At 55.1% G+C, this 57671-nt stretch carries 51 protein-coding genes, 1 other RNA gene and 1 riboswitch (2 of these 53 running past the window's edge); of the genes, 26 read left to right on the forward strand and 26 right to left on the reverse strand.

From position 1 onward, the window contains the following. Both H9I52_RS05580 and H9I52_RS05585 read left to right on the forward strand, forming a co-directional pair. Positions 1–275: the 3' portion of a bifunctional nuclease family protein gene (locus tag H9I52_RS05580; RefSeq protein WP_139513531.1), read on the forward strand. It extends 346 nt beyond the left edge of the window; the window shows 275 of its 621 coding nt (coding positions 347–621); its start codon lies beyond the left edge, outside the window; its stop codon occupies positions 273–275. A gap of 121 nt (positions 276–396) precedes the next feature. Then, a complete protein-coding gene (locus tag H9I52_RS05585) occupies positions 397–936 on the forward strand; it encodes a YfiT family bacillithiol transferase (RefSeq protein WP_187453018.1) in 540 nt (179 codons plus the stop codon). Positions 937–1007: 71 nt separating this feature from the next. On the opposite strand, the gene H9I52_RS05590 is transcribed toward H9I52_RS05585, so the two are convergent. After that, positions 1008–1811: an ABC transporter ATP-binding protein gene (locus tag H9I52_RS05590; RefSeq protein ID WP_139513529.1), complete on the reverse strand. Its 804-nt coding sequence runs from the start codon at positions 1809–1811 to the stop codon at positions 1008–1010. Positions 1812–1899: 88 nt separating this feature from the next. Beyond that, positions 1900–2631 carry an MlaE family ABC transporter permease gene (locus tag H9I52_RS05595; protein ID WP_139513528.1) on the reverse strand — a complete coding sequence of 244 codons (732 nt, stop codon included), beginning with the start codon at positions 2629–2631 and terminating at the stop codon, positions 1900–1902. A 115-nt stretch (positions 2632–2746) separates the two neighbouring features. Between H9I52_RS05595 and H9I52_RS05600 the strand changes: the two genes are divergently transcribed. After that, on the forward strand, positions 2747–3460 hold the full coding sequence (locus tag H9I52_RS05600; RefSeq protein WP_187453019.1) for an SDR family oxidoreductase: 714 nt from the start codon (positions 2747–2749) through the stop codon (positions 3458–3460). Between the two features lie 26 nt (positions 3461–3486). Beyond that, on the forward strand, positions 3487–4323 hold the full coding sequence (gene purU, locus H9I52_RS05605; RefSeq protein ID WP_187453020.1) for a formyltetrahydrofolate deformylase: 837 nt from the start codon (positions 3487–3489) through the stop codon (positions 4321–4323). A 33-nt stretch (positions 4324–4356) separates the two neighbouring features. Here the strand turns inward: purU and H9I52_RS05610 are convergent, their stop codons facing one another. Then, entirely contained in the window at positions 4357–5076 is a 720-nt protein-coding gene (locus tag H9I52_RS05610; protein ID WP_222940406.1) for a GIN domain-containing protein, read from the reverse strand. 70 nt (positions 5077–5146) lie between these two features. Between H9I52_RS05610 and H9I52_RS05615 the strand changes: the two genes are divergently transcribed. From H9I52_RS05615 to gldC, 7 genes are all read left to right on the forward strand, one after another. Then, a complete protein-coding gene (locus tag H9I52_RS05615) occupies positions 5147–5842 on the forward strand; it encodes an SDR family oxidoreductase (RefSeq protein ID WP_139513524.1) in 696 nt (231 codons plus the stop codon). A 35-nt stretch (positions 5843–5877) separates the two neighbouring features. Next, positions 5878–6786, forward strand: coding sequence for a gliding motility-associated ABC transporter ATP-binding subunit GldA (gene gldA / locus H9I52_RS05620; protein ID WP_187453022.1), 909 nt, complete (start codon positions 5878–5880; stop codon positions 6784–6786). Positions 6787–6889: 103 nt separating this feature from the next. After that, positions 6890–7615, forward strand: coding sequence for a gliding motility-associated ABC transporter permease subunit GldF (gene gldF / locus H9I52_RS05625; RefSeq protein WP_139513522.1), 726 nt, complete (start codon positions 6890–6892; stop codon positions 7613–7615). Beyond that, the gene (gene gldG / locus H9I52_RS05630) at positions 7615–9348 is read left to right on the forward strand and encodes a gliding motility-associated ABC transporter substrate-binding protein GldG (protein WP_187453023.1); all 1734 of its coding nucleotides are present in this window, start codon (positions 7615–7617) and stop codon (positions 9346–9348) included. The genes gldF and gldG overlap by 1 nt, the downstream gene beginning before the upstream one ends. A 41-nt stretch (positions 9349–9389) precedes the next feature. Then, the gene (locus tag H9I52_RS05635) at positions 9390–9959 is read left to right on the forward strand and encodes a hypothetical protein (RefSeq protein ID WP_187453024.1); all 570 of its coding nucleotides are present in this window, start codon (positions 9390–9392) and stop codon (positions 9957–9959) included. A 138-nt stretch (positions 9960–10097) separates the two neighbouring features. After that, positions 10098–11222 (forward strand): DNA polymerase III subunit beta, encoded by a 1125-nt coding sequence (gene dnaN / locus H9I52_RS05640; protein WP_139513520.1) that lies wholly within the window; start codon positions 10098–10100, stop codon positions 11220–11222. 132 nt (positions 11223–11354) lie between these two features. Continuing rightward, positions 11355–11690, forward strand: a complete 336-nt coding sequence (gene gldC, locus H9I52_RS05645) for a gliding motility protein GldC (RefSeq protein WP_139513519.1) — start codon at positions 11355–11357, stop codon at positions 11688–11690. 90 nt (positions 11691–11780) lie between these two features. Here gldC and H9I52_RS05650 read toward each other — a convergent pair whose 3' ends face one another. The 5 genes from H9I52_RS05650 to H9I52_RS05670 form a co-directional block, all read right to left on the reverse strand. Further along, complete coding sequence (locus H9I52_RS05650; protein ID WP_187453025.1) at positions 11781–12311, reverse strand: hypothetical protein; 531 nt, start codon at positions 12309–12311, stop codon at positions 11781–11783. A 257-nt stretch (positions 12312–12568) separates the two neighbouring features. Continuing rightward, entirely contained in the window at positions 12569–13105 is a 537-nt protein-coding gene (gene dcd / locus H9I52_RS05655; protein ID WP_187453026.1) for a dCTP deaminase, read from the reverse strand. A 93-nt stretch (positions 13106–13198) separates the two neighbouring features. Continuing rightward, positions 13199–14062: a hypothetical protein gene (locus H9I52_RS05660; RefSeq protein WP_187453027.1), complete on the reverse strand. Its 864-nt coding sequence runs from the start codon at positions 14060–14062 to the stop codon at positions 13199–13201. A gap of 249 nt (positions 14063–14311) precedes the next feature. After that, positions 14312–15637: a glutamate-1-semialdehyde 2,1-aminomutase gene (hemL, locus tag H9I52_RS05665; RefSeq protein WP_187453028.1), complete on the reverse strand. Its 1326-nt coding sequence runs from the start codon at positions 15635–15637 to the stop codon at positions 14312–14314. A gap of 69 nt (positions 15638–15706) precedes the next feature. Beyond that, a complete protein-coding gene (locus tag H9I52_RS05670) occupies positions 15707–17734 on the reverse strand; it encodes an ABC transporter substrate-binding protein (RefSeq protein ID WP_187453029.1) in 2028 nt (675 codons plus the stop codon). Positions 17735–18086: 352 nt separating this feature from the next. On the opposite strand from H9I52_RS05670, the gene H9I52_RS05675 reads away from it, so the two are divergent. Continuing rightward, on the forward strand, positions 18087–18773 hold the full coding sequence (locus tag H9I52_RS05675) for a DUF1361 domain-containing protein (protein ID WP_187453030.1): 687 nt from the start codon (positions 18087–18089) through the stop codon (positions 18771–18773). Between the two features lie 46 nt (positions 18774–18819). Here the strand turns inward: H9I52_RS05675 and H9I52_RS05680 are convergent, their stop codons facing one another. Beyond that, positions 18820–19518, reverse strand: coding sequence for a type 1 glutamine amidotransferase (locus H9I52_RS05680; protein ID WP_187453031.1), 699 nt, complete (start codon positions 19516–19518; stop codon positions 18820–18822). A 120-nt stretch (positions 19519–19638) separates the two neighbouring features. Next, positions 19639–21171 (reverse strand): glutamine-hydrolyzing GMP synthase, encoded by a 1533-nt coding sequence (guaA, locus tag H9I52_RS05685; RefSeq protein ID WP_187453032.1) that lies wholly within the window; start codon positions 21169–21171, stop codon positions 19639–19641. A gap of 322 nt (positions 21172–21493) precedes the next feature. Between guaA and H9I52_RS05690 the strand changes: the two genes are divergently transcribed. The 7 genes from H9I52_RS05690 to H9I52_RS05720 all read left to right on the forward strand — a co-directional run bounded on the left by H9I52_RS05690 (position 21494) and on the right by H9I52_RS05720 (position 27048). Then, positions 21494–22012: a carboxypeptidase-like regulatory domain-containing protein gene (locus H9I52_RS05690; RefSeq protein ID WP_187453033.1), complete on the forward strand. Its 519-nt coding sequence runs from the start codon at positions 21494–21496 to the stop codon at positions 22010–22012. A gap of 186 nt (positions 22013–22198) precedes the next feature. Then, positions 22199–22295: signal recognition particle sRNA small type (gene ffs / locus H9I52_RS05695), an RNA gene on the forward strand. Positions 22296–22604: 309 nt separating this feature from the next. Further along, entirely contained in the window at positions 22605–24296 is a 1692-nt protein-coding gene (locus H9I52_RS05700; protein WP_187453034.1) for a M28 family metallopeptidase, read from the forward strand. Positions 24297–24411: 115 nt separating this feature from the next. After that, positions 24412–25068: a fructose-6-phosphate aldolase gene (fsa, locus tag H9I52_RS05705; RefSeq protein WP_139513508.1), complete on the forward strand. Its 657-nt coding sequence runs from the start codon at positions 24412–24414 to the stop codon at positions 25066–25068. Between the two features lie 88 nt (positions 25069–25156). Then, positions 25157–25360 carry a fructose-6-phosphate aldolase gene (locus H9I52_RS05710; protein ID WP_139517639.1) on the forward strand — a complete coding sequence of 68 codons (204 nt, stop codon included), beginning with the start codon at positions 25157–25159 and terminating at the stop codon, positions 25358–25360. A 74-nt stretch (positions 25361–25434) separates the two neighbouring features. Beyond that, the gene (locus H9I52_RS05715) at positions 25435–26124 is read left to right on the forward strand and encodes a cell division ATP-binding protein FtsE (protein ID WP_139513507.1); all 690 of its coding nucleotides are present in this window, start codon (positions 25435–25437) and stop codon (positions 26122–26124) included. A gap of 15 nt (positions 26125–26139) precedes the next feature. After that, complete coding sequence (locus H9I52_RS05720) at positions 26140–27048, forward strand: glycosyltransferase family 2 protein (protein ID WP_187453035.1); 909 nt, start codon at positions 26140–26142, stop codon at positions 27046–27048. Positions 27049–27121: 73 nt separating this feature from the next. On the opposite strand, the gene H9I52_RS05725 is transcribed toward H9I52_RS05720, so the two are convergent. After that, complete coding sequence (locus H9I52_RS05725; RefSeq protein WP_187453036.1) at positions 27122–28066, reverse strand: DUF6565 domain-containing protein; 945 nt, start codon at positions 28064–28066, stop codon at positions 27122–27124. 156 nt (positions 28067–28222) lie between these two features. On the opposite strand from H9I52_RS05725, the gene H9I52_RS05730 reads away from it, so the two are divergent. The 4 genes from H9I52_RS05730 to H9I52_RS05745 all read left to right on the forward strand — a co-directional run bounded on the left by H9I52_RS05730 (position 28223) and on the right by H9I52_RS05745 (position 33291). After that, positions 28223–29359 (forward strand): DegT/DnrJ/EryC1/StrS family aminotransferase, encoded by a 1137-nt coding sequence (locus H9I52_RS05730; RefSeq protein WP_262385945.1) that lies wholly within the window; start codon positions 28223–28225, stop codon positions 29357–29359. A gap of 53 nt (positions 29360–29412) precedes the next feature. Then, complete coding sequence (locus H9I52_RS05735; RefSeq protein WP_187453037.1) at positions 29413–30423, forward strand: Gfo/Idh/MocA family protein; 1011 nt, start codon at positions 29413–29415, stop codon at positions 30421–30423. A gap of 129 nt (positions 30424–30552) precedes the next feature. Continuing rightward, positions 30553–31305, forward strand: coding sequence for an EcsC family protein (locus H9I52_RS05740; protein ID WP_187453038.1), 753 nt, complete (start codon positions 30553–30555; stop codon positions 31303–31305). Positions 31306–31378: 73 nt separating this feature from the next. Beyond that, positions 31379–31470, forward strand: a riboswitch (SAM riboswitch). Positions 31471–31812: 342 nt separating this feature from the next. Further along, complete coding sequence (locus H9I52_RS05745) at positions 31813–33291, forward strand: amino acid permease (RefSeq protein ID WP_187453039.1); 1479 nt, start codon at positions 31813–31815, stop codon at positions 33289–33291. A gap of 107 nt (positions 33292–33398) precedes the next feature. On the opposite strand, the gene H9I52_RS05750 is transcribed toward H9I52_RS05745, so the two are convergent. Both H9I52_RS05750 and H9I52_RS05755 read right to left on the reverse strand, forming a co-directional pair. Beyond that, a complete protein-coding gene (locus H9I52_RS05750; RefSeq protein WP_187453040.1) occupies positions 33399–36026 on the reverse strand; it encodes an MGH1-like glycoside hydrolase domain-containing protein in 2628 nt (875 codons plus the stop codon). Between the two features lie 58 nt (positions 36027–36084). After that, positions 36085–36906, reverse strand: a complete 822-nt coding sequence (locus tag H9I52_RS05755) for an SDR family oxidoreductase (protein WP_187453041.1) — start codon at positions 36904–36906, stop codon at positions 36085–36087. Between the two features lie 544 nt (positions 36907–37450). Between H9I52_RS05755 and H9I52_RS05760 the strand changes: the two genes are divergently transcribed. Then, positions 37451–38242, forward strand: coding sequence for a hypothetical protein (locus tag H9I52_RS05760; protein WP_187453042.1), 792 nt, complete (start codon positions 37451–37453; stop codon positions 38240–38242). On the opposite strand, the gene H9I52_RS05765 is transcribed toward H9I52_RS05760, so the two are convergent. The 10 genes from H9I52_RS05765 to pseB form a co-directional block, all read right to left on the reverse strand. Next, positions 38235–39710 carry a lipopolysaccharide biosynthesis protein gene (locus tag H9I52_RS05765; RefSeq protein ID WP_187453043.1) on the reverse strand — a complete coding sequence of 492 codons (1476 nt, stop codon included), beginning with the start codon at positions 39708–39710 and terminating at the stop codon, positions 38235–38237. The two genes, H9I52_RS05760 and H9I52_RS05765, sit on opposite strands and share 8 nt — an antisense overlap. A 15-nt stretch (positions 39711–39725) precedes the next feature. Further along, positions 39726–41126 carry a DUF7033 domain-containing protein gene (locus H9I52_RS05770; protein ID WP_187453044.1) on the reverse strand — a complete coding sequence of 467 codons (1401 nt, stop codon included), beginning with the start codon at positions 41124–41126 and terminating at the stop codon, positions 39726–39728. A 14-nt stretch (positions 41127–41140) separates the two neighbouring features. Then, positions 41141–42424, reverse strand: a complete 1284-nt coding sequence (locus tag H9I52_RS05775; protein ID WP_187453045.1) for a hypothetical protein — start codon at positions 42422–42424, stop codon at positions 41141–41143. Positions 42425–42450: 26 nt separating this feature from the next. Further along, positions 42451–43155, reverse strand: a complete 705-nt coding sequence (locus H9I52_RS05780; RefSeq protein WP_187453046.1) for a PIG-L deacetylase family protein — start codon at positions 43153–43155, stop codon at positions 42451–42453. After that, a complete protein-coding gene (locus H9I52_RS05785; protein WP_187453047.1) occupies positions 43142–44089 on the reverse strand; it encodes a hypothetical protein in 948 nt (315 codons plus the stop codon). Before H9I52_RS05785 ends, H9I52_RS05780 begins: the two co-directional genes overlap by 14 nt. A 40-nt stretch (positions 44090–44129) precedes the next feature. Then, complete coding sequence (gene pseI, locus H9I52_RS05790) at positions 44130–45179, reverse strand: pseudaminic acid synthase (RefSeq protein ID WP_187453048.1); 1050 nt, start codon at positions 45177–45179, stop codon at positions 44130–44132. A gap of 4 nt (positions 45180–45183) precedes the next feature. Continuing rightward, complete coding sequence (pseG, locus tag H9I52_RS05795) at positions 45184–46671, reverse strand: UDP-2,4-diacetamido-2,4,6-trideoxy-beta-L-altropyranose hydrolase (RefSeq protein WP_187453049.1); 1488 nt, start codon at positions 46669–46671, stop codon at positions 45184–45186. Between the two features lies 1 nt (position 46672). After that, positions 46673–47413 (reverse strand): cytidylyltransferase domain-containing protein, encoded by a 741-nt coding sequence (locus H9I52_RS05800; protein WP_187453050.1) that lies wholly within the window; start codon positions 47411–47413, stop codon positions 46673–46675. A gap of 9 nt (positions 47414–47422) precedes the next feature. Next, the gene (gene pseC, locus H9I52_RS05805; RefSeq protein ID WP_316248002.1) at positions 47423–48577 is read right to left on the reverse strand and encodes a UDP-4-amino-4,6-dideoxy-N-acetyl-beta-L-altrosamine transaminase; all 1155 of its coding nucleotides are present in this window, start codon (positions 48575–48577) and stop codon (positions 47423–47425) included. A gap of 255 nt (positions 48578–48832) precedes the next feature. Then, a complete protein-coding gene (pseB, locus tag H9I52_RS05810; RefSeq protein WP_139513489.1) occupies positions 48833–49852 on the reverse strand; it encodes a UDP-N-acetylglucosamine 4,6-dehydratase (inverting) in 1020 nt (339 codons plus the stop codon). Between the two features lie 186 nt (positions 49853–50038). Here pseB and H9I52_RS05815 point away from each other — a divergent pair, with 186 nt between their 5' ends. Beyond that, a complete protein-coding gene (locus H9I52_RS05815) occupies positions 50039–51901 on the forward strand; it encodes a hypothetical protein (protein ID WP_187453052.1) in 1863 nt (620 codons plus the stop codon). 22 nt (positions 51902–51923) lie between these two features. Here the strand turns inward: H9I52_RS05815 and H9I52_RS05820 are convergent, their stop codons facing one another. Continuing rightward, positions 51924–53225 (reverse strand): glycosyltransferase family 4 protein, encoded by a 1302-nt coding sequence (locus H9I52_RS05820; protein ID WP_222940407.1) that lies wholly within the window; start codon positions 53223–53225, stop codon positions 51924–51926. Positions 53226–53479: 254 nt separating this feature from the next. Between H9I52_RS05820 and ffh the strand changes: the two genes are divergently transcribed. Continuing rightward, complete coding sequence (gene ffh, locus H9I52_RS05825) at positions 53480–54823, forward strand: signal recognition particle protein (protein WP_139513487.1); 1344 nt, start codon at positions 53480–53482, stop codon at positions 54821–54823. A gap of 121 nt (positions 54824–54944) precedes the next feature. Here ffh and H9I52_RS05830 read toward each other — a convergent pair whose 3' ends face one another. Then, positions 54945–55421, reverse strand: coding sequence for a nucleoside deaminase (locus H9I52_RS05830; protein ID WP_187453053.1), 477 nt, complete (start codon positions 55419–55421; stop codon positions 54945–54947). A gap of 202 nt (positions 55422–55623) precedes the next feature. Continuing rightward, a protein-coding gene (locus tag H9I52_RS05835; protein ID WP_187453054.1) for a T9SS type A sorting domain-containing protein crosses the window boundary here: on the reverse strand, positions 55624–57671 show its final stretch. It continues 2158 nt past the right edge of the window; the window shows 2048 of its 4206 coding nt (coding positions 2159–4206); its start codon lies off the right edge, out of view; its stop codon occupies positions 55624–55626.

Below are 57671 nucleotides of genomic sequence, written 5' to 3' on the forward strand. Positions count from 1 at the left end.
GGTTTGGGGTCCCGATTTATACAGTGGAAAGCGTGCTGAGCGAAGCTGGTATCATCTTGAGTGATCTCGACGAGAACACCGATGAAGATGCCGACGACGATGAGGACGAGGACGACGATACCGACGGTGGTAGCTCGCCCGCGCCAACACCCCGCGAGCCCAGCGGCCAGGTTTCTCTGGATGAGCTGACCAAAATGTTGGCCCAGGCCCTCGAAAAAGAAGATTACGAGAAAGCCGCCAAGATTCGGGATGAATTGAATAAGCGTAACGGTTAAGTTCTTGCTGATCAAATAGTTAACAAAAAAAGCCTCTTTCCGTGGAAAGTGGCTTTTTTTGTTGTGCCGCCGTTTTTGTCAAAGCGCGTACCTTGCCAGCCAAACTACCAAGCGGCTCCGTATGCAAACCACCACGCCCAACCTAAGCTATCCCATCGGCCACCCAACTCTCCCAGTGCAGCCTCTGCCGGCAGAAGAACGGGTGATCCTCATCAAGCAGATTGCCGATTTGCCGGCCCAACTAACGGCAGCGGCGCGAAATGTAGGCGGCGAGCGGTTGCTGCTGCCGTACCGGCCGGGCGGCTGGACTGGCCGGCAGGTAATCCATCACCTAGCCGATTCGCACATTAACAGCTACACGCGCTTCCGGTTAGCTCTTACGGAAGACAGGCCCACGATATGCCCCTACGACGAAGCCGCTTGGGCCACCTTACCCGATGTAGATGCTACGCCCATCACCGTGTCGCTCGCGCTGCTGGAGGGCTTGCACACGCGCTGGACTAACCTGCTGTGGCACTTGACCGAGGAGCAATGGCAACGCCGGTTTTTCCACCCCGGCAGCCAGCGCGATTTTACGCTCGATCAGGCGCTGGCGCTGTATGCCTGGCATGGGCAGCATCATCTGGCCCACCTCAACTTGCTGCTGAAGCAAGGGGAGTAGGCTTTACCCTCATACACAACAGCCTCGCTATCAGATTGATAGCGAGGCTGTTGTGTATGAGGGTAAAGCAACTAAGATTGCTGCTCGACAATAATAGATTCGAAGCCACCGTGCGTTTCTTCGTCCACGCGCTTGGCAGCGCGCACGAGGCTGTTGGAGAAGATAAACTCTTTCAGCTCAGGGACTTGGGCATTAAGGATTTCTTCCTTAGTGCCGTCCCAGAGCTTTTGGCCTTTGTGCAGGAAAATGATGTGCTCACCAATTTCCACCACCGAGTTCATGTCGTGGGTGATGATGACGGTAGTGATGTTGTACTCGTGGGTGATCTCGTGAATCAGCTCGTCAATCTTGATGCTGGTAAGTGGATCGAGACCGGAGTTGGGTTCGTCGCAAAACAAGTAGGTACAGTTGGGCGCAATGGCGCGGGCAATGCCCACGCGCTTCTTCATGCCGCCGCTGATTTCAGAGGGCATTTTGTTGCCTGCGTTTTCCAGCCCTACACGCTTCAGGCAGAACTCAACGCGATCGCGGCGCTCCTCCTTGGTCATTTCGGGCGTTAGCATCTTGAGCGGAAATTCGGTGTTCTCGTACACCGTCATCGAGTCGAAAAGTGCCGAGCCCTGGAAGAGCATCCCGATCTTGCGGCGAATCTCCTGCTTGATCTGTACTTTGTTGTTGGTGAAGACTTTACCATCGTAGGTGATGCTGCCGATGTCGGGCTGCATCAGGCCAACAATGCATTGTAACAGCACACTTTTGCCGGTGCCCGAGCCCCCCAGCAGCAGGTTACACTTGCCGGTCTCGAAGGTGCAAGTGATTCCTTTCAGAATCTGGTTGCCGTCGAACGATTTCTGAACGTTATGAACTTCGATCATTTCTTTGTAATAGCTGAATGCTCGTGTTGACAAGTCATATCTATCTTATTGTCAATAGGTTATCAACAGAGTCATTTGACGATATGTTTTACAGCAACACCGCCGCCAGCACGTAGTCGGCCAGCAGAATGGCAATGATGGAATTGGTAACGGCACCCGTACTCGCGGCACCCACTTCCAAGGCGCCGCCTTCGGTGTAATATCCTTTAAAAGAGGAGATTGCCGAAACCAGAAAGGCAAAAACTACGGATTTGATAAGCGCGAAAGCGATGTTGTAAGGCACAAAATCGGTGCGAATGCCTTCGATGTATTCTTGCGCCGACATGGCGCCGGAAAGTGTACCTGCCAAGTAACCACCCACAATGGACAGCACCATCGCCAGAATCACGAGCAGCGGAAACATGAGCATGGCGGCCACAATGCGCGGCAGCACCAGGTAAGAGGCTGAGTTAATGCCCATTACCTCCAGGGCCGAAACCTGCTCCGTGATGCGCATCGTGCCCAGACCACCGGCGATGCTAGAACCTACTTTGCCGGCCAGCACGATGCTGGTGATAGTGGGCGCGAGCTCCAGAATCGTCATTTCGCGCACCATGAATCCGATAGTAGATTTTGGAATAAGCGGGTTGGTAAGGTTGTAGGCGATCTGCACACACGTCACGGCTCCGATAAAGGCACTGACGATGGCAACAATAAAAATCGAATCGATGCCGATGAGGATGGCCTCATCAAGGGTACGGTTCCAGAGCGTGGCAAAGCGCTCTTTTCGGGTAAGCATACTCTGCATGAAGAGCAGAAATTCGCCGAAGGTTTTGACCATAAAAAGCGAAACAGAAGGGGAAAAGCGAAAACTTGCGTTGTAAAGTACGGACGAGCCTACTGCCGAGGCGGCAGTTGGGTTTCCTTACGTAAAAACGGCTTGAAGAAGTAAAGGAATGCAAAAATTTATCGTAGTAACAGGCGGCACCAAGGGAATCGGGCGGGCTATTGTGGAGCGTTTTCTGCGTGCCGGCTTTGCCGTTGCCACTTGCGCCCGTTCGCAGAGCGACTTAGCTGCGCTTGCAACCGCTGTGCAACAGGAGTTTCCGGGCGCCGTGCTGCATACTTTCGCCGCCGATTTGAGCCGCCAAGAAGAAACTCAGCGCTTTGCCGACTTTGTGCGCGGCGTGGGCCTGCCGGTGGAAGTGCTGGTCAACAATGCCGGTTTATTTATTCCGGCACGCTTGCAGGACGAGCCCGCCGACGGATCGGCCCTGCGTGCTATGATCGACGTGAACCTCTACAGCGCCTACGACCTGACGCTGGCTCTGCTCCCGGCCATGATTGCCCGCCGCCAAGGCCATATTTTCAATATGTGTTCCATCGCCAGCATCATGGCGTACCCCAATGGCGGTTCGTACAGCATTGCCAAATTTGCCCTCTACGGCATGACCAAATCGCTGCGGGAAGAACTGAAACCGCATAATCTTCGCGTAACGGCCGTGTTGCCCGGCGCGACCCTTACGGCCAGCTGGGAAGGCGTAGACTTACCCGCCGAGCGTTTCATCAAGTCCGAAGACGTGGCGGAAGCCGTGTTCAGCGCGTATTCCTTATCGCCGCAGGCAGTGATAGAAGAATTAATCATTCGTCCGCAACTTGGTGATATATAGATAATTAAACAGGGGCAGCATTGCACATGACCAATCATACGTTGCTTATTCACTGCCCCGATCGCAAGGGTCTGATTTATGCCATTACCCAAGTCGTATTTCAGAATGGGTTGAACATCATCAGCAACGGCGAATTCGTCGATAAGGAAAACAACCATTTCTTTATGCGGGCGGAGGTTTCGGGGGATATCGACCGCGAAAAGGTACTGCGCGAATTGCACAGCGCGCTGCCTGAGAAGGTGTTTGTAGAGCTATTGCCCCACCAGAAAAAAAGCATCGTAATTCTGGTTACCAAGGAGCACCATTGCCTGGGCGACTTACTGCTGCGCGAGCAGTACAACGACCTGAACGCCACCATCCGGGCGGTGATTGGCAATTACACCACGCTTCAGCCGCTTACCGAAAAATTCGGTATTCCGTTCCATTACATCTCGCACGAGCACAAGACGCGCGAGGAGCACGACGCTCAGATCAGGGAAACCATAAACCAATACAACCCTGATTATCTGGTGCTTGCGAAATACATGCGCGTGCTGAGCCCGGATTTTGTGAAGCGGTTTTCAGGACGCATTATCAACATTCATCATTCGTTCCTGCCGGCTTTTATTGGGGCCAATCCCTATCGCCAGGCCTACGAGCGTGGGGTCAAGATCATTGGGGCGACTGCGCACTTCGTCAACAGCGATCTAGACGAAGGCCCCATCATTGCGCAGAATGTGATTCAGGTCAATCATACCCAAAATGCGCAGGATATGGCGCAGTCGGGCCGCGATGTAGAGAAGATTGTGCTTGCGCAAGCGCTGAAGCTGGTCTTGGCGGATAAGGTTTTTGTAAGCAATAATAAGACGATTATCTTCAATTAATACATAAGTTATTGATATACAATGTGTTATGTATTAGTCGCTTTTGGTACTTGTCCCGGTCCCTGAGATCTTGATGTCGGTGCTGGCGGCGCTGGTGTAGTAGAGCGTGCCGGTGCCGGCGTGGGTGCCTATGAGTTGACTGGTGGCCGTAATATGGGCGTCGCCGCTGCTTTGCTTGTTGAGCTGAATGTAACAGCGCTGAATCGGGAGGTTGTGCGCGTTGAGCGTGCCGCTGCCCCCCACGATGATATGTGCCTCTTCAGCCTGGCCCCGCAAAGCGAAGTCGCCCAACTCGTACATATCGAACCAGAGGTAGCGGCTGGTCACGTCCAGATCGTAGTCGCCGGAACCAACCAAGTGGCAGAAAAGCGTATCAGCGCGTAAGTTGCTGGCCGTGCGTATGTTGCCTTGGCCGTACAGAAACAGGTCGGTGAGCTTAAGGGTATGCAGCGTGACTTCGCGCGGTGTATTGTAGCGCCGCACCCAATTGCAGCGGCTGGTATTGTGAATAATTAGCTGATTGCCTTTGACTTGCAATTCGATGTCTTCCTGTAGGTTTTTGCCCGCCCTTACTTCGGCGTAGGTTTCGGTATCGGGTACCAGAATCACGTCCACGTTGTCGTACGCCACGATTTGGCGAAAAGGGGCGAGGGCGCGGCGTTCGGTTACGATGCGGCCAGTGCTTTTGAAACAATCGCCGGCGTGGTCTTTTTGGCAAGCGGAAAATAGCCCAGCCCCCGCTACCAGCAGCATCGTCACACGTAAAAGCCGCGGGGCGCCGTTAACTTGCGGCCAAATAGCAAACTGAGACATCGACTTCGCAATGGACCTGACCGGTAAGGTAATTATTCTGACGGGCGTCAGCAAAGGAATTGGACGGGCTACGGCCGAGGCATTGTTGGCCCGCGGCGCCGTGGTTGCCGGCTGGGGCCGCACTGCTCCCGACGACTTGCAACACGAGCGTTTTCAGTTTTTCGAGTGCGACGTACGCAGTGAAGTTGCTGTTAAAGAAGCATATACGAATACTGCGCGTGAACTGGGTGAGGAAATACATGCCCTGATTAACAATGCCGGCCTAGGAATCGCAGGACCTGTCGATGGCTTCTCATCGGATGATTGGCACCTGATGTTCGACACGAACGTGCACGGCATGTTCTATTGTACCAAAGCTGTGCTGCCCCAAATGCGCAAGCAACAGATCGGGCATATCGTCAACCTGTCGTCTATCGCCGGCACCACGGGCATCGAGAAAATGGCCGGCTATTGCGCCACGAAGTTTGCGGTGCGTGGCTTTTCGCAATCGCTGTTTAAGGAGGTGCGCAACGATGGCATCAAGGTTACGTGCCTGTATCCGGGGTCGGTCCAAACCAACTTCTTCGATGATATTCCCGGCACCGACGCTAACGAACACATGATGCAGCCCGAAGACATTGCGGCCACCATCGTTTATGCGCTGGAAACGCCGTTCAACTTTCACATTGTGGACATTGAAATGCGACCTTTGCAGCCGAAGAAATAGGCAGGTCCCACGGAGTGTTTCTATAAGGATAGCAAATGGTTGAAGTTCAACATCTTACCAAAACGTTCGGTGCGCAGGCAGCCGTAAATGACATCTCGTTTACGGTGGGCAAAGGCGAAATTCTCGGCTTTCTGGGTCCGAACGGCGCCGGCAAGTCCACGACGATGAAAATTGCGACGGGCTACTTGCCGCCGAGCGTGGGCACCGTGCGCGTAGCAGGCCACGACGTGCTACAGGAGCCCCTGGAAGTGCGGCGCAGCGTCGGCTATCTACCCGAACACAATCCGCTCTATCTGGATATGTATGTGCATGAATATCTGGAGTTTATAGGTTCAGTGCACGGCCTGAAGGGCAACTACCGCCGGCAACGTGTCGCCGAGATGGTGGAGCGCGTAGGCTTGGGCCGCGAGCAAAACAAGCAAATCGGAGCCCTGTCGAAGGGCTACCGCCAGCGGGTTGGGCTCGCGCAAGCCCTGATTCACGATCCCGGCGTCCTGATCTTGGATGAGCCAACCACCGGCCTCGACCCCAACCAGATCGGGGAAATTCGGAACCTTATTCGGGAGTTAGGCCGCGACAAAACCGTTATTTTCTCCACTCACATTTTGCCCGAAGTTGCCGCTTTGTGCAGCCGGGTGGTGATCATCAACCGTGGCCAGCTAGTTGCCGACAGCCCCGTTAGCGCGCTTTCGGCGGGGGCGGCGGGCGAAACCATCATTCGGGCCGAGTTTGAGCAACCCATTGACCAGCAATTACTTTTGGCACTGCCCGGCATTCTGGGTGTGGACGTAGAAAGTAGCAATACCTACCGCATCCGAGCTGCCGCCGGCACCGACCAGCGCGGCGCCATTTCGCGCTTGGCGGCCCAGCAAGACTGGATATTGTTGGGCTTACGGCAGGAAGAAAAATCGCTGGAACAGGTGTTCCAATCCTTAACCCAATAGGGGCGGAGCGCCGGATCTTGGCGTAGCAATATCATTCTATAATACCAACTACGACTGGCGCCTGCGGGGCGCATCTACCTCGTCTCTTCTAACCCGAACCGCCTTGTTTGCCATACTTCGCAAAGAATTTAACGCCTTCCTCAGCTCGCCGGTGGCCTATGTGGTCATCGGGGTGTTTCTGGTGGCGACGGGCCTGTTTGTGTGGGTATTCCCCGACAGCAGCGTGCTCAACTATGGATACGCCGATTTGGGCACCCTTTTCAACACGGCCCCCTGGATCTTTCTGTTTTTGATTCCGGCCATTACCATGCGCACGTTTGCGGAGGAAAAAAAGGCCGGCACCATCGAGTTGCTACTCACCCGCCCACTCACCGATGGGCAGATTATCGGAGGTAAGTATCTGGCTTGTTTACTGTTAGCTTTGCTGGCCCTGATTCCGACGCTGCTGTATTATTACTCAGTGTACCAGCTCGGCAACCCCGTTGGCAACATCGACTCGGCTGCTACGGTCGGCTCTTATGTAGGCTTGGTGCTGCTGGCGGCGGTATTTGCGGCCATTGGCATTTTCGCTTCGGCCATCACCCGCGACCAGATTATTGCCTTTCTGGTGGCCGTGGTGGGCTGCTTCCTAGTGTATTCCGGCTTCGATTCGTTGGCTTCGGTGTTTGAGGGCGGGCCCGCTTACTACATCAGCCAACTGGGCATTGCGGCCCACTACCGCGACATCAGCAAAGGCCTGATCGACTCGCGCGACCTCACGTATTTCTTCAGCCTCATCGCCGGCTTGCTGCTGGCCACGCGGCTTGTTTTGCAAAGCCGCAATTGGTAATGACGCCCGCCAACGACCTCACGCCATCCGGCGCCGCTGCGGCGCCCGTAGTAGCCTCCCGCAAACGCCGCGACCTGCTGCGTTTTGCCGCCCTCGTAGGCGCTCTGTTGCTGTTCAATTTTGTGGGCCAGCAGTTTTTCTTCCGCCTCGACCTGACGCAGGAAAAGCGCTACACCATGTCGCCGGCTACCAAGCAGCTGCTGCGCGATCTCAAATCGCCGGTGACCGTAACGGTGTACCTGGAGGGCGATTTTCCGCCCGCTTTCCGGCGTTTGCAACAATCTGTTAGAGAGACACTTAACGAATTTCAGGTGTACGGCGGTGCAAACCTGCATTATGTGTTCGTTGATCCTAGCGCAGCCAGCACCGAAAAGGCCCGCAACGACTATTACGCTACGCTGCTGAAAAAAGGCCTGCGCCCCACCAACCTAGCCGCTACCGAAAATGGCAAGCGCGTCGAGAAAATTATCTTTCCGTGGGCTACGATAGCCATGGGGGGGAAAGAAAAGCAGGTGCTGCTGCTGCGAGGCAACCAGGCTGCCCCATCCGACGTGCGCCTCAACCAAAGCATTGAAGGCCTGGAATACGAGCTGGCGAGCACCATTCGCAAGTTGGCTCCCGGTCGCCGCAAGCGCATTGGCGTTGTCGAAGGCCACGGCGAGCTGAACAACGCGCAAGCCGGCGACTTACTGGGCTCACTGCAAGAGTATTACGACGTGTACCGTGTGCATCTCGACAAAGTGCCCGACTTGCGTGCCCTCGACGCCGTGATCGTGGCCAAGCCAGAGAAGCCTTATTCGGAGGACGAAAAATTTAAGCTGGACCAGTTTGTGACCCAGGGCGGCAACGCGTTGTTTTTCGTGGATGCCATGCGCGTCAACCTGGATAGTGCGGCGCGCGGCGGCATGCTGTCGTTTCCGTATCAGCTTAATTTAGAGGATCTTCTGTTTAAGTACGGCGTGCGCGTCAACCCCAACTTGGTGCTCGACCTCAACTCCGGCGTTATTCCGCTGGTGACGGGCATGGTGGGCGACAAGCCCAATGTGGAGCCCATGCCGTGGCAATTTTATCCGCTCATCAACAAGTTCAGCGCCCACCCGATCACACGCAACCTCGATGCGGTGTACACCAAGTTTGTGTCTAGCATCGACACGGTGAAGGCGGTCGGTATTCGCAAGACGCCGTTGTTGTTTACTTCGCGCTATTCCCGCGTGCTGCCGTCGCCCGTCCCGATTAACCTCAACGACGCCCGCCTCGAACCCGATGCCAAGCTCTACAAGCAAAGCTTCGTGCCGGTGGGCTATCTCTTGGAAGGCCAGTTTAAGTCGCTGTACGCCAACCGCGCTAAGCCGGGGACGATGCAGTTTCAGCCCGCAACATCGCCCCAGGCACACCCAGGCAAAGTGCTGCTCATTGCCGACGGCGACTTTGTGCGCAGCGAAATCGACCCCAAAACCGGCAACCCGTACCGTCTCGGCTTCGACCGCTTAGCCAATACCGAATTTGCCAACCGCGAGCTGGTGCTCAACGCCGTAGACTACATGCTCGACGAAACCGGCCTGATTGCCGTGCGCGGCAAACAGATCACGCTGCGCCCCCTGGATAAAATCAAAATTACCGAGCAGCGCACCCGCTGGCAAACACTGAATCTGGTGGCGCCGCTGGTGTTGCTGGGGATATTTGGTGTGGTGAGGGCGTGGCGTCGGAAGCGGCGCTATGCTAATTTTAAATAAACATATTATTAGGTTGGAGACAACATCATTGACTACAAAAGATGATAAAATCAAAAACAGGTGGTTGGCTAATTCTGCTTCCTACCTTAATAGTCTCCTCCTGCGTTCCACAAGCTTTTGTGAAATCTGATTATAAGTCTCACCTAACAAAAGAAGAAAAGACAAGACTAGAGGCAGGAGAAGTTGTAGATAAAATACACATATCCTACTGGCGATTTAAGCCAAGCCAAATATACTGGACTGGCGCTCTGAGGGTAGAGAAGGACAGTTCAGGTAATTTTAAATATACTGAGCGAGGTATATGGAATTGTTACTACAAAAGTGGGATGCTTACTTGTACCACTGTTTTTGCTGATGATGGCAAGTCTTCTTATATGAGATATTATTACAAGAATGGAGATATCTATTTGATTTCTTACGATTCTATTAAAGTCATTAATGGGAATAAATTTTTCCAGTCAACTGGTGTAGAATTTAGGAACGGCAGTGACCATGATACACTTACTATTCGAAAATATGGATATTTTGAAAAGGACTGGAAAACTATACTTGACGAAAGAGTTGCCTTCGATGATAGTGGTAAGCGTAAATCAGTAACTAAGGTTAAGTAGTGGTAAAAGCACTGGCTTTGTGATACAGGTTTTGACACCGAAACTTGCGTCAGGAGATGATATGCACTGCTAGAAAACCCGCGCCGCGTTTCCTATCTTTGTCTCCTTACTTCCAACCCCTGCGAAACACCCTCTTTTATGAAGTTCATCGTCTCGTCTTCCGCCTTGCTCAAGCAACTCCAGAGCATCAACGGCGTGGTTACGAACAACCCCGTGGTGCCGATTCTGGAGAACTTTCTCTTCGAGATTGAAGAGGGCAAGCTGACGATTACGGCCTCCGACCTGGAGACGTCGATGATCACGGAGTTGCCCGTAGAAGCGCGTGAAACGGGCCGCATCGCTGCTCCCGCCCGCATTCTGCTCGACACGCTCAAGAACCTGCCCGACCAGCCCGTTACTTTTACGCTGGACGAGGAAACCTACACCATCGAAATCGCTTCGGCCAACGGGCGCTATAAGCTGGCCGGCGAAAACGCCACCGACTTCCCGCGCGTGCCGGTCGTGAAAGGTTCGACGCCGATCGAGATTCCGTCTTCGTCGCTGTCGCGGGCCATCAACAAAACGATCTTTGCCGTTAGCACCGACGAGCTGCGTCCCGCCATGACGGGTATCTTGGTGCAATTGGCTGACAACCAAGTTACTTTCGTGGCTACTGATGGCCACCGCCTGTTGCGCTACCGTCGTTCTGATGTAGGTGCCGGGCAAACGGCTAACCTCATCATTCCGCGCAAAGCCTTCAACCTGCTCAAGAGCGCGTTGCCCTCCGAGGCCACTACCGTGCGCGTCGAGTTCAACAACTCCAATGCGTTTTTCAGCTTCAACCAGATGCGCCTCGTGTGCCGCCTGATCGACGAGCGCTATCCGGACTACGAAAACGTAATTCCGGTTCAAAACCCTAATAAGCTGATTATCAGCCGTTTAGACTTTTTGAATTCCGTGAAGCGGATATCGATCTATTCGAACAAAACTACGCACCAAGTGCGGCTGCGTTTGGTAGGCTCGGAGCTGACGGTTTCGGCTGAAGATCTAGACTTCTCTAACGAGGCCAACGAAAAGCTGCCTTGCCAGTACGACGGCGAAGACATGGAAATCGGCTTCAACGCCCGCTTCCTGTCGGAAATGCTGTCAAACATTGATTCTGAGGAAATTACCTTGGAATTGAGCACGCCGAACCGCGCTGGCCTGCTCATGCCAACCACCGCCGACGACAACGAAAGCATCCTGATGCTCGTGATGCCGGTGATGCTCAACAACTACGTTTAATCCACTCAGTTAATGTCATCCTGACGCAGGAAGGACCTTATCACAGCAGAACGAGTCGTGTATAATCGATTAACATTCTGCTAGATGAGGTCCTTCCTGCGTCAGGATGACAGCCGACTTAAGAACACATTCATGAAAAAATCCGAAATCCGCTTCAGCATAGCCCTCGACGACCAGAAAGTGCCCGAAGCCATCAGCTGGCAGGCCACTGACGCGGGCCCTGATATTCACTTTGCCAAAGCCATCAACATTGCCCTCTGGGACCGCGACCAAAGCGGCACCATGAAAATCGACCTCTGGACCAAGGACATGCCCGTGGAGGAGATGAAGTATTTCTGCGTCGATACCATTGGCTCGATGGCCGAAAGTCTTCTCACAGCTACGAATGATACCGTAATGGCTCAGAAAATGCGTGACCTGTGCAAAGAGCTAATGGAGCACATCGAAGAAGAACAGAAAAAAGGCTAGCGCTCTAACTGGTTAACTTCTGCCTACACAGAAAAGGCCCCTGCATCTGATGCAGGGGCCTTTTCTGTGTAGGCAGAAGTTAAGTTTGGGTTAGCGACCGCGGTTGGCAGGTGCCGCTGGTGCCGATGTACGTGAAGGAGCCAGTACTGCGCCTTTGCTGTTGGCTGGCAGAGGGTTCTGTACGGAATTGACCATCAGGATATTAGACGAGCGAGCGGCAAAGTCCTTGTCGAACTTATAGTACGCCGTGCGCGAATCGTAGTAATTGCTGTATTGGTCGTTGCTCAGGACGGCACGCAACTCCTGGTCGCGCTCTTTGCACACACCTAAGCATTGCTCGTCCACCAATTTGGGATTGTCGGCGTGCTTTTGCTCAATGGCAGCCATTTTCGCCACCTTGTCTTGGTTGATGGCTTCGAGGCGAGAAGCCTGATAGCCGTTCAGACGCAGATCGCGCGCCATTTGCGTAGAAAGGCGCTTGGCCCGCGCCTGCACCTCGGGATTAAGGCGCGGCGAAGACTGCGTTTTGTCCCGGGGAGCTGCTGACATAGCTTGCTGTTGGGCTTGCGCGCCAAGCGCGGTAACCAGCAATAAAGCGGCGGTGGCAAGTTTCTTTCTCATCGGTATCATAGCGTTTAGTTTCCTGTTAATCAGTCACGGCCAACACGCTGCACAACACTAAGGAACGCGGCGCTTGTACCTAAACTAACGAAAAACTGTGCCAGTGAGTTTAAAAACCTTGAATGATTGGATGGGCCGGCTCTCCCAGTTCAGGGAAATAAGCCAACGCTTCTAAAATGCCAAGCCCCTTTCCCGCGGCTTATGGCGTAGCGAGAAAGGGGCTTGTTGCATCATCGGCGCTGCGACGGCAGCGGAAACTACCAGTTATTCTTCCACATCATCGATTCGACCGGCTTGTCGGTGCGCTCGTTGTATTTGGCGTTGGCTTTTCGGTTGTAAAACATATTGACGTCGCCCTGCACGGCGAAATAGATAAGCTGGCCGATAGGCATGCCGCTGTAGATCCTAACGGCTTGAGTAACAGAGATTTCTAATGTCCACGTGTTGCAAAAGCCCACGTCGCCTTTGCCCGCCGTAGCATGAATATCAATGCCCAGCCGGCCGACGCTTGACTTGCCTTCCAGAAAAGGAACCTGCGCGTGGCTTTCGGTATACTCTTCCGTTACGCCCAAGTAGAGCGTATTGGGCTGAAGCACAAAGCCTTCGGCAGGAATTTCAAACACGTCGATTTCATTATGGCGGCGCGCATCCAATACCGCGTCGCGATAGGTAGCGAGGTAGCGGCCAAGGTGAACGTCGTACGAATTGGTGCCGAGGCAGGCCGGATCAAACGGTTCAATAACAATATTGCCACGCTCGATTTCGGCGAGGATCTGCTGGTCGGTGAGGATCATGCGGTCTTACTTCAGGGATTATCAATCTTGTTGCTGCTGGGGCTGTTCTGTCACGCTTTCGGTGCTTTGCAGCCCTTCCTGCGGCATCCGTATTTATTCGTTTTCGTCGTCGTAGCGATCTTCGGGAAGAGCACCGGTTGGGCGGCGGGCGGGCCGAACGCCGGTTTGTTGCTGCTCCAGATCATCGGCCAAGCTGTCGATGCGCGCGCGCAAATCTGGCAAGACGCTGGTTATCAGATACAACAGCATTAGGCTTGAAGCACCGGCCACGACCAACGTCAGGTAATCGAGCCAGTCGTGAGCGGAAGGCGCATCGGAAGCGTGCAGTGCAGGAGCCGAGGCCGCCGAACCTGTTTCGGCCAGATTGCCTTCGGGGCGCGGTGCGGGGTCCTCAACGGGCGCTGCGGCCACCGACTCGGTGCCTCCGTCGGCAGGCGGCACAGCGGCGCCATCGTCGGCTACTTCCTCAGGAGCGGGGTCTTCGGAGGCGTTAAACTGCGCCGTCGCCTGTTTGATCACCCGTTGGAGCGAGCGAATGAGCGCCACACGTTCGTCGCGAGGCAGCACGCGAATGAAAAACTCAAAGTTTTTGTCGATCAGAATGGCGTTTAGCTGCTTCTGAAATTCGGCTAAATCGGTGCGGCCTTTGCCAAAGTGGCCTTTGAAGCGCTCGGCTATGTCGTTGTAATTCAGAAACAACCGCTTGAGCTCGGCATTGCCGGCGTAGTCATCGAACTGGCGGCGCTGCTCGTGGGTACGCAGTGTAACCGGAAACTTGCGGCGCGTGAACGACTTATCGTACACGGTTTCCATGGTCTGGAAATTAAGCTCGTCCACGGAACGGTCGAACAGGCGTTTGTTGGCGGCAGCCGGCGTTTCGGATTGGGCCCGCAACGCTGCAGGTACGGCGAGCCACAGCAGCAGAAACACCAGAGATAAGGGGCGAAGTCGGAGCATAGCGGCAAAGGCAGTTTAGCTACAAAGGTAACCGCTGTTGCTTGCCGTTTCAGCAGCGAATGCCGATAAATCAGCGTGAATTAGCGGGTAGCCAGAAAAACTACCCTGCAAATGGGAAAGCCCGATGTTATTCTTAACGAAAAAGCTTCGCCAACCTAATAGCTTGCCGTGGAGGCTGCTATTTGAGTTGGCGAAGCTTTAACTAGTTATTTTAACTCTTATTTTTATAACTAATTGTCATTCAAACGGTTATAAGCCATGCGCTTCGCGCATAGATTCGCGGCAGGCATTCAGATAGAGGTCCACCAGCTCATCGGTGATGGCTGTAGATACAAATAGGGCTTCAAACTGAGCAGGGGCTAAGTAAATGCCGCGATGCAGCATGGCCCGGAAATAACGGCCAAAGGCTTCTAAATCAGCGGTCTTGGCACTCTCAAGGTCCGTTACTGGCTCGGACGTAAAGAATACGCTGAACATGGAGCCAACCTGATTGACGGTATAGTTCAGGCCCAGTTCCTGCGTAATCTGCCGTGTGCCGTCCACGATGCGCATGGTAATGCGGTTGAGCTCGTCGTAGAGTTCCGGGTGCTGTTGCAGATACGTTAGTTGGGCAATACCAGCCGCCGTGGCAATGGGGTTGCCGGACAGCGTACCAGCTTGGTAAACTTTGCCCGCGGGGGCCACGCAATCCATGATCTCGCGGCGGCCTCCGTAGGCACCTACTGGCATGCCGCCCCCGATGATTTTGCCCAGCGTGGTCATGTCGGGCGTGATGCCGTACAGCTCCTGCGCGCCGCCGCGGGCCAACCGGAACCCCGTCATTACTTCGTCGAATATCAGGACGATGCCATGCTGCGTGCACAAGCTGCGTAAGCCTTGCAAATAGCCTTCTACGGGTGCCACCAAACCCATATTGCCCACTACCGGCTCCAAGATGAGGGCGGCAACCTGGCCTTCGTTGACTTCAATGGCTTTGCGAGCGGCCTCGAGGTCGTTGTACGGAACCGTAATCGTGTCGCGGGCCACGCCTTCCGTAACGCCGGGCGAATCGGGGGTGCCCAGCGTGAGGGCGCCGCTGCCCGCCGCAATCAGGAAGGAATCGCCGTGGCCGTGGTAGCAGCCTTCAAACTTGATGATTTTGTCGCGGCCGGTGTAGCCCCGCGCCACCCGAATGGCCGACATGGTGGCTTCCGTACCCGAATTGACCAGCCGCACCTTTTCAATGCTGGGCACCATTTGCTTGATCAATTCTGCCATTTCCACTTCGCGCTGGGTAGGTGCTCCGAAGGATAATGACCCCGGAATAGCCTGCTGCACAGCCGCTAACACGACCTCAGGCGCATGCCCCAGAATCATAGGGCCCCAAGAATTGATGAAGTCAACGTACTGATTGCCATCGACATCGGTAAGCCATGCGCCTTTGGCCGACTGCATGAACACAGGGTGACCGCCTACGGCCCGAAAAGCCCGCACCGGCGAGTTGACCCCGCCCGGAATGTGGTCTTTGGCACGCGTGAACAAGGCGTCGCTGGTAGCGAGGGTGAGTTCAGGAGAAGGGGAAACGGGAGTTGACATAGAAACGGATTTGAAGAACAAGCAAGAAAGCTTCAGCTCGGAAATGTAAACCGGTGGCGCGGGTATAACCTACCGCAGGCCGACGGGGTTCAGTACCTCGATTTCTAGGTGCTCGAGTTTAGTGATGGGCACGTACTGGTTGTCATGCGCCCCGTTGGGGTATCCGATGCCTTGAAACACAGACCCCGAAACGGGCCCCGAAGCCGCCAGATTTTGCTGGAAAGCCGGCCCGAACTGGTGCAGCTGGGAGCCGAAGTAGTAGAGCAGCTCGAAGCCGATGTTGGCAAAAACGGAAGGCGGTAGATTCTGCCGCTGTATGTAGAGCTGCCGGAAGCGCCGCACGCCGAAAGCCGTCTTGTCGAGGTGGTGAGGATCGATGAAATAGACGTCGCGGGCGTCGAGCTGGCCCAGGCTAATGCGCGGGTTTTCCAGCCACGAAGCGTAGGTAATCAACGGAATGCGAGCTCCTTGGGCTTGCAGCAGGCCCATCACATACGGCCCGGCTTTCCGGTTATCCGAAGCAACAACCAAATGCCCAACCGTTTTCAAATCGATGCCCGAAAAAGCTGTATTAAGTGCTTCCTCAGCGTCGGAATCGACCATGCGCAACACTTGTACTTTGCCGCCTAAAGCCTCATAAGCAGCTTTATAAGCTTGTCCGAACGCCGTTTCGTTCTTGGTATCTTCGTAGATAACGACAGCCGTGCGGCCCGTGAAATGCGAAAACGCAAACTGCGCGGCCTGGCGGGCTTGGGTGGTATTGCTGGGTTCAAACAAGTAGTGCCACTCGTTGTCGAGCACCAACTCTCCGTCCTGAGATAAAGGGTTGACACACAGGATCTGACGCTCGCGGGCATAGCGCGCCAGAATCTTACTGCCCGATTTGTAAACCGGTCCGATAATCATGTCCATGCCGGCCAGTTCGGGCAGCGCCAGTACCTGCTTGAGCTGGAGGGTATCGGCGCCGGTATCGTAGGCAAACAGCTGTACAGGGTGGTTCTCACGTTGAAGCGAGTCCTGCGCAATGCGCATTCCGGCATACAAATCCGACACAAACTGGTTCTTGCGGATTTTCTCCCAGCTCGGATCGTTAAACTCGAAAGGCAGCAGCACGGCTACGTTGTAGCTGCCTTTCTTGACGGCCCGCGGCCGTGGCGTGTAGCGGTTGCGGTCGAGGCTGAATTGGGTGATGAGCTGATCGAGGGTGCTTTTGTCGGCGTCGGTATACCAGCCATCGCTGACGAGCTTGTTGGCGTAGGCGCGGCCCACAGCGGCATCTTGCGGGTATTTGCGCAACAAGTTCTGAAACAAGGGTTTGTCTTTGATGCGGGGCAGGTAAGTTGCCTTCATGTTCTCCCGCTCGGCGTCGAGCTGGCCCGCCGGAATTTGGTTGAGCACGGTCAAAGCGTTGTCCGGCTCGGCTTGCTCGAAGGAAACCTGCGCCTGCAGAAAAAATGCATCCGGCATACCGGGCCACGACGGATACTCGGTGCGCAGCAAATTGAGCATTTGCTCGGCATCGGCCCACTTTTTGGCGCGGGTAGCTGCCACGGCGTAGAGATAAGCCGATTCTGGGGCCTTGGCAAACTTGGCAGCCGGGGCTGTAAGCGGCTCCAATTCCTGCATCGCGAGGTCGTAGCGAGCTTGGTTAATCAGCGTTTTACCGTTCTGATACCGCACCGACTGATCGCTGGAACCCAAGTTAGCGGGCAGGGGCGGCTGGGGTTTCGCCGCTGGAGCCGCAGCTTTGGCAGCACCAGTCGGCGAAGGATCAGCGGTGACGGAAGTCGTTGACTTATTGGTGATTGCAGAGGTGTTGGCAGGCACACTCGTTTTGGCAGGTGCGGGGCTTGTCTTGGCCGGAACACTGGTTTTTGGCGACGCCGTGCCCGTAGGCGCGGTAGTGGTTTTGGTCCCTGAGGTTGTGCCAGGCTTGGCGGCGGCTCCAGGCTTCACGATGGGGGTAGTGGTCTTCGGCGGGGTGGCCGTGCGCGGTGGGGGCGTAGTGGCCGGGCGAGTAGTTGGTTGCTGAGCTTGGGCAGTAAAGGGGGCCGCCAACAAGACACAGAAAAACCGCAGAGCGAAGAGATGCCTCATGCGAGGAGCCAGAGTTAGAAACAAGAAATAAACGCAGTCGCGACAGAAATTTTCCGTAGTAGCAAAGGTACGCAGGAACGGCGGGGAAGGTAATTTTTGGCGCCGCAAAGAGCCTTTAACAAGGACTATTTTACCTTAACTGTGCAAAAACAAAGCAACCCTATGGCCCCAGCTTGTCAGCCGCCATTGCTACCGCCAAGTAACGCTATGCCTTAATATCCAATATCTTAGCAAAAGAAGGCAAAAGACCTTCTTCAGCTTTCCACACGGATTTCTCGTAGTAGGGTAGCTGAAATGCATAAGTTGCCGCACTGGTTTTGTTGTTGCTACTTGGTTCACCAGAGTTTAGATAATGGATTTTACACCTCCTGCCCACGCCCTGCGCCAACGGCTTAGTCTCCTGTTCATTTTGGGGGCATCCCTCACTTTAAGCGTGGTGCTGATTACGCTTCGGGTGTTCATGACGCACCAACTCACCTTTATTTTTCTGTTGTGGAATCTGTTTCTGGCGCTCATCCCGTTTGGCATGAGCACCATGCTGGGCACAGCGGCCGGGCCGTTGCGCGCCCGGGTGTTGCTGCCAGTCGGAGCGGTATGGATGCTGTTTTTTCCGAATGCACCGTACATTCTCACCGACCTTTTTCACCTCGAGCCCCGCGTTGGCGTGCCGTATTGGTATGACCTGGCCCTAATCCTGAGTTGCGCCTGGAACGGACTGATGCTTGCGTACGCTTCGCTGCTGGATATGCAGGCCTTGGTACAACGTAGGTTGGGCGTGGCAGCCAGTTGGCTGTTTGCCACAATCGCGCTGATGCTCAGTAGCTTTGGCGTGTATTTGGGCCGCTACATGCGTTTCAATAGCTGGGATGTGATCACTAACCCACTGGAGCTTTTCTACGACATCCTCAACCGGGTCCTGCACCCATTTGCGCACCGCGGCACTTGGGGCGTCACGTTACTCTTTGGCGTTTTTCTGCTGCTAGGGTACATGACGGTGCGGCAGCTCGGCCGAGTAGACAGTACCGCCTCAACTGATTGATTATATGATTGTTATGTAATGGATCTAATTTATAAATATCTGATTTTTAGGTATTTATAGAATACGCGTCCAATATCCCAAACAGCATCTTGCGGCTTTCTGCCAGCTTATAAACTTCATCCCGAATCTGCTGCTCAGTTTGCACAAAGGGTGCAGGTATCAGCTCGTGGGCATCGTGCGTAAGCATCTGATCGATAATGATTTCCGTCAATTCCGGATGAAATTGTACGCCGACTATCTTTGTGCCGTAAGCAAATGCCTGGTTTTCACAGGCTTGCGAAGAAGCCAGAACGGTTGCGCCGGCCGGTAATGAGAAGGTTTCGCCGTGCCAGTGCATCACTGTGGAAGCCAAAGAAACATGGCGGAATAAGGGGTGCTGCGCAGCCTCGGGAGCAAACTGAACCGGCAGGAAGCCAATTTCCGGCTCCGCATTAGCATACACGCGGCCACCTAGGGCTTCGGCCAAGAGCTGTGCTCCGAGGCAAATCCCTAACACGCGCTTCCCCAACTCAATTGCCGTCCGTAGAAGCGCTTTTTCAGCTCGGAGCCACGGGAAAACCGCTTCGTCGTGCACACTCATTGCCCCGCCCAACACGATGAGCAAATCAAACTGAGCAGGGTCAGGAAAACTTGGTTCGGACTCGAACAAGCGGGTAACCGTAAGCTCACATCCGTGTTGCTCGGCCCATTCGAGGATGCTGCCGGGCGTCTCAAAAGAAATATGCTGGAGGCAATGAATCCGCATTACTGTCTGCAAAAGAAATCAGAAGAGTGCCCTAATGACGGCACATTAAAGACTACTAAGCTCTTGCAAAAAAGGCCGCTGACGTAAAGCCAGTAGCCTTTTTTATTTGCCAAACGCGCGCTATTCCCATTCAATGGTAGCCGGCGGCTTCGACGAAATATCGTACACCACGCGGTTGATGCCGCGCACTTGGTTGATGATTTTGTTCGACACGTCGGCCAGAAAGTCGTAGGGCAGGTGGGCCCAGTCGGCGGTCATGCCATCGACGCTGGTTACGGCGCGCAACGCCACCACTTGCTCATACGTGCGCTCGTCGCCCATCACGCCTACGCTCTGGATCGGCAGCAGCATCACACCCGCCTGCCACACTTGGTCGTAAAGGCCGGTCTGGCGCAACGAATCGATGAAAATGGCGTCGGCGCGCTGGAGCAGATCTACTTTCTGCGGCGTGATGTCGCCGAGAATGCGAATGGCCAACCCCGGACCGGGAAAAGGATGTCGGTGCAGGATGTTGTGCGGAAGTCCCAGCGTATCACCCACTTGCCGCACTTCATCTTTGAACAAAGCCCGCAGGGGCTCCACAATTTTGAGATTCATGCGGTCGGGGAGGCCACCTACGTTGTGATGGCTCTTGATGGTCACGGCCGGCCCTTTCACCGACACCGACTCGATCACGTCGGGGTAGATGGTGCCTTGGGCCAGCCACTTTGCACCTTCTACTTTATGTGCCTCACGGTCAAAGACTTCGATAAAGGTGCGGCCAATGGCTTTGCGCTTCTGCTCGGGATCGGAGAGGCCTGTCAGGGCCGAGTAGAATTCCTGCGAAGCATTCACGCCCTGTACGTTGAGACCCAGGCCTTTATACGCGTGCAAGACGCCCTCGTACTCGTCTTTACGCAGCAGGCCGTTGTCGACAAAAATACCATAAAGCCGATCGCCGATGGCGCGGTGCAGCAACAACGCCGCCACCGACGAATCGACGCCCCCCGAAAGGCCCAAAATGACTTTTTCATCGGGGCCGATGGTGTGTTGGAGCGCCAGCACCATGCTGTCCACAAAGTGTTCCGGAGTCCAGCTTTGGTCGCAGCTGCAGATATCCACCACGAAATTGCGCATCAACGTTTTGCCTTCGCTCGAGTGCGTTACTTCGGGGTGAAACTGGATTCCGTAAGTAGGCTGCCCCTCAAGGTGATAGGCGGCTACGTCGACCTCGGGCGTGCTAGCGATGATTTCAAACCCGGCCGGCAGCACCTTAATGGTATCGCCGTGCGACATCCAAACCTGCGAATCGAGGCTCAGGTCACGCACCAACGCATTGCTGCGGTCGAGGTGGCTAAGCCGGGCACGCCCGTACTCGCGAATGGTGGCTGGCAACACCTCGCCCCCGGCTTGGTGAGCCAGCAATTGCGCGCCGTAGCAAATGCCCAGAACCGGTACTCGGCCCAAATAGCGGCTGAGATCGGGATTTGGGGCTTCGGGGTCGCGTACGGAGCACGGCGAGCCCGAAAGCACCACGCCCCGGATATCCTCAGTGAGGTCCGGGGCGTGTGTATATGGATGAATCTCGCAGTAGACGTTCAGCTCGCGAATGCGTCGGGCAATGAGCTGCGTGTACTGGGAGCCAAAATCGAGAATCAGAATTTGTTGCGGCATGGGCAAAGGTAGGCAGGGGAGATGAGCAGGCAAAACGACGAGGGGTTCAAAGGAGGGGAGCTCGCTTGCCGACGCATTTCAAAGCCAAATATGTTTTCTTAAAATCAGTCAATTTATAAGTGCTATTAAGTCACATTTACTCTGAATAATTCTATAATCCTATAGCTCAACCATCGCGGCAAATGAAAGAAGGGCCATTGTATCGCAATTGTTATATGTTTTGCGGAAAATCTTACGGTCACATTGGGTTAAGCAGTAGCCTTTTTCAGCGCTTAGAAGAGTAAGAATTTAGATCAGCAATTACTCCTGTCTACTTATGCCCATGCGCTACCTACTCCGCTCCCTCGCCGTTCTCGCTTCGTTGTTTCTTACTTCGGTGGCCGTGGCACAATCTGGAAATACCGAGCCGCAATTGGCTGTTGTGCCCGTAACGGCGCCTGCATCCATTAATGAGCAAAGGCCTGATAAAGAAACGGTTAGTACTGCCCCTGATTTTGCAAACACGGCATCTGCCGAGCCTGCCTCCGCTATTGTTGAGAAATCAAAGCTCGACGCAGTGGCACACATGAAGCCTGTGCTTATAACAGGACGGGTCACGAACGAACAGAATCTACCAATGGCCGGCGTGACGGTGAGCCTGAAGGGCTCGGCTGCCCTCACCATTACCGACGCTGAAGGGAAGTACACGCTGCAAGCCCCAGCCGGTACCAACGCCATATTATATAGCTACGGAGGGTATCAGGACAAAGAGCTGTTTGCCAGTAACTTCCTGCCAGTGGTAGTAAGTTTGATGCCGACATCAACGACCAAGGAGAAAAATCGCGGCAAGCGTGATCGGTAAGCAGGGCTTGGTGCTGGTGAGGTCAGTTAGTCCGCACCGATTTATTTTGGCCTGACGTACAGGCTAAGATTTTGTAAGTAGTTAGCTAGGTGGGTATTGCAGCCTCGATGGATGACAGAAACCGCAATCCGGCGCTCAGAAACCAAAAAAACTTGTGCGTTCTTACAATCCCTACGTATATTTGTCCCGGCGAATCAGTACGACCAGCTCCTGCTGAACTCCCCCAGGACCGGAAGGTAGCAAGGGTAGGTGGTTGAGCGGTGCGATATTGGTTCGCTTTTTTTTGCCCTTACCTCAACAAGTGTTGTTAAAGCACTTGTTGAGTTAGCTTCTGGCAAGGTCCAGAAACATATCTATCGAAACCCCGTGGCCTTTTCGCCACGGGGTTTTTGTTTGTCCTGTCAGAAATGGATATTTTGCTTGTTGATATAAGTGCATGAACACCAAATAGTTATATTAAACATTGTAAGAAATGCGTGAAATTCTGGCGAAGGGTATTCTGCTGCTTAATTTGGCTACAGGCGTGTATAATTAGCTACTATTGTGTTGTTTACTCCTAAAATTTACTTTCCGAATCAACGTCGCTGCTCCTATGCCTGTTTCTTGCCAACGTGTGCTGATTCCTTTGTTTGGTTTGGGGTTGTTGGCCGGCTGCCAGCGCCAGCCCACCGCTGAAACCGTCAGCACCACAAACCCTGCTGTTGCTGTCGCAACGCCGGCTATTGAAGTGTCGTCAGCGGATCTCGAGGGCTACCTCAAAGCCGTATCCTCCGACGAGTTTCAGGGCCGTAAGCCGTTCACGGCGGGCGAAGAAAAGGTAACCACTTATCTGGCTGATGAATTCAAGAAGCTCGGCCTCCAGCCTGGCCCCAATGGCAGCTACTTTCAGGATGTGCCTATGGTGGAAATCACGGCCACGCCTGCTCCAACCATTCAGATTAAGGGCAAAGGCAAAAGCCTGACGCTGAATTACAAAACCGATTATGTTGCGTTTACGCAGCAAGAGAAGCCGGTGGTGGCGGTGCAAAATTCGCCCCTGGTGTTTGCTGGCTACGGGGTGGTGGCGCCCGAGTACGGCTGGGACGACTACGCCGGGCGGGACGTGCGGGGCAAAACCGTGGTCGTGCTGGTCAACGACCCGGGCAACGCGGGCGCGGACTCGACCGTGTTCAAGGGCCATGCCATGACCTACTACGGCCGCTGGACCTACAAGTACGAGGAGGCCGCCCGCCACGGCGCCGCCGGCCTGCTCATCGTCCACGACACCAAGCCCGCCGCCTATCCCTGGTCGGTGGTGCAAAGTGGTGCGTTAGGCGCCAAACTACGGCCCCAAACGCCGGACAAAGGCGCCAGCAAGTGTGCCCTGGAAGGCTGGGTCACGCTGGACGCGGCCAAGCGCCTGTTTGCCGCCGCCGGCCAGAACTACGACGAAGCCTACGCCGCCGCCAATACAAAAGGCTTCAAAGCCCGTCCGCTGGGGTTGACGCTGAGCACCAGCATTCAAAATAAGTTGAATCGTCGGGTTTCCAAAAACGTACTGGCCGTGCTGCCAGGCGCAACTCGCCCCGGAGAATACATCATCTATTCGGCCCACTGGGATCACTTTGGTATTGGCAAAGCCATCAACGGAGACTCCATTTACAACGGTGCCGTTGATGACGGAACGGGGCTGGCAGCGCTTCTGAGTATTGCCAAAGCCTTCACTCAAACTCCCACCAAACCCGGCCGCACCATTGTGTTTCTGGCCGTGACCGGCGAAGAGCAGGGTTTGCTGGGCTCGGCCTATTACGCAGCGCACCCGCTCTACCCGCTGGCCAAAACCGTGGCCGACCTGAACATGGACATGCTCTGGCCATACGGGCCGATGAAGGACTTGACGGTGATCGGGTATGGACAATCGGAGTTGGAAGAGTATGCCCGCGACGCTGCCAAAGCCCAGGATCGTTACATTTTGCCTGATCAGAACCCCGAAACCGGCATGTTTTACCGTTCCGATCACTTCAGCTTCGCCCACGTGGGTGTGCCTTCGCTGTATGCCAGCGGTGGTTTCGAAAGCCGCGAAAAAGGCAAAGACTACGTCGCGCAGTTGCGGCAGAATTACACAGCCCAGCAGTATCATAAGCCTCAGGATCAGTATGATCCACAATGGGACTTGCGCGGAATTACGCAGGATGCTCAACTCTATTTCATGGTGGGCCAGCGCTTGGCCAGCGAAACTACATTCCCAAAATGGCGCGCCACTTCCGAATTTAAGGGCGCTCGCGACAAGAGCCTACAGGAATAAAACAAGCGTGAGCTCGCTTTTACGAAGCAGCCGAAAAGGAAACGCTTCGGCAGCGTATCTGCTTTAGTGCCCCAAAACGGTTAGCTTTGAGCATTCTTTTTTAACCTTCTGCTGCATGAAATTTTTCATCGATACCGCCAATCTCAAAGACATTCAGGAAGCCGTAGAACTTGGCGTACTGGATGGCGTCACTACCAACCCTTCGCTGATGGCCAAAGAAGGCATCAAGGGCATGGACAACATCATGGCTCACTATAAGCAGATCTGCGAAATGGTGGACGGAGATGTGTCGGCGGAAGTGATCGCCGTAGATTTTGACGAAATGGTGCGGGAAGGGGAGATGTTTGCCGATTTGCACCCCAACATCGTGGTAAAAGTGCCCATGACGCGCGACGGCGTAAAAGCCATCAAGCACTTCTCCGAAAAAGGCATCAAAACCAACTGCACGCTGATTTTCACGGCTGGGCAGGCATTGTTGGCGGCGAAGGCGGGCGCCACCTATGTATCGCCGTTTGTAGGGCGCCTTGATGATATCGGGCACGACGGGTTGCAGCTGATCCAGCAGATCGTGGATATTTTCAGCAACTACGGGTATCCTACGCAAGTGCTGGCGGCTTCCGTGCGCCACGTGCCACACCTGATCCAGTGCGCTGAGCTGGGTGCCGATGTGGTAACCTGTCCGCTCAACGTGATTACGGGCCTGCTCAACCACCCGCTCACCGACAAAGGCCTGGCCCAGTTTCTGGCTGACCACAAGAAAGTCAACGGGTAACCGTTTCAAATAACAAGGCTGGAGTATGGTTTGGTAAGTACCTGTGCTGCGTATTTCTCAAATTATACTCCGCTATTTCTTCCCAGCAGTGTACATCATCAAGGTAAAAGGCAAGGCCAAGATTCCGGACTATATCCAGCTGCGCGACGAAGCATTTGTGCTCATCGCGTATTTCCGCGCCGACCGTCCGCTGAAGGATCTGCACCGTTACGGTCTGGAAGGCAAGGAAACCGAGCTGGCCGGCGTTATTGAAGGCCTGGAATTTGGCAAACTACAGAAGCTGGAAATTTGATATTGGGTGCCTGCAAGGCTGAGATTTCCACCTCCCCGAAGCCGCGTTGCCCGTTTCCCTAATACCCGAATCGCATGTCAGTTATTGAGCTGCACGACGCCTATATCATGCAGGACGTGAACACGGTGCTGCAAAAAGTCTCGTTTGAGCTTGAAAAAGGTGAATTTGCTTACCTCGTGGGGCGCACAGGCTCAGGCAAAAGCTCGCTCCTGAAAACGCTCTACGCCGACTTGCCATTGGGCGCTGGTGTGGGTACGGTAGTCGGGTATCCGTTGCAGAAGCTGAGCTTGGGCAAGGTGCCTTTTCTGCGTCGGAAGCTGGGCATTATTTTCCAAGACTTCCAATTGCTTTTCGACCGCACCGTGGCCGAAAACCTCACGTTTGTGCTCCGAGCCACGGGTTGGAGCGGCAAAGCAAAAATTCAACAGCGCATTTCTGAGGTGCTGATGCGCGTAGGATTGGCCAACTCGGCGGCCAAAATGCCTCACCAGCTTTCCGGCGGTGAGCAGCAACGCGTTGTCATTGCGCGAGCGCTGCTCAACGAACCGCTGCTGCTGCTGGCCGACGAGCCAACCGGCAACCTCGACCCCGACGTAGCCGACAGCATCATGCGCCTGTTCGTAGAGATCAACAACTCCGGTACGGCCGTCTTGATGGCTACACACAACTATCAGATTATCAAGCAGTACCCAAAGCGGGTGCTGAAGTGCGAAAACGGTCAGCTGCTCGATTCTGCGCGGGCTTCTGTGGTGCTACCCGAGTAGTCAGGGGTTGCTGCAATGGATATTGCGCCCGGACTTTCCATCCTGATTCCGGTGTACAACCGCGACGTGACGGGGCTGGTGCGCGCTTTGCTGGCTCAAGCGCCGGCTTGGGACGGCCCCGTCGAGATTATTTGTCTAGATGATGCATCGGAAGTCGCGTTTGCGGCGCTCAATCGCGGGCTGGCTTCCCTAGCAGCGGTGCGCTACGAGGAGCTACCGGAAAACGTAGGCCGAGCCATCATTCGCAACCGTTTGGCGGCGGCGGCACACCATCCGTGGCTGTTATTGCTTGATAACGACAGCGTATTGCCCGACGCCGATTTTCTGTCCCGCTACGCGCACAACCGCGATCGGGCGCCCGTGCTGGTGGGCGGCACGATTTATCCGGCGGCGCCGCCAACCGATCCGGCGTTGCGGTTGCGGTGGCTCTACGGCCGGCTGCGGGAAGCGCGCCCAGCGGCTCTGCGTCAACGTAATTCGCATAACCAGCTGACCCTGAATAATATGCTGATACAGGCAGATGTCTTTCGGCGCTTTGGACTCGATGAGCAGCTAACTGACTATGGGCACGAAGACACTAAATTTGGTTGGCTTTTGCGCGCAGCGGGTGTGGCCGTTCACCACCTCGACAACCCCGTGCTCCACGACGGCTTGGAGAGCGCGTCGATCTTTCTGCAAAAGACCCACGATGCCGTGCGCAATCTCGCGCGCCTGTATTTGACGGAAGGGCTCGGTCGCGAAACCAAGCTCCTGCGCACGGCCCTTCGCCTGCGCCGTTTGGGACTAAGCGAAGCAGTACGGGCGGCATTTCGGTTGCGTTACCAGCAAGTACAGCTCAATCTGCTCTCCGGCAAGCCCAATTTGCGCCAACTCGACGCCCTAAAGCTGTATTGGCTGTTGGAGGAGTTGTCGGTAAGTGTTTGATTATTAAAGAGATATAAAAAAATCACAAAAGGCCGGACACGTCCGGCCTTTTGTGATTGAATGCAAGTTGCAGCTAGTTCTTATCAGGATTCTTGTCAGTGTTTTTGACTTCCGCCTTTACGTCTTTGTAAGCGCCTTTCACGGCACTGCCTACCTTTTTGCCTACGTTCTCGGCGCCTTTAACTACACCTTTGCCGGCGTTAGTGGCGTCGGCGCCCACGTTTTTAGCGCTCTGCCCAACTTCCACGCCACCGCCTTTGGCGGCTGCTTCTTCTTTATGGCCGGTTGCTAGGTCAGCGCCCTGCGACACGCGCGATTCAGCTTTGTCAAACGATTTGAAGGCGGCGTATTTGAGCTTTTCTTTCGAGATTTCCAGTTTATCAGAGCCGCTGACGTCCTTTTTGATCTCATCGTATTTTGCGTCCATGGCCCGCCACTCAGCGTTGATGTTGCGCCAGTCGGCGATCTCGTAGCGGTCCTCGTTGGCCTTAATCATCTTCACAAAGTTCTCGTAGGTGCTACGCGCATTAGCCGCAGTCATGCTGGCCGCCGGGTTGCTGAGCTTGTAGTATTTGCCCGTTTCAGTTGGCACGTCGTCACTGCCGCTGGTCTTGGTAGTAGTTGTGGTGGTAGTAGTTTTGACTGTGCTGGGTCGGTTACGCCATGCCACGTCGCGCTTGTCGTAGGCGGTGGTGTAGCGGGTGCGCAACTGCTCGATTTCCTGGCGGCGGTTGTTGTCGTATTGGTCAGCGTATTTGTCAACGGCAGCCACTTTCGAGTCAAATTCCGACTTCATCTGGGTGGTTTCGTTGTTGTAAGCCTCTTCCGTTTCGTCGCCCACGCTATCGGCTTTTGTTTCCGCGTTCGACACGAAGGTTTTGAAATCGTTATAGGCTTTATCGCTTTCTTGCGAGGTCTCTTTTTTCTGGTTTGGCGTACATCCCAGTTGGGTAACAGTCAAGCCGACTACTGCCAGCAGCGCTGTTAACGCATTGATAGTTAGGATCTTTTTAAGCATCGCAACAAGGGTTTAATTTCATAAACGAAATATCCGCTTGCGAATATTTTTCTCTAACTAACGACGCCAAGCAAGCGCAGGTTGCGGAGCAGGTAGCGTTAGCGGCGCTTCCAGCAGGCCGTATAACTTTGAAGCATATCCGTAGCCGTCTTTACTTTGTCTGTCCCCGCCACACCCATCCAACTGCTCGATCTTGCGGCTCAGCACGCCGCTATTCAGCCAGAACTTGATGCGGCCTTAAGCAAAGTGATGCGCGCAGCAGCGTTCATTCAAGGTGCTGACGTTGAACAATTTGCCGAAGAACTGAGCCGGTATCTCGGTGGCCCGCATGTGATTCCGTGCGGCAACGGTACCGATGCCCTGCAATTGGCACTGATGAGTCTCCGTCTTACGCCGGGCGCCGAAGTCATTGTGCCAGCTTTTACGTATGTGGCTACTATTGAGACAGTTGCAATACTAGGCTTGCGGCCGGTGGTAGTCGATGTGCGGCCCGATACGTTTGGCCTCGACCCGGTGGCGGTGGCTGCGGCTCTCACGCCGCGTACGGGTGCGGTCATCGTTGCGCACCTGTTTGGGCAATGCGCTGATGTAGAGAGGTTGTTGCAAATAACTCATAATCAAGGTATTGTATTAATAGAAGACAACGCGCAATCCCTTGGCGCGACCTACACCTTTGCCGATGGCAGGCAAATGCAGGCCGGCACGGTGGGCGCGGTGGGTACGACGTCATTTTTCCCTTCCAAAAACCTTGGTGCCTTCGGCGACGGTGGCGCGCTTTTCACCCGCGACCCCGACCGTGCCACGTACCTACGCCAACTCGCCAACCACGGCCAGACCCGCAAATACTACCACGAGCACATCGGCCTCAACTCCCGTCTCGATACACTGCAAGCCGCCCTGCTGCGCGTAAAGCTCCGATACTTAGCCACTTGGACGGCCGCCCGGCAGCGCATCGCGGCCCACTATGATGCTGCGCTTGCTGATGTTGCCGACCTGCATACACCTGCCCGCGACCCCCGCAGCACGCATGTTTTTCACCAATACACTCTCACCCTTGAAAATGAGCAGCGCCGCAACCAACTCCGGCAGCATTTGCTCTCGCAAGGTGTACCCAGCGCTATCTATTACCCGTTGCCCGTGCACTTGCAGCCCGCTTATCATTATTTGAACTACAAAGCCGGCCAATTCCCAGTGGCCGAACAGTTGTCCCGTACGGTGTTGTCTCTGCCCATGCATCCTATGTTGACGAACGATCAGGTGGAGTATATTGTGGATGTAATACGCCGCTTTTAAGTGCCTATTGTTTGGAAATCAAAGCATTACATCAAGCCGAGAGTAATAAGCTTATGCCGCCGATCCGCTTCGTCATCTGTGGGGTAGGACACATTGGCCGTCGGCATGCTGCTTTGGTTTCTCGCCACGAACGGGCACAACTGGTAGGTATTGTCGACGTGCGCGCAGAACTACGACCAGAATTGGAAGCAGAATTTGGGGTGCCGTTTTTCAATTCTTTAGACGCCTTTTTTGCTTCCGAGATAGCCGCGGATGTCTTGACCGTGGCAACTCCCAATAACCTGCACGCACCCCAAGCCATTGCGGGGTTGCACCACGGCTTGCACGTCGTTGTTGAAAAGCCGATTGCTCTTCAATATATTGATGCTGAGGATATTGTGCATACAGCGCAGCAAACAGGCCGGTTGGTGTTTGGGGTAATGCAAAACCGGTACTCGCCCCCGGCCGCTTGGCTCAAGCAAGTCTACGACGAAGGCCGACTCGGCCAGATTTATCTCATCCAGATCAATTGCTTTTGGAACCGTGATGCGCGTTATTATCGTCCTGGCGGCTGGCGCGGCACCCAGGCCCAGGACGGCGGCACACTCTTCACGCAGTTCAGCCACTTCATCGATTTGTTGTACTGGGTTTTTGGCGACGTTACCAACCTACAGGCCCGCTTCCGAGACTTCAACCATCAGGGAATCACGGAGTTTGAAGACAGCGGCCTCGTTACTTTCGACTTGGTGCGTGGAGGTTCTGGCACGCTTCACTACAGCACCGCGGTGTGGGACCGCAACCTCGAAAGCTCCATCACGGTGATTGCCGAGCACGGCAGCCTCAAAATTGGGGGGCAGTACCTGGACCAAGTCGAATATTGCCACCTGCGCGACTACACGTTACCTGCGTTGCCCCCCACCAATCCGGCGAACGACTACGGGGCGTACCAAGGGAGCGCTGCCAACCATGTGCAAGTAATTGATAATGTGATAGATGTGATTCAGCATGACGCCGCTGTTACAACCAATGCGCAGGAAGGCGCGAAAGTGGTAGAGATCATTGAGCGGATATATCGGTTGCGGTAGTTTGGGCGAGTTCGGTGCTTTGGGCGGAAGTCGTGCCGAGGGGAAAGAATGGATCGGCCCCTGAATCTTTTAGCCAGAATAGATGTAAAGAATTGAGCCTGTAGGTTTTATTCTGCGTATCTATATACTATGACTTCCTACGAACAGCTAGCTTATGCGGAGCTGCGGACGTGGCAAGCACAGATGCAGCGACCGCCCTCATACCTCAACCGCTTCACGCGGCGAGTACAAATGCGCCTTAATGCCTGGCTGCCTGAGCGTTTGCACGAGGCCATCACGGTCACCATCAAGCAGATGGTGCGCGGCGTGCTGTACGGCTCTTCGTACCTCACGCGCCGGCCCACTGCCGATGCCTCGCTGGAAGAGCGTGAAAAGTCGGTTCGCTGCCGCGTGCGATCCTACCGCAACACGGCCTCGGCCGAAGGAGCCGTTACGGGCGCGGGCGGCTTCCTGCTGGGGCTGGCCGATTTTCCGTTGCTGTTAGGCCTCAAAATCAAGCTGTTATTTGATGTGGCGTCGCTGTACGGATACGATGTGCGCGACTACACCGAACGCTTGTACCTGCTGCATGTGTTTCAGCTGGCCTTTTCGAGCCAGCACACCCGCAACGAAGTGTACCACCGCGTAGTCAATTGGGAAGAGTATCGCCACCAGCTGCCCAAAGATGTGCAAGCTTTTGACTGGCGCACTTTCCAGCAAGAGTATCGCGACTACATCGATCTGGCAAAGATGGCCCAGCTGATGCCCTTCATTGGGGCAGCAGTAGGAGCAGTGGCTAATTACCGCCTGATCGAGCAGCTTGGCGAAACCGCCATGAACTGCTTCCGCATGCGGCGCTTTCTCGAGTCGGATGCTGCTGTACCCGCCGAAAGAGCCGCCTGACAGATCGCATTTGGTAATGCAAAGTTGCGGCACGTACCTTTGCAGCATCAATTCTTTCCCCATCAAAGGATTGTTTTTATATCGAGGCGTGGAGAGACAGGCTCTATGAAACGCCGGCAACCCTCGGACCATCCGAAACGGTGCCAAGTCCTGACCATATAAAAACAACAATGCCGTGGCTTTTTCCAATAACCTTTCTGCCCCGTTCCTGTTGTGTGCGCGTACGGCTGCTGGCTCCGTTCTGATAACGGCTGATCGTGCCTGTTGCAGCTTCGCATTTGGTTGTTGTTGCTGATTGTTTTTCGGTACTGCCGCAGCTTGTGGCCCCTAACGGAGTCAGAACTTATACTTATATATAAACCATTGAATATCAATAGTTTATATATAAATCAGTAAAGTAATTCTGGTATAGCCAAGCTGCGTAGTCCACAGCCCCTTTTTCCCGTTTCTATCGTGATAACCCGGCAGCAAGCCGGCCGGTGGCCCGCCTTGTCCGAACCGTATTGTATGTTAAAAAAATCATTGGAACTTCTGCGGCAGGAAGCTGCCGAAACCGGCTCTCATACTCTCAAACGCAGCTTAGGTGGCCTCAACCTGATTGCCATCGGCATCGGGGTAATCATTGGGGCGGGGCTTTTTTCGCTCACCGGCATTGCAGCCGCCAACCACTCCGGACCGGCCGTCACGCTGTCGTTTGTGGTGGCGGCCATTGGCTGCGCCTTTTCGGCTTTGTGCTATGCCGAGTTTGCCTCTATGGTGCCCGTGGCGGGTTCTGCTTATACCTACGCGTATGCCACTCTGGGTGAGCTATTTGCCTGGATCATCGGCTGGGATTTGGTGCTCGAATACTCTGTGGGTGCCGCGACTGTGGCCATCAGCTGGTCGCAATACTTGGTGCGCTTTCTGGCCAAATACGACCTTCACATGCCGGCGCAGCTCGTGCTTTCGCCCTTCGAAAAAGTTACGCTGGCCGACGGCTCGGTGGTGTCGGGTTTTATCAACTTGCCCGCCATCCTGATCGTGCTCTTCATCACGGCCATCATCATTCGTGGTACGCAAGGCTCGGCCGTTTACAACGGCATTGTGGTGGCCCTGAAGCTCTCCGTGGTGGCCGTGTTTATCGTGCTGGGCTGGCAGTACATCAACCCAGCCAACTACCATCCTTATATTCCGGCCAACACGGGCCACTTTGGCGAGTTTGGTTGGAGCGGAATTCTGCGCGGTGCCGGGGTGGTGTTTTTCGTGTTCATTGGCTTCGACATCGTGGCTACCATGGCGCAGGAAACGAAGAATCCGCAGCGCAACATGCCCATCGGCATCATCGGCTCGCTGGTGATCTGCACGATTTTGTTTGTGCTGTTTGGGCACGTCATGACGGGTCTGGCCAATTACACGGAGTTCAAAAACAGCGCGGCGCCGGTGGCCATTGCCATCGAGAAGACGCCTTATGCCTGGCTCAGCCAAGCCATCATCATCGCCATTCTGATTGGGTATACCTCCGTGATTCTGGTCGATTTGCTGGGCCAGTCGCGGGTGTTTTTTACCATGTCGCGCGATGGGCTGCTGCCCGGCGTTTTCTCCCAGATTCATCCGCGCTTCCAGACGCCGCACAAGTCCAATCTGCTGCTGGGCGTGTTTATTAGCCTGTTTGCCGGGCTGGTGCCCATCAGCGTCGTCGGCGAAATGACGAGCATCGGCACGTTGCTGGCCTTTGTGATGGTGTGCATTGGCATCCTGATTTTGCGCAAGCGCGAACCCAACACGCTGCGCCCGTTCCGCACGCCGTGGGTACCGCTGGTGCCGATCTTGGGCATCCTAACCTGCTTGGTGATGATGCTGTCATTGCCCGCCGACACTTGGATTCGTCTGTTTGTGTGGCTGGCCATCGGATTAGCGATCTACTTCGGCTATGGCAAGAAAAACAGCAAGCTGCGGCAAGGCATTCAGGCTGAAGCGCAACCCGCCCCGCAAGAGGTAATTAGTTGATATGAACTTACTTATAACAAAAGAGCCGGCGCATTGCGTCGGCTTTTTTGTTGTGCGTAAGTCAGGAGTAAATACCAATTCCGCCGCTTGGCGCTGTGGCTGCTGTACTATTTTGGGGTATATAACAGCTTGGCAATCAGGCCAGTCCAGCCGGTTTGGTGGCTGGCACCTAGGCCTTTGCCGTTGTCGCCGTGGAAGTACTCGTGGAACAGGAGGTAGTCGCGGAAGTGCGGGTCCTTTTGCAGCAGCTTGTACTTGCCAAACGCGGGTCGTTGGCCTTTTTTATTGCGAACAAACAGCTTGGTCAGGCGTTCGGAGAGGGCCGCGGCGATTTCTTTAAGGGTGCTGAACTGCCCCGAGCCCGTCGGATATTCTACTTCGAAAGTATCGCCGTAGTAAAAATGAAAACGCTGTAACGACTCGATTATCAAGTAGTTAATTGGGAACCAGATGGGACCACGCCAGTTGGAGTTGCCGCCAAACAAATCCGAAACCGACTCGCCGGGGTCGTAGCGCACCGAGAAATCCATCTCGGGGGTTTCGTACACGTACGGATGCTCGAGGTGGTAGCGCGAGAGGGCGCGCACGCCGTATTCGGAGAGAAATTCGGACTCGTCGAGCATGCGGTGAAGGAGCTTTTTCATGCGGTGCCCGCGGAGCAGGGAAAGCAAGTGCCGCTCGCCCTTGCCCGGTTCCTGCCACCGCGACACTAACTCGGCCAAATGAGGCCGGTTGTCCAGAAACCACTTCAGTCGGTACTGAAATTCGGGCATGGCCGCCAGCATTTCGTCGTCGAGCACCTCCACCGCAAACAGCGGAATCAGACCTACGATAGAGCGTACTTTCAAGTGAATGCGCTCATCGTCAGGCGTATGCAGCACGTCGTAAAAGAATTCGTCTTCCTCATCCCACAGGTTGTAGGCTTCATCGCCCACCTTGGTCATGGCCTCGGCGATGTAGAGAAAGTGCTCGAAAAACTTGCTGGCCATGTCCTGATAAACTGGGTTGGTTTTGGCCAGCTCCAGCGCAATACGCATCAGGTTAAGGGCGTACATCGCCACCCAACTCGTGCCGTCGGCTTGCTCGATGTAACCACCGGTCGGCAGGGGCGCGCTGCGGTCGAATACGCCGATGTTGTCAAGGCCCAAGAATCCGCCCTCGAAAATGTTGCGGTTATCCTTGTCTTTGCGATTGACCCACCACGTAAAATTGAGCAGCAGCCGATGGAAAACGGCTTCTAGAAAGGCAATGTCGCCTTGGCCGTTGTTCTGCTTCTGGTCCATCTGGTAGACGCGCCACGTAGCCCAGGCGTGTACTGGCGGGTTTACGTCGGCTAGGTGCCACTCATAGGCCGGCAACTGGCCGTTGGGGTGCATGTACCAGTCGCGCGTGAGCAGAAGGAGTTGCTTTTTGGCAAACTCGGGGTCGAGCATGGCCAACGGAATGCAGTGAAAGGCCAGATCCCAGGCGGCGTACCACGGGTATTCCCACTTATCCGGCATCGAGATGATGTCGGCGTTGCGCAGGTGGCGCCAGTTGCTGTTGCGGCCCTTCTGGCGCTGCGGCGGCGGCGTGAGCACAGCCGGGTCTCCATCGATCCACTGGGCTACATCGTAATAATAATACTGCTTGCTCCAGAGCATTCCAGCAAATGCCTGACGCTGAATGCGTTGCAAGTCAGGTGTGGCCAGCGATTCTTCGAAGTGCCTATAGAATTCATCGGCTTCCTGCTGCCGCGCCGCAAATACCTCTTCGAAGCCCGCAAAAGGTTGCTCCAGGTCGGTGTTGTTGCTCAGCCGCAGGCACACCGTCTGGCTCGTGCCGCCCTCGATAGTAAAAGAGTAGTGGGCCGCCGCCTTGGTGCCGCGCTCCAACGGGTTGATGGCCGCGATATCATGGTTGAGGATGTAATCGTTGATGCCATCTTTGAAAAAAAGCCGCTCTGGCGGCAGGTTGTAGAGGCGCGGGCCGTTGGTATCATTGTCGCAGAAGAGCAGCTCGGGGTCTTGGGCGCAGTACAGCTTGTAGGAGCCCAATAGCTCGTGCTCGGTCTGCAACGTGCTGGTGCCGCCAATGCTTATTTTGGGGCGTGCAATGCCAAAATCCCAGGCCCAGGTATTCCGGAACCACAGCTGCGGCACAATGTGCAGCGGTGCCGCTTCCACGCCGCGGTTGTGGGCCGTCACCCGAATCAGGATATCGTCGGGGCCGGCTTTGGCGTACTCAATAAACACGTCGAAGTAGCGGCCTTTATCGAAGATGCCAGTGTCAAGTATCTCGTATTCAGGTTGTTCGCGAGTGCGTTGCTTGCTTTCCTGCACTAGCTGCACGTACGGAAACTCCTGCTGCGGATACTTGTACAGCATCTTCATATAGGAGTGCGTGGGCGTGTTGTCGAGGTAGTAATAACACTCTTTCACGTCCTCGCCGTGGTTGCCCTGACCGTTGGTGAGGCCAAATAGGCGCTCCTTCAGAATGCCATCGACTCCGTTCCAAAGGCCCACCGAAAAGCACAGCAACTGCTCGTCGTCGCTGATGCCGCCAATGCCTTCTTCGCCCCAGCGATACGCTTTGCTGCGGGCCATGTCGTGCGTAATGTATTCCCAGGCATTGCCGTTGGCGCTGTAGTCTTCTCGAACGGTGCCCCATTGCCGATCGGTAAGGTAAGGGCCAAATTTTTGCCAGTTGGCCGTTTGGGCTTTGTTTTCAGCCAAACGATGTTGTTCCTGCGTCATGGAAGTAAATAGGTGCCCATTGAGGTGAAAAAAGGCAGCTCGTTGGCTGCCGGGCACATCACCCGTTGCCGATAAAGCCCGGGAAAAGTGTCATGCCGCCATCCACGAAAAGTGTGATGCCGTGCACGTAGTCCGATGCGTCGGAGGCGAGCCACACCGCGACTTCGCCCACGTCGTGGGGCTCGCCGATGCGGCCGTAAGGAATGAGTTTGAGTAATTGTTCGGCGGCCTCCGGCGTATCCCAGGCCTCCTTGTTGATGGGCGTTTTGATGGCGCCCGGCCCGATGGTATTTACCCTGATTTTGTGCTGCGCCAGCTCCTGGGCCATGGTTTTCATGAGCAGCATCACGCCGCCTTTGGAGGCCGCATAATTGGCGTGGCCAGCCCACGGAATTACTTCGTGCACCGAGCTCATGCAAATGATTTTGCCAGCCGCTTTGGATACTTCGGGCTGCACGCCGCGCCGGATAAACTCCTTAGCGGCTTCGCGGGCGCAGAGAAACTGGCCGGTTAGGTTCACGTCAATCACCTTTTGCCACTGCTCCAGCGTCATCTCCGTGAAAGGAGCATCTTGCTGAACGCCAGAGTTATTAATCAGAATGTGTAGGGTGCCGAACCGGTCAAGAATCTGGCCAAACATCTTCAGCACGTCGGCTTCCTTGCTTACGTCGGCTTGCAGGGCAAGGGCTTGGCCGCCAGCCGCTTCAATTTCTTTGACCACTACATCGGCGCCTTCCGCATCGTGCACATAGTTGACGATTACTGTCGCGCCGGCTTCGGCCAGCGACTTGGCCACGCCCGTGCCGATGCCCGAACTAGCGCCGGTTACGAGCGCAATTTGTTTGTCCAGATGGGGTGTAGTAAGAGTAGAGTCGGCCATAGATCAGGTGAATTGGATAAACAACAGCACGGCGAGTATAGGAATTCTACGTCTCCGATGCAGCGGCAATTGGCAAAGGGCCTTTCCCGGTCCCTTGTTCGCTCAAGCCAGCGATACGTTACGTTTGGAAACCAGTTGCGTTGCGCAAAACTGAACAGGAAAACTTATTGTTATTTATGTAATATATTGATAATCAAGTTATTATGAATTTGAAAAACATGTAGCTCTGTGAGGGTTATGCAGTAAGTGCAGCAACCTTGCGTATGCCAGATAACCCTAAATATGCGCGAGCGAGGACTGTAGGCTGCAATCTTATTTGCCTCATTATAGAATATGACTTATTGATAAGCACATGACTATATCTGGTAATATCCCGTTGTACTAGGATTAAAATTCGATTAACATAAAAAATAATAAAAAATGTTATATACATTTGGGGTACGTTCCCGCAAGTTCCAGTAGCAGTGTTGATGAGTGTCGTTGTTGCTGACTGTTACTAGAGAGTTTCCCACCCGGTTAGCTTCTTACATTAACGCGAATGGGTATGAATACAGAATACTCTATCCTGGTTAACAGCACGGATAGCTACGATGATTGTTGGGGTCCGTTTTTCACGTTGTTTAAAGCGTATTGGCCTGATTGTCAGCAGAAAATATACCTAAATACCGAGCATAAAGACTTTGCTTTTCCCGGGTTGGATATCCGGCCAACGCAGGCCAGCCTGCGCACAGGACAAGCGGAGCTGACCTGGAGCGAATGCTTTCTGAACGCCTTCGACACGATTGAAAGCGATTACGTGTTGTATCTGCAAGAAGACTACTTCCTGAAGGGATTTGCTCAACCGGCGAAGATTCAGGAATTGGTTAACCTGATGCAGGCGCACGACATCACGTATGTAGGCCTGTCCGATCCGGGTAACCTAGGCCCGTTCACCCCGTCGTTCCACCCTGATTTGTGGACCGTAGGCCAGAAAGATGCCTACCGCATTAGTTTACAGGCCTCTCTGTTCAACAAAGAGAAGATGCGGCGCTACGTGCGCAAGCACGAAAACCCTTGGCAGTTCGAGTACTTCGGCAACAAGCGGGCGCACCGCGTCAAAGATTCCTTCTACACGCTCAACCGCGACCTGTATCCGCACAACGATTTGTTTCCCTACGACGCGACGGGCATCGTCAGCAAGCAGTGGGATAAGAAAGTGGTGCTGGAGCTGTTTGAGAAGCACCACATCGACATCGACTACGCCCAACGCGGCTTTTTTACGCCCACCACGCAAAAGCCCAAGCGCAAGCCCATTACCGTTGAGAACGTGCTTTCCCGGCTTAAGTCTCTTATTTAGAGGCGCTTGTCTTTCTGATAAAAGCCAGCAGGTCGTGGCGCAACGGAGTGGCTAGCAAAAGGCCCGCATACAGCGCCGTAAGCAAACCGGAGCGCAAGAGCATCGTCACAAAGATGGAGTGGATCAAGGGCAGGCTCCAAGCTGCCAACCCCGCAAGAGCGGCCGCACCCAATATCATAACTATCTGATAGTCAAACGGTTGCATGCGGTAGCTTTGCCACACAAACCACGTGCGCGCCACATTGATGCTGACCAAAGCAAGCAGTGCGGCCAAGGCGGCCCCTTGCAGCCCCAATGGCGGAATCAGCAGCAGGTTGAGCACCACCGTAGCTACGGCCAGGGAGATGTTGAAAATCAGATCGTAACGGTACCGCGGCGACGTCACCACGATCAGGCCATTGACGCCCGTAATGCTGTCGAACAGCCGCCCGGCCAGCAGCAAAAGTACCGCCGTAGTGCCGGCCGCGTACTCGGGGCGCTTAATGAGCGAATAAATAAAATCGAGGTTGAGGCCAATCCCCAGCGCCAGCCAGCAACCCGCGACCGTAAGCAGGCGCGTGGTACGCCGGTAAAAATCGGCCATGCGGGTGAGGTCTTGCTGCTTCCAATAATCGGCCAGTAGGGGGAAAGCGATTTTGCCCAACGCCCGCGCCGGAATCACCAGCGCCGTGCTAATGTTCATGGCGATGGCATAGATCCCGGCATCGGCAAAGCTGCTTTTCGAACCCAGCATCAGCGAATCGACTGACATGATGATGGTACCCGAGATGTTGGATAGCAGTGCAAACGCTCCAAAATTGACCAATTCCCGCACCGGCCGCACCCGCAGCACAGCCCGCGTCGGCCGTAGGTGTAGCTCTCCAATGGCGGCCAAGTAGGCCGTCAACACCAACGTTATCAAGCTATTGACGCCGATATACGCCAGCACAAACTCGTGAAACGTGAGGTAGCCTTTGCCAAACAGAAAGGCCACCACCGCGATCAGGATACGCAGCAGCACTTCCTGCAAAAAGGAAGAGAAAGCCGTGTGGTAGAGGCCTTTGAGGTACGCGTCCTGCAACGAATACAGCAGCGTAAATAGCGCCAGCACCGCGCCCCACAGATAGTAAGGGCCCAGCAAATCGGCGTCGTGGGCGTATAGCTGCAGCACCAGCGGGCGCCCCAGCAGGTACAGCACCGTGATGACGGCAAACCCGAGCAGCGGCAGCCCAAGCAGCAGCGGCAAAAACCCGTGGTGGCGGTTTTGGGCGTCGCGGAAATACGGAAAGAACCGAATGCCCATGCTGGCAAAGCCAAACGCCGACAATTGCGCGTAAATCGTGGCAATAGACGCCAGCACCGTGGTCAGGCCCATCTGCCTGGGTTCCAGGAAGCTAGGCAGCAGCAGCGTCGTATTGACGAAGCCCAGTCCCAGTCCGAAATACGAAATAACGGTGTTGCGCAGCCCTTGCCGCTGAACGATGCCCAATTCAGTTATGCCTTATCAGTGTGAATCGCCGGTTACCCGCCGATTTTGCGCCGCCAGAATTTCAGAGCCCGTCAGAAATGCGGTGTTGCGGCTGCGAAGGTACTTCATGATGGCGTGGAACTGCCGCGGCCCGGTCAGTTCGTTGGCCGGGTCGAAGTTTTCGTTGTGCCACAGCAGGGTAAAGATGCCCCCAAACCTCTCGATTTCCTGTAGCATCGGCGTGAGCGCCGGCAGAATTTCAGTGGGCTGGAGCTGAAGGTACTTTGGGTGGTGCAACGTGGCATCCATCACGTTAAGCGGAATCTCGAGAAAGTTGTGCGCTCTACCGTGCTCAAAATCAAAGGGATAGAAGGGAAGGCAGTAGGAATGGCGAAAACCGAAATGCTCGGCAAACCCAAGCGTCGAATCAAAGGCAAAATGCAGCTGGTCAACAAGTTGGGGCGTGATGCGGGGTTCCCAGCTTAAGTAGTGAAAGCGCAATCCGCAAGTATCTGATTCTGAGGCATTTATCTTAGAAGCCTCGCCGCGCAGCCGATTAGCGTTAGTCGCGGTGCCAATGCTGCCGTGTAGCGCTAATTCTGCTCCTTTGGCCTGCAAACTCTGCATCCTCCGCCAGATACTCTGGAGTCGGTAGTCTGCATTAGGTGTGCCGTTGGGCGCCGGCTGATGCTGGGGCAGTAAAAAAAACGTGCTCTTTGCATCGTGCTCAGCTACAGTTGCTTGCACGTGTTCAAGGTTGTCCCAGGCGTCGGGTTGGGTGAAACGAAGCCACAGTTGTCGACCGAAGGCCAGCCAATCGCGCCGGCGCAGGGCTGCTTTAGCGGGCGCTTTCCAGGCGCTGTGAAGGTTGTCGATGTCGTGCGTAACAAACGTGGCAAATGGTGCTTCGTCCGTCCAGCGACGCGAGTGCAACTTCCGCCCCGTAACGTGCTCGACCGCTGTTTTAAGCACGTCGAAGTAATAATTTACCACGGGTAGCGTCACGAAGCCATAGCGCTGCTGCACACTGGCTTGGAACGGAAACCGCCCATGTTGGTCGCGGGCTTCCGAGAAATATTCCTGCCATCCACTCAACAGATAAAACGCTCCTGAAATTATATCTGCTTGAATAACAACGCGTTCTGAAGAAAACTTCAGTAGCTCAGCAGCCAGAGCAACGTCGAAGAAAAACGGCACTCGCCGGCCGCGCCACTCGCGCCAAGTGGGCGCGGGCGGATAAGAAGACGTCTGGCTAAAGAAAGCCCCAGCGCCAGCCGTTATTTCTACTTGGGAGCCCGTACCCTCATAGCCAATCGAAACCTCTGCGGCCCCGGGGTAGGCGACCCTAAAATGCAGCAGTATATATGCCAGTCTGGCTTGGGTGGAGGCCGCCGCTGAGGCGAGCCGAGAAGGCGTAACATATTGAGCAGAAGCCATTACGCGCGAAGATACTAGACCAACGGAAGCCAAGCTTGCACTATGCTCAGCGCGCGCCGCTGGCTGTAGCCCTCGTCAGGCGTGCCAAGTGTTGCGTTGTAATAAGCCGCCCGGTGATAATGATCCAATGGCTTGTATGCCTGGTATTTACGAAGCAGGGCAGCTAAGTCGGGAAGCGTGTGGGCCTGATCGACGAGGCCGTGCGCGACGTAGCCATAATAGTCTTCCGCAACGCCGTGCGGATTGAAACGGTAATACAGACTCGCTACATTCAGGAGGGTAGCTTCGAGGTGAGTTGAGGTATCAGCGGCAATCAACGCGTCCTGTTTAAGCAGAAACTCGAATATGTTTTCCCGGCGCGCATCCGAGACCAGCAGTTGCGGGTGCGCTCGCAGGAAAACAAAGTCGCGCCGGTCGCTGGGGTGCGGGCGGAAGGTGAACGTGAGCGCAGGAAACTCTCGCAGCAAGTACTCAACCACGACCGCGATTGCGTCCGTATCGTCCAGAATATTGCAAGCGATACCAACATGCGCAACATGTTGATTTAGATTGCGTTGCGTCAAAAAAGCGTCGGCTTTGGGCATGCCCACCAATTCAACACGGCCCCGGATCGGGCCGCACTGACGGTATTTGTCGAGCGCATCCTGCCCCTCCAACAAGCTCAGATCGAAGCCCAGCGGCGGGAAATTGGTGCTAACACTCGCATGTTGCACGTAGGCGGTCGGGATGCCACAGGCGCGGGCAGCCAGCAGCAACGCGCGCGCATCGTCGTTGTGATCGTTGGCGAAAATAATGGCCCGCGGACGGTAGTGGTGCAGCGTCCGCACGTACACTTCGTAGTAGCCAATAGCGTTGAAAATCAGATCGAAAAAGCGCCAGGCTCTCTTGCCTTCTCTTTTGTATAAGCCCCAAAAGACAATAGGTAATTGCCAGTAGTACAGTAGCTTACGACGAAGGGAAAGGCGGTTGACTAATTTGTTGTACCGGCCAATTTCCTTTTGTTGGCCTGCTACCAGCACCGTGTCTGGGCGGCTTTCCCGGATGAATTGCAGCGATTCGTAATTGTTCTGGCTAACTACATACAGCCATACCGCGCCATGCAGGTTTTCGGGAGTGCGAATGGGCCGAAACACATTGCCGAGTAGCCTTACCACGCTGTAGCCCAGTGTTTTGACCAACCGCTTAAGCGGATTAGGCGGGGAGATGCTGGCCAGCACATGTGCTGGGAACGAAGCAAAATGATCCGTAAAGCGGACGTACAAAATATCCTGCAGGCGTGCTACTAGCCGGGTCACCATGTTCTTTCGGTCATCGCTTCGGCAGGTTAGCCAATGTGGCGCACCAGCATAAAAGCTTCCGCATACGGCTGCCCGATCACAATGCCCCAGCGCTGTGCCAAAATACGAAGTGCTTCCGGGGAGCGGGGGTGTGGGTAGGTACGCTTCTCAAACTCATAGGCTTCCATGCCGGAAATTTTAGCGTCTACATCCGCCTCCGACACGGCCAGAAAAAAATTGGGCAAAAATGGGTTGGGATAATTTGCCGCTTGCCACTCAGTTGACGAAGGCGTTTCGCAAGCCAGAATCGTGCGCATGGGTTCGCCCGGCAGCGGTCGGCAAGCCGTCACCACGGCTTCGAACGTGCGGCGATGGTCGATGTTGGTGTCGCCGCCGTGGTGGGTGAAAATGATGTCGGGCTGAAAGGCTTCTTTTTCCTGCTCCACAACCTTTACCATATCCAGTAGGTCTACCGAATCGAAGCGGTTATCGGCAAAATCATACACGCCGGTAGAGGTGTAGCCGATGGCGGTAGCCGCCCGTTCGATGTTGCTGCGGTGCACTGTCAGCGCGGCCGACCATTTTTCCGGATCGCGAACTGCCGATCGTGACGTAATGCCTTCACCCAGAATAATGGCCCGAGCCGTGCACCCTTGCCGTTGCACCAGACGGTGAATGCTGGCTCCTAAGCCCAGCAACTCGTCGTCGGGGTGGGCCACTACAACCAATATCTTCTTGTTAGTCAACTCCATCGGCGTCGGGGGATACGGCTAAAAGACGACGGTATTCTTCTGGCAAAACGGACGAGAAAGGTTGTCCGTTGTAAAACTTAATGCCGCGGCGGCGCAAAAAGTCTCGAAAATCTTCTTCCACAGCCGTAAAGGTTCCGCTGGTTTTCATGGTATCGAGGTGGAAGACTGCGCCGTTGCAGCGTACTTGCTGCGTATGCGTGTCGTAAGAAATTTCAACAGGCAGTTGCTTGTAGGCCGCCAACTGCTGATAGTCATGAATGATGCGCCGCACTAGTTCTTCGTTGCGCCCAGTATCCTGACTGGGGTAGAAGTTCTCGCGCAAAATCTTCACCGGAATTCCGCCAGCTAAGCAGCCATCAGGTAAATCCTTGTTAATCAAAGAGTTAGTACCAATGACTACATTGTTGCCTATCCGGCGGTTGGGCAGTACCGTCGATTTGGCTGGCAGCCACACTTTGTCGCCAATGCTCACAGGGCCAAAGTCGGCCGGAAAGCCCTCTAGCACAGGGAGGTAGGAGCCGTGCGTCCAGACGGCGACGTCCTCCCCAATGCCGACGTACTCGCCGATGGAAATGGAGTGGTTGACATTCAGCGTGATACGGGCGCAAATCATAGAATATGAACCCACGCGCAGGTGGGCGTCTTCGCTGAATTTGCCTCCGTGGCCCACAACTACATTCGAATCCCAAAAGACATATTCGCCCACCTTAACGGTACGGGCGGTCAGGTTATTGGCGTTGCCAAAGATGGTCAGATCCCCGATTTCCAAGCGCTGGCCGATCAAAAAGGCATTGCCCGCGCCGATCGTTACGTTGTTGCCGATGTGGCATTCGGTGGCCCGGATGGTAGTATTGGGCCCGATGCGAAAGTTATTGCCGATGTGTAGGCGCTCAGCAATGATATAGCTCCCGTTGTCAAATTTCCGGATTTCCATAGCCGTGAAGGTAGAAAAATGGGTCGTTTAACCGCGCGGCTTACAATACGGACCACGTAAGCGCCGTGCCCCGCCGAATGGCCTGCCGCGCCGGTCGGCCTAGCACCTGTGGCAAGTAATGGGGCGCTAAGCCATGCCCCGGCCGGATGACGCGAATGTTGTCTTCGGTCAGCAGCTCGCCCGCTTCAATATCCTTCACCACGTAGATGGAGCGACGAAAAGCCAGCGACTTCTGCTCGGCAGCTGTGGGGCCGTAATGTACTGTGCCTAAGGCTTGTTGGGCCTGCTGACACTCCTGCACCAGACGACGCATTTCGGACGGTTCCATTGAAAAGGAAGAATCCGGGCCGCCATCCGAGCGCCGGATCGTGAGGTGCTTTTCAATAACTGTAGCGCCCAAAACCGTGGCTGCTACGCCCACGCCCGTGCCCATGGTGTGGTCGGAAAGGCCGACTTGGCAGCCAAACATAGCCCGCAGGTGCGGAATGGTTCGCAAATTGGTATCGAGCGGCACGGCGGGGTAGGTGCTCGTGCACTTCAGCAACACCACCTGGTCGTTGCCTTCGTCGCGCACGGTGCGCACCATGCGTTCGAGGTCGGCCAGATCGGCCATGCCCGTGGAAATAATAACGGGTTTGCCCGTATGCGCCGCCCGCCGGATAAGATCAGGCCAGTTGTTTTCAAACGAGGCAATCTTATAAATCGGGCAGTTCAGAGTTTCCAGGAAATCAATGGCTTCCACCGAAAAGGGCGAGCTGAAACCCACCATGCCGCGTTCGGCGGCGCGAGCAAAAATAGGCGCGTGCCATTCAAAAGGGGTGTGGTTGGTGGTGTAGAGTTCGTATAAAGATTGGCCTTCCCAGTCATCGTTGGCGCCGCGGACGATAAAATCGGGTTCGCGGCTGTCGAGGGTCAGCATATCGGGAGTGCTGGTCTGAATTTTCAGCGCCTGACACCCCGCATCGGCGGCGGCATCCACGATTTCCAGGGCTTTTTCCAGCGATTGGCCGTGGTTGCCCGACATTTCAGCGATGATAAACGGTGCGTTGCCCTCACCGATGCGGTGGTTGCCGATGATGATATCCTGCATGGAATTAGGAAAGGTGGCCCGACGGCGCAATGTCCAGCCGGAATACTTCGTACGATTCGTGATGCAAACTTACGGGGTCTTGGCGCACAAAACCCAGTTGCTCGAATACCCGCCACGAAGGCCGGTTTTGGGTTTTTACCTGGCCCACCAACACAGCCGCGTCCGGACGGTCGCGGCGAATCTCCATAATGGCGCGTCGCAAAATCGCTAGCCCCAAGCCGCGTCCGCGGTGCTCAGCGGCCACCGAATAGTCGATGGTGCCCTTGCTGTCGTCGAACTCGATGCGCACTTGCCCGATTGGTATGCCTTGATCTTCAAATAGATACAAATAAGCGTCTGGGTCGGCGAGGCGGCGACTAAACCAAGCAAGGTGCGTCGGCCATGCAATCGGCTCGGAGTGGATCGCGTTGCGGCGTACGGCAGCGTCATTGGCCCAGGCAAAGTATTGCGCTGCGTCGGCAGCCGTCGCTTGGCGTGCAGTGAGCTTAAACGATAGGTATAATGCACTGAAAACTTTCACCAATCGCTGTCCGGCAAGTCCATCAAAAACCTGGCGTTGGCGTTGGCGCATCTGCTCAGCAATTGCTGCCAGCCCATCATCCGACAAGCTTTCAATTGCCGCGACCGGTAAGGCAAGGCCCGATGAAGTTAGGTAGGCAAGCAGGTTACGTTGATTATCAGCGATCTGATGCAGCAGCAGCAAGCCGCCCACGGCGCAGCATTCGTAGGCCATGCCGCTCGGTGGGCACACCATCATGCTGCACTCCGCAAGCAGCGCCGCTAAGGCACCTGCGTTGAGGCAGTGGTGCAGGCGCACATTGGCCAGGGTAGCAGTCGCATCTTCCAAGGCCTTCTGATGCGGATAAGCAGCGCCGGTTACTACCTGCATCAAGTGGTGCGGAAACCGATGTCGCAGCGCCAGTAGCTGTGTCAGCGTATGGTTTTCGGGATCAGCGCCGCCCATGTTCAAAAAGATAGATTTACTATCTATCTGATAATTAAGCGATTGGGTGGGCTTGTGAAATTCAGGCCGAAGCAACGCATAGGCAGGGCCCAAACACAGCGTCGTGCCCGGTTCGCAGGAGTAGGCGCTTGGCGCAATACCGCCCGCATGATTGATCACGATGTCGGCCCAAATGTGCTGATTAGCCAAGTCATCGAGGCACACCAGCGCCTGCCGACGTTGCTTAAGCGTTTGCTGGTATTCCGAATTAAATCCGTAGCCGTCCAGCACCAGAATGTCGTGGGGTTGCACCTGTTGCAGCAACCAGACAGGCTCATCAGGCAGGCCAAGAGCCGCGGGTATCTCCGTCAAGGAGTCACAAACGCCCAGAATTTGCAGGCGTACGACCTCGTCGGGTTCCCGAATGATAAATTCGCAGCGGAAAGCGCTACCGAGCATTTCAGCCAGGGCAAGGCAGCGCACAATGTGCCCCAACCCAATGCGGGAGTTGCCGTCGGCCCGAAAAATTACCCGCGGCCCTGCGCTCATGCTACAACTTTTTTTGTTCTACGTGGGCATTCAGGGCCACCAGCTCGGGGTGCGCATCCAGCAGCTCGATTAGGGCTTCGGCGGGAAGCGACGCCGCATTGTACTGTTCAATCAGCACTTGGATCAGGCGAAAATCATCTGCCGTGTCGACCGTCAGGCGGTAGTTGCTGCGATCGTGGGAGCGGGTAAAGTGCTGAAAGTGAACGTTCCCTGATCGGTTTTGGTGGATATAGGGCGTGACGTGCTCACGGTCGCTGGGCAAGGTTGCCTCGCGATGAGCTTCCTCTAGCAACTCGCGGGAAAAAATCTCGAAGTCGAAGCCACGCGGAAAGGTGCGCTCTAATGCGTTGGATAAGTAAAGTCTGCCATTGCCCTGGGCCAGATACTGCTGCACGCCCTGCGCCACCAGCGCTCCGTCGATCAGAGGGCAATCGGAAGTGACGCGTACGATGATATCCAGATTGTTTTCGGCGGCACATTGCTGGTAGCGGCGTAGCACGTCTTGCTCATCGCCGCGGGTACAGGGCAGATGCGCTGCCTCCGCGAATTGTGCCAGCGCGTCGTCGGTAGCATTGCTGGTAATAGCCAGATAAATAGGTAGTTGGCTGGCTGCAAGCCGTTCAATGTGGTAATGTAGCAAGGGCCGGCCGCCGACTGCCATAAGCACTTTGCCGGGCAGGCGGGTGCTTGTCATGCGAGCCTGGGAAATAATGCCGATACGGGGCGCCGCCGGTAAGGTCATACGAGGCACTTAGTGAGTGATAAACTCCTGGATACAAGCCACAACGTAAGCCTGCTGCTCATCCGTGAGCGAGGGAAACGTCGGAATGCTCAGGCAGTGATCATAATATGCTTCCGCATGCGGGAAATCTCCTTTTTTCCAGCCCAGCTGCTGATAATACGGCATGGTATGCACCGGGATGTAGTGTACCTGCGCAAAAATCTGCTTTGTGCGCAGGAAGTCGTAGAGGCCTTTGCGGTCGTCTACCTGAATCACGTATAGGTGGTATGCATGTCCCGGCGCTGTGCCCAAAGGCTGTACGCCGGGCATAGCTATAAACGCTGCGTCATACCGCGCGGCCAGTTGCCGCCGCCGTGCAAGGCCTTCGTCGGCACGCTGCAATTGGCTGATACCCAAAGCGGTAAGCATGTCGGGCATGCGGTAGTTATAGCCCAGCGTTTGCATTTCGTAGTACCAGCCGCCGTGGTGGTGGTGCAGCAAGCCCGGATCTTTGGTGATGCCATGGGTGCGGAGCAGCAACAGCTTGTCGTACAGATCTTTACGGTTGGTGGTAATCATGCCGCCTTCGCCCGTGGCAATGTGCTTGACCGGGTGGAATGAAAAAATGGCCAAGTCGGCGTACTGGCCATTGCCGCACCACTGCGCTACGCCTTGGCTATCGGTGAAAAAGCCGCCCGGCGAATGCGCAGCATCTTCGATCAGCCACAGGCCGAACTCGTCGCAAAGCTGACGCGCTGCTTCAAGATCCACGGGCAAGCCCGCAAAATCCACCGGAATAAGGCCATGAAAATAGCCTTTGGGATGAGCTGCTAAAAGCTGGCGAACCTTCTGTAAATCAATTAGTCCGGTAGCTGGGTCGATGTCGGCAAAATGCACCTCGCCGCCACAATAAAGCACCGAGTTGGCCGACGCCGCAAAGGTGATAGGCGTGGTGATCACGCGCTGGCCGGGCTGCACCTCGAGCGCCAGCGTGCACAAGTGCAAGGCCGCTGTGCCATTGCTGACTGCTACGGCATAGCTGGCACCTATATAGGCCGCAAATTTTTCCTCAAACTCCGCCACTTTGGGCCCTTGCGTAAGAAAATCCGAAAGCAGGGTTTCGGTTACGGCCTGCACGTCGGCCGCGGTAATGTGTTGGCGACCGTAAGGAATGGGTGTCTCCACGTGATAAAGCAGGAATGAAAAGTACGAGCGGTTAGGCCGAATCAGCCGGTAGGCAGGGCCGCAAAGGTAAAGCATTCTGCGGCCCCAAATGATTTCAAAGCCAAGTCAGCGCACAAGGTCGATGCTTCTGCCTTATGCGTTCTCAACCTTGCGTAGTGAGGAAAAGATCATTTTATAAACCATTAATTATTAATCATTTATGTAAAAAGGCCGCCTTGCATAAGGCGGCCTTTTTTAGTGACAATTTTTGAGAGTTTAAGCTTGAAAAGTAGCGTCTACGTGCAGCCGGATTTCTTCACGGATCTGTTCGGCGTCGAGCCACTCGTCGTTGTTGGCCGAATCGTAGTGGAAGCCGGCTGCCACGCGTTTACCCCCGAAATGCTGAATGAATTTTTCCGTGTCCCACTGCGGTGTGTAAGGTAGAATCACGTAGTATTTGTCCAGCTCGACAGTGCTTAAGGCGTCGGTTTCGGTGATCATTTCTTCGTGCAGCTTTTCGCCGGGGCGGATGCCTACAATCTCTTGGCGGCAATCCGGGCCGATGGCTTTGGCTACTTCCGTGATCTTATAGCTCGGAATTTTAGGCACGAAAATCTCACCGCCCCAAGCGTTCTCCAGCGCATACAACACCAGATCAACGCCTTGCTCCAAGGAAATGTTGAAGCGCGTCATGTCGGGGTGGGTGATGGGCAATACACCGCTATGCCGGCGCTGCAAGAAAAACGGTACCACCGAGCCACGCGAGCCAATTACGTTGCCGTAGCGCACCACCGAAAACCGCAGATCGCGCCGGCCTTTCATGTTATTGGCGGCCACAAACAGCTTATCGGAACAAAGCTTCGTGGCGCCGTAGAGATTGATCGGCGCTGCGGCCTTGTCCGTGCTCAGGGCCACCACGTCTTTCACGCCGCAGTCGAGTGCAGCATTGATCACGTTTTCGGCGCCGAAAATATTGGTTTTGATGCACTCCATCGGGTTGTACTCGGCGGCGGGCACTTGCTTGAGCGCTGCGGCGTGCACAAGGATGTCGACACCTTCGCAGGCCCGCTTCAGTCGCTCTCCGTCGCGCACATCGCCAATGAAATAACGAATGGCCGGGTACTTGGCGTGCGGGAATACCTGCGACATTTCGTACTGCTTCAGCTCGTCGCGCGAGTAAATAACCAAGCGTTTCACCTGCGGAAACTGCTCAAATACGGTCTGCACAAACTGCTTGCCGAATGAGCCGGTGCCGCCGGTCACCAGGATGGATTTATGATTTAAGTCGAGGGCCATACGTAAGAAAGCAACCTGTACTGGTTGGCATAAGGAGGGCAAAAGTAGGCATTCCGGAACGAGGTTGCGTACTTTTGTGCGCTGGCGGCTTCTTCAGGTTTGCCATACCGAGCCCACGAGGCTTTTCTACCGCTTCGTGGCACCGATCGGAACTACTTACGGTAGAGAGGCTTCGCCGAGCGCACCATGACCGCTATTTCAGATACCGTTCCCAAAGTTGCCCTTCCCGAACCCGTCAAAGTCGTTATCTGGGACCTCGACGATACGTTTTGGCGCGGTACGCTCTCAGAAGGGGCAGTGGAGGCCCTGGAAGAAAATCTGGCTTTGGTGCGCGACACCGCGGCCCGCGGCATCGTACATACCATCGTTTCCAAAAATGATTTTGCAGCGGCCGAAGCCAAGTTAATAGAGCTAGGCATTCGCGATCTGTTTGTGTTCCCTCAGATTAGCTGGCAACCTAAAGGCCCCATAATCAAGGAGTTGCTGGAAAAGATGCAGCTGCGGGCTCCCAATGCGCTCTTTCTCGACGACAACCCCATCAACCGGGCTGAGGCGCAGTACTACAACCCCAAGCTGCAGGTAGCCGACCCTGCCGACTTGCCGCACTGGGCGCCTGTACTGCGCGCAAGCGGCAAGCCTGACCCCGAGTTTTCGCGTTTGGAGCAATACAAGCTCCTCGAACGGCAGCAGCAGGCGCGGTCCGCTTACCAAGACAACGTGGCCTTTCTGCGCGATTCGCAAGTACACATTGCGTTTCGCGAAGGCGCCGCCGTCATTCCCGATCTCGACCGGATTGAGGAATTGATCAACCGGTCTAATCAACTGAACTTCACCAAGAAGCGCGTTACAAAAGAGGAGTTGCGCGCAAGCTTCTCCGATCCAAGCCGCCGCTGGGGTACTGTGCGCGTCCACGACCGTTTTGGCGACTACGGCTTAGTGGGCATTTATTGCCTCAACCAGCCCGAAAACCGCCTGGAACAACTCGTGTTTTCTTGCCGCATCCTGCACCTTGGCATCGAGCAATTCACGTACGCATGGCTTGGTTTCCCAGCGCTGGAAGTGCAAGGCGAAGTGGCCACAGAGCTCAACACCACCGATCGCCCCGATTGGATAACGGTTGATGCGCAAGATGTTGATAAGCAACTTGTTGTGGGTGATTCACCACCCGTCGTTTCAACGCAGTTGCGGATATTGCTGAAAGGGGGCTGCGACTTAGGACAGATGACGCCGTTTTTGCAAGCTTTTCAACTATCTGTAATTGAAGAGTTTAACTACGTTAACGAAAACCAGATTCCGGTTCACATCGAACATACGGCGCTGTTGCGGGCCGGCCATGAACTGCCCGCTACCGAGCAACAACGCCTTGCGAAGTCTTTGCCGTTTTTGGGGCAGGAGGCATTCGATACCAAACTATGGTCGGCTGATTATGATGCTTTGATTTACAGTCCGTTGATGGATTATACCCAGGACCTGTACCGTGAAAAAGCAACCGGTCTGAATATTCCTTTTGGCGGCTACCACGACCTCACAACTGCCGACCCGGCAGCACTAGCGGCTCGCTACAAGCAGCGGCGCTTCCGCGGCATGGACGAAGCCTTCCTGCAGCGCTTCCGCCACGATTTTCAGTTTGAAGGCCAGATTTCACCCCTCCGTTTTAAGCAAAATCTTCGCTGGCTGCGCGAGCAGCTACCCAGTGCGCTGCCTGTTTTCTTCTTGAACGGTGCCGAAATTGAAGTGCCTGGTTCTAACGAGCCAGGTGCCAAAGAGCGGCATATTATTATGAACCAGGCGCTTGCTGAATTTGTGGCCGAAGCTGATAATTGCTTTCTCATCGACGTACGCGATTTTGTCCGGACGCCCGCCGATGTCACCAACAACCTGCGGCATTACCACCGGGCGCACTACCGCACGCTGGCACAGCAAGTAGCCGAGGCCATAAGTGCGTGGCACGGACGACAATTGCCGCGTTCTGTCTGGGCCGATTGGCGCGCTCAGCTTGCCAGTCGGGTACCGGGCAAGCTAAAAGGAGTGTGGGAAAAACTGCGGTAGCGTACCAACCGGCACGATCGTTTTACCGAACTAATTTCGCGAGCCGACCCGTCAGGGCTTTGCGGGAATAGCGGGCGTGGTTGAGCGCAGGCAAATCCAGGTTGGGGTTGACGAGCCACTGAGCCACGAGGGTTTCCAGATGGTCGAGCATGGCGTTGTAGGCATCGTAAGGAATGGCTCGTCCGGCGCCACATTCTTCCAGCAAATTATCTGCGTCGGACCCCACAGGGCCAATGCAGATAATGGGCTTATTAGCAGCCAGATACTCAAATACTTTACCCGGTAAGATGCCAAAATTGGGCACCACGTCCGGGATTGCCATCAGCAGCACGGAGGCGTGCAGCAGGTGCGTCACCGACTCGTGGTGGGGCACAAAGGCCAGCAGTTCTGTAATTCCTGACAGCCCGTTTTGCGCAATCTGCCGCCGCACCTCTTCCGATACTTTGCCCACAAAACGCAGCCGCAACGGCACATTGGGGTGGCGCCGGGCGCACTCGGCGCAGGCCGCCAGAAACAGCTCGATGTGGTAGGTTTCGGTGATGGTGCCCGTGTGCGTAATCAGTAGACAGTCAGTGGGTGGCGAAGAAGGAACGTTAAAATCGCTTTCGTCGTAACCGTTGGGCAACACATGAAATTTCTTGGCCGACAGCTGAGGCGATTTGCCCAAAAAAAGCCGTTTGGTATCGGGGCTGGTAACCAGCACGGCATCAGCCTGTTCCAGTACTTGGCGCTCGTACCACGCGTCAAGCCAACGGGCTGGTGGGGTGTGATTTAGCTCCTTGTAATAGTATATATCCGTCCAAGGGTCGCGCAAGTCGGCCAGCCAACGCAAGCCGAATCGCTTCTTTAGCTCCAGCCCGATTAGTTGGGAAGAATGCGGGGGGGAGCTGGTCAGCACCGCATCGAAATGCTCCCCGGCGGCAATTAGGTCGCTCACCACTTGGAGTACATGCTTGTTCCAGCCGCGACGCGGATCGGGGATAAACACGTTGCCGCGCACAAACTTGAAAAAGCGTTGCTGCAAGCTCGTTTTGCTCTCGTTGGCAAAGCCGCCGTACGGGATCTGCTGGCGGCCGGTTAGCTTCTTGTAACTCCCAAATGGCTCGGACGTATCGGTGCGAATGACGCGTACGCCCGCCGGAATTTCCGCCGCCAACGACTCATCGAGGACCGGGTAAGCACCTTTATTTGGGTCGACGGTAATAACCGTTGGCTCAATGCCGCAACTCGGTAAGTGCTTGACAAACTTGAGGCTACGCTGCACACCTGCGCCTCCGGAGGGCGGCCAGTAATACGTAATGACGAGGAGGCGGGCAGGGGCCAAGGACGGGGAATGGAACAAGGTGAAAGCACGAAGGTAAGAAGTCGTCGGCTTTCGAGGTTTTCTGGCTAATTTTGGGAGCAATTCTTCGCGGCTTCTCGTTTCAATTTGCGAAGCAGCGCTAAAATGCGACAAGAGTTTGCGGCGCTTTTTGATTTGCCAACCGCATTATCCTTGCAAAAAACTTGTGCTGGCTTAATCTTCGTAATTTGAAGTAAATCAGCTTATTACAATACAACTACTCAGTACATCAACCGATGTTCGATAACTTAAGTACCAAACTCGATCGCGCCTTCAAGACCCTGAAAGGCCAAGGCAGCATTACCGAGATCAACGTTGCGGCGACCATCAAAGAAATTCGCCGGGCCCTTGTTGATGCCGACGTTAACTACAAGGTAGCCAAAGAAGTAACCGACAAGATTAAGGACGAGGCAATGGGGCGCGACGTGCTCACGGCCGTATCGCCGGGCCAGCTCATGGTCAAGATCGTGTACGACGAGCTTACCTTGCTCATGGGCGGCGAGAAGCAGGATATTGTCATCAAAGGCGATCCGGCAGTTGTGCTGCTGAGCGGTTTGCAAGGCTCGGGCAAGACCACTTTTGCCGGCAAGCTGGCCAGTTTCATCAAAAAGCAGAACCGCACCGTGTTGCTCGTGGCCTGCGACGTGTACCGCCCCGCCGCTATCGACCAGCTGAAAGTGCTGGGCGAACAGATTGGCGTGGAGGTGTATTCGGAGCCGGAAAACAAGAATCCGGTCGAGATTTCGCGCAACGCCATCGACTATGCCAAGAAGAACAATAAGAAAGTAGTCATCATCGACACCGCCGGCCGCTTGGCTATCGACGAGCAAATGATGCGCGAAATCGAAGCGGTGAAGAAGGCTATCAACCCTTCGGAAACGCTGTTCGTAGTCGATTCGATGACGGGTCAGGACGCCGTAAATACGGCCAAGACCTTTAACGACCGCCTCAACTTCGACGGCGTAGTGCTCACCAAGCTCGACGGCGATTCGCGCGGTGGGGCGGCTCTTTCCATCCGCTCGGTAGTCGAGAAGCCCATCAAATTCATCTCGACGGGTGAAAAGATGGAGGCGCTGGACATGTTCTACCCCGACCGCATGGCCCAGCGAATTCTGGGCATGGGCGACGTGATTTCGCTGGTAGAACGCGCTCAGCAGCAGTTCGATGAAGACGAGGCCAAGCGCATCAACCAGAAGATTCGCAAGAACCAGTTCAACTTCGATGACTTCCTCTCCCAATTGGAGCAGATCAAGAAGATGGGCAACCTAAAGGACTTGGTCGGCATGATTCCGGGCATGAGCAAAGCCATTAAAGACGTCGATATCGACGACGATGCGTTTAAGCCCATTGAAGCCATCATCAAAAGCATGACCAAGCAGGAGCGTGCACAGCCTGAACTCCTGAACGGCTCGCGTCGGCGCCGCTTGGCCAAAGGCAGCGGCACGGATATTCAGCAGGTCAACAACCTAATGAAGCAGTTTGAGGACATGCGCAAAGTCATGCGCACCATGAACAAGATGAGCCAAACCAAAGGCGGCATGCAGCAAATGGCCAAAATGATGGGCATGCGAGGCAAGTAATTGATAATGAAATAGTTACAAAAAGAGGCCCGAACGCTAGCGTTCGGGCCTCTTTTTGTAACTGCCGCAATGGTTCTTTCGTCGTCCAGAGCGCAGCGCAGGATAACAGGTGCGTTTAGCCTTAATAATCGGTGCGGCTTTCGTGCTTTTCCCAGGCGCGGAACCCTTCGATCGCTTCGTCGCGGAGCAGCTGCTGCATCGGAATCTGACGATCGGAGAGGGGCTTTTCGATTTCGTCGTAAATAAATTGATCGTCGAACCCAATAGCCGCGGCATCCTGCTTGGTGTTGCCGTAGAACACCCGCCGCGGGCGCGCCCAGTAAATCGCGCCCAAGCACATGGGGCAGGGCTCGCAGCTCGTGTATAGGTCGCAGTCGTTGAGCTGAAAAGTGCCCAGGGCCGCGCACGCCTTCCGAATGGCATCTACTTCGGCGTGGCAAGTAGGGTCGTTGGTGCTGGTAACCTGGTTGAAGCCGCGGGCAATGATCTGGCCGTCGCGCACGACAACGGCCCCAAACGGGCCGCCAAATCCGGCTTGCATTTTTTCGATAGAAAGGCGAATGGCTTCGCGCATAAATTCGTCGCGGGGAGCTTCCATGAGTGGCGTAGTAAAGAGCAGGAAATAAGCGCAAGGTACGACCCCGCCGCCCAGCAGGGAAGCGGCCGTAGCGTGCTAGACGATTGCAGCAGCGACATTCCTGATATGCGCCGTGCTGTCGGGGCGCTTATGCATGAATGGTATGCAATAAAAAGGCCACCCAGTACTACTGGGTGGCCTTTCTGTAAGAGTAGCGGAAACGTTAGTTGCGAACCAACGGCAGCGTCACGTTTGTGCCAGCTCCCTGGATGCGTACGATGTACGAGCCCATAGGCAACTGCTGGACAGAAAGCGGATGCGCCTGGGCACCTACTACGGTTTGCTTGCTTAGTGCGCGCCCCGTAAGGTCCAGAACCTGAACCTGATACGTGCCAGCGGCCAAGCCCGTCAGATCAAGGGTAGCAGCGCCGTGGGCCGGATTGGGATATAAGGCAACGGCGGTCAGTACCTGCTTGTCGAAGGTCACGAAGCGAACCGGGCTGAAGGCCGAAACGCCGTCGAAATCAACCTGCCGCAAGCGGTAGTAGATGGGCTTAGCCGACCAACGAGCGGCGTTGGTATCGGTGTACCGATATTCCGTGGCGTGCGTGCTGTTGCCCTGGCCTTTAACCGAGCCGATCTTCTCGAAGGTCTTGCCATCGAGCGAGCGCTCAATTTCGAAACGGTCGCTGTTAACTTCCGTGGCCGTTGACCAGGTGAGCAAGCCATCCTGACGAACAGCCGTTGCATTAAACTGCTTCAACTCAACAGGCAGTGGCTTAACGATGGTTACGTCTTCGCCAGTGCTACTAGTTGCCGCATAATTAACACCGGGAACTGCTGTAGCTACTACATTCTCATATGTAGTGTTAGCACCCGTGGCCGCAGCGGTAGTAGGGCTAACCAAGCGGGCTGCTGTGGTGCGTGTAGGGTCAGCATAAACAGCGTTGGCGCTGGCTTGGTAAGCGGTTCCGTTTACGGCAGTTGAAGCGATTGTAGCTTGGAAGTCGATGTTCAGTGTAGCACCGCCTGGAATCGTGAAGCCACTGAAAACAGGGGTTGATGTAGTTGAAGCGGACACTGTATAAGCGGAGGCCGCTAAAGTTGTCGAACTGCCATCAGCTAAAGTCAACGTCACTACGGGAGCCGAAGTATTATCATAGCGAAACAAAGAATTTAGTGTTGCAGTCGTACTCACACTTGAAGCCCCACCGCCTGTATTGGAAATGGTAATCGTGTAAGAGGCTGGGTTTACACCGTTGCCCGAACGGGTTACGTTCGGGGTTGAAGTGGTTAGCGTCGTAGTTAGCGTTGGCAAGCAAGCGGTAGTGCCAGCGATAGTTCCAGCTGGAGTAGCAGTTTGAGTTGTGCTGATAGTAGTGCCTGTGCCAGCGCTTCCAGTCCCAGCAGATGCTCCTCCAGTTGCAGAAGACCCTGTTTTTAAACCTGCGTTTGCATAAACACGCCCGCCGCCGCCGCCGCCGCCGCCGCCGTAACTGGCAGCGCTTACATTAAGAATTGTACCAGCACTTGTGCTGCTGGATGCAATACCGCCTGCTCCTCCATCGGCTTCTACCGTTAGGTTACCAAGCCCAGTAGTAGCTGTCGAAGTAGTGGTTGTCGAAAATAACAATACTGACCCCCCAGCGCCGCCGCCGCCTACACCTTCATCTGTTTGATCGCTTGTGCTGTTGCCATTCGCAGTTATAGAAGCTGTGCCAGAAACTGAACCAGTGCGCAGAATAATAATACCTCCGCCATTGGCTCCATTGCTAGCGTTATTGTTCGCAGTATTAATGCTACCTGCGCCGCCGCCGCCGCCCATGAACAAGCGACTGGCTGTTGCTCCTGAGGCAGCGTTCCCACCTTGGCCGCCAGCACCAAAATTATTGTATTTACCTCCACCATTATTAGCAGTACGGATACTTGCTGCACCGCCATCACCCCCTGCGCCGCCGTTGCCGCCGCCGCCGCCGCCAGTATTGTAGCTATTATCAGTTGGTTTTCCATCTGTAGCACCACCGGCTCCAGTACCTGGGTTGCCTTGCGCTACGCTGCCGTTCAGATAACCTTCTACGCCAGTGTCGATGGAAGTGCCGTTTACGTTGACAAAGCGGGGAGTTCCAATGGTGCCTTCGCCTTTGGCGCCGTGTGCTCCTGCAGTAGTAGCAGAGGCAATGTTGCGGTAATCGGTATCTGCATACCCTGTTACTCCAGTGTAAGTTCTGCCGCCGCCACCTCGGTAACCGCGCCCGTTCATATTCAGCGAAC

Source organism: Hymenobacter sp. BT491 (assembly GCF_014349165.1).
Taxonomy (GTDB): Bacteria; Bacteroidota; Bacteroidia; order Cytophagales; family Hymenobacteraceae; genus Hymenobacter; species Hymenobacter jejuensis.

What these genes read in the sequence shown, in the direction of transcription:
- dcd (WP_187453026.1), bottom strand. Translation starts at nt 13,105, where the DNA reads ATGATCCTCACCGACCAGCAGATCCTCGCCGAAATCGAGCGTGGCAAT.
- H9I52_RS05635 (WP_187453024.1), top strand. Translation starts at nt 9,390, where the DNA reads ATGATAAAATCAAAAACAGGTGGTTGGCTAATTCTGCTTCCTACCTTA.
- H9I52_RS05815 (WP_187453052.1), top strand. Translation starts at nt 50,039, where the DNA reads ATGACCGCTATTTCAGATACCGTTCCCAAAGTTGCCCTTCCCGAACCC.
- ffh (WP_139513487.1), top strand. Translation starts at nt 53,480, where the DNA reads ATGTTCGATAACTTAAGTACCAAACTCGATCGCGCCTTCAAGACCCTG.
- H9I52_RS05725 (WP_187453036.1), bottom strand. Translation starts at nt 28,066, where the DNA reads ATGCTTAAAAAGATCCTAACTATCAATGCGTTAACAGCGCTGCTGGCA.
- pseB (WP_139513489.1), bottom strand. Translation starts at nt 49,852, where the DNA reads ATGGCCCTCGACTTAAATCATAAATCCATCCTGGTGACCGGCGGCACC.
- purU (WP_187453020.1), top strand. Translation starts at nt 3,487, where the DNA reads ATGACCAATCATACGTTGCTTATTCACTGCCCCGATCGCAAGGGTCTG.
- pseG (WP_187453049.1), bottom strand. Translation starts at nt 46,671, where the DNA reads ATGAGCGCAGGGCCGCGGGTAATTTTTCGGGCCGACGGCAACTCCCGC.
- gldC (WP_139513519.1), top strand. Translation starts at nt 11,355, where the DNA reads ATGAAAAAATCCGAAATCCGCTTCAGCATAGCCCTCGACGACCAGAAA.
- H9I52_RS05755 (WP_187453041.1), bottom strand. Translation starts at nt 36,906, where the DNA reads ATGGCCGACTCTACTCTTACTACACCCCATCTGGACAAACAAATTGCG.
- hemL (WP_187453028.1), bottom strand. Translation starts at nt 15,637, where the DNA reads ATGTCAACTCCCGTTTCCCCTTCTCCTGAACTCACCCTCGCTACCAGC.
- gldG (WP_187453023.1), top strand. Translation starts at nt 7,615, where the DNA reads ATGACGCCCGCCAACGACCTCACGCCATCCGGCGCCGCTGCGGCGCCC.
- H9I52_RS05690 (WP_187453033.1), top strand. Translation starts at nt 21,494, where the DNA reads ATGCGCTACCTACTCCGCTCCCTCGCCGTTCTCGCTTCGTTGTTTCTT.
- H9I52_RS05615 (WP_139513524.1), top strand. Translation starts at nt 5,147, where the DNA reads ATGGACCTGACCGGTAAGGTAATTATTCTGACGGGCGTCAGCAAAGGA.
- H9I52_RS05610 (WP_222940406.1), bottom strand. Translation starts at nt 5,076, where the DNA reads ATGCTGCTGGTAGCGGGGGCTGGGCTATTTTCCGCTTGCCAAAAAGAC.
- H9I52_RS05780 (WP_187453046.1), bottom strand. Translation starts at nt 43,155, where the DNA reads ATGGAGTTGACTAACAAGAAGATATTGGTTGTAGTGGCCCACCCCGAC.
- H9I52_RS05785 (WP_187453047.1), bottom strand. Translation starts at nt 44,089, where the DNA reads ATGGAAATCCGGAAATTTGACAACGGGAGCTATATCATTGCTGAGCGC.
- H9I52_RS05770 (WP_187453044.1), bottom strand. Translation starts at nt 41,126, where the DNA reads ATGGCTTCTGCTCAATATGTTACGCCTTCTCGGCTCGCCTCAGCGGCG.
- H9I52_RS05800 (WP_187453050.1), bottom strand. Translation starts at nt 47,413, where the DNA reads ATGACCTTACCGGCGGCGCCCCGTATCGGCATTATTTCCCAGGCTCGC.
- H9I52_RS05700 (WP_187453034.1), top strand. Translation starts at nt 22,605, where the DNA reads ATGCCTGTTTCTTGCCAACGTGTGCTGATTCCTTTGTTTGGTTTGGGG.
- H9I52_RS05775 (WP_187453045.1), bottom strand. Translation starts at nt 42,424, where the DNA reads ATGGTGACCCGGCTAGTAGCACGCCTGCAGGATATTTTGTACGTCCGC.
- H9I52_RS05750 (WP_187453040.1), bottom strand. Translation starts at nt 36,026, where the DNA reads ATGACGCAGGAACAACATCGTTTGGCTGAAAACAAAGCCCAAACGGCC.
- H9I52_RS05760 (WP_187453042.1), top strand. Translation starts at nt 37,451, where the DNA reads ATGAATACAGAATACTCTATCCTGGTTAACAGCACGGATAGCTACGAT.
- pseI (WP_187453048.1), bottom strand. Translation starts at nt 45,179, where the DNA reads ATGCAGGATATCATCATCGGCAACCACCGCATCGGTGAGGGCAACGCA.
- fsa (WP_139513508.1), top strand. Translation starts at nt 24,412, where the DNA reads ATGAAATTTTTCATCGATACCGCCAATCTCAAAGACATTCAGGAAGCC.
- H9I52_RS05590 (WP_139513529.1), bottom strand. Translation starts at nt 1,811, where the DNA reads ATGATCGAAGTTCATAACGTTCAGAAATCGTTCGACGGCAACCAGATT.
- dnaN (WP_139513520.1), top strand. Translation starts at nt 10,098, where the DNA reads ATGAAGTTCATCGTCTCGTCTTCCGCCTTGCTCAAGCAACTCCAGAGC.
- H9I52_RS05595 (WP_139513528.1), bottom strand. Translation starts at nt 2,631, where the DNA reads ATGGTCAAAACCTTCGGCGAATTTCTGCTCTTCATGCAGAGTATGCTT.
- H9I52_RS05830 (WP_187453053.1), bottom strand. Translation starts at nt 55,421, where the DNA reads ATGGAAGCTCCCCGCGACGAATTTATGCGCGAAGCCATTCGCCTTTCT.
- H9I52_RS05650 (WP_187453025.1), bottom strand. Translation starts at nt 12,311, where the DNA reads ATGAGAAAGAAACTTGCCACCGCCGCTTTATTGCTGGTTACCGCGCTT.
- gldA (WP_187453022.1), top strand. Translation starts at nt 5,878, where the DNA reads ATGGTTGAAGTTCAACATCTTACCAAAACGTTCGGTGCGCAGGCAGCC.
- H9I52_RS05675 (WP_187453030.1), top strand. Translation starts at nt 18,087, where the DNA reads ATGGATTTTACACCTCCTGCCCACGCCCTGCGCCAACGGCTTAGTCTC.
- H9I52_RS05735 (WP_187453037.1), top strand. Translation starts at nt 29,413, where the DNA reads ATGCCGCCGATCCGCTTCGTCATCTGTGGGGTAGGACACATTGGCCGT.
- H9I52_RS05745 (WP_187453039.1), top strand. Translation starts at nt 31,813, where the DNA reads ATGTTAAAAAAATCATTGGAACTTCTGCGGCAGGAAGCTGCCGAAACC.
- guaA (WP_187453032.1), bottom strand. Translation starts at nt 21,171, where the DNA reads ATGCCGCAACAAATTCTGATTCTCGATTTTGGCTCCCAGTACACGCAG.
- H9I52_RS05715 (WP_139513507.1), top strand. Translation starts at nt 25,435, where the DNA reads ATGTCAGTTATTGAGCTGCACGACGCCTATATCATGCAGGACGTGAAC.
- H9I52_RS05670 (WP_187453029.1), bottom strand. Translation starts at nt 17,734, where the DNA reads ATGAGGCATCTCTTCGCTCTGCGGTTTTTCTGTGTCTTGTTGGCGGCC.
- H9I52_RS05585 (WP_187453018.1), top strand. Translation starts at nt 397, where the DNA reads ATGCAAACCACCACGCCCAACCTAAGCTATCCCATCGGCCACCCAACT.
- H9I52_RS05600 (WP_187453019.1), top strand. Translation starts at nt 2,747, where the DNA reads ATGCAAAAATTTATCGTAGTAACAGGCGGCACCAAGGGAATCGGGCGG.
- H9I52_RS05720 (WP_187453035.1), top strand. Translation starts at nt 26,140, where the DNA reads ATGGATATTGCGCCCGGACTTTCCATCCTGATTCCGGTGTACAACCGC.
- H9I52_RS05680 (WP_187453031.1), bottom strand. Translation starts at nt 19,518, where the DNA reads ATGCGGATTCATTGCCTCCAGCATATTTCTTTTGAGACGCCCGGCAGC.
- H9I52_RS05740 (WP_187453038.1), top strand. Translation starts at nt 30,553, where the DNA reads ATGACTTCCTACGAACAGCTAGCTTATGCGGAGCTGCGGACGTGGCAA.
- H9I52_RS05660 (WP_187453027.1), bottom strand. Translation starts at nt 14,062, where the DNA reads ATGCTCCGACTTCGCCCCTTATCTCTGGTGTTTCTGCTGCTGTGGCTC.